This is a genomic window from Blautia sp. LMAG:89, from assembly GCF_008679485.1.
Lineage (GTDB): Bacteria > Bacillota > Clostridia > Lachnospirales > Lachnospiraceae > Blautia_A > Blautia_A fusiformis.
Map to the genome: position 1 here is coordinate 1 of NZ_NANC01000012.1, position 57,671 is coordinate 57,671.

Here is a 57,671-nt window from a genome sequence, read left to right on the forward strand (position 1 = left end):
ATCCATACCGATCAGCATCATTGGATTGGGAATAATGGAAGCTGTAAGATCCAGAAGCTCCTGGATAGATGCGTTCCGGAGACGGGAATCCATCAGGGACTGATTCCACTGATCATAGAGGATAAAAATATCCTGAATCCTGTTAAAGACAATATTGACCGGAATATCTTCAGGGATGATACACATGTTTGGCTGAGTTAATTCGTAGTTCTGATAGATTTTTCCAATCATCAGGAACAGAATATTTTTGGGATGATGAAAAGTGAGCTGAAAATCCGGATCTGTGATAAGGTAAACACGTCCATCCTGAAGAACGGTGTTCTTTTCAAAGCAGGAAGGGCAGGAAAGGGTGGGGGATGTATCCAGCCTGGATGTATGCAGGGGAAAAGATTTCTGTAAATGATAGCAGATGAGTTTTGCACTGAGTTTCAAGGAAAATCCTCCTTCCTATATTTTGTAGGAAAAAACAGGAATAATAGCCATGTTATGTGGAAGTGTGATTCTTTTGATTTACAGTATAATAGAATCATAAGGAAAAAACAAGTGCGGAAACAAGCCTTTTATATTGGGGTGTGGCAAAACAAGTGCGGAAAAAAGGGCAGGGCTGTATGTCTGTTAATGATCTTCCGAAGCTGATCAAAGAATATGGAAAAGATATCACATTTATGGGTGGTATCGATAACGGTAAAGTAGATCGCTTTGACTGGAATCAGGAAATGATCGAAGAGTCAACAGATCAGCTTTGCAGAGACTGTGGTAAGCTTTATTTTATCCCATGTACCACCCATGGCCTGAATTTCTCATGTATCCCAGGTGTATATGAGGCAGTGGATCAGGAAATCGATAAAATGACAAAGGAAATGTTTTGATCGAAGCATAAGACTTATTAATAAGAAGCAAATAGAATAACAAAGGTCGGAAAAGCCTGCAAAACCCAGCAGAAAAGTGCTTTTCCGGCCTTTTTTTGTGAAATTCAGGAAAAAATAAATTTGTAAAGCAAAAACCCTTGACAGGTGTGACGGAATCGTGTATGATAGCCGAGGTGATTACAGATGGAGAAATTTGTAGAGCAGACATTTTTATTTGATTTTTATGGAGAGCTTCTGACAGAGAGGCAGCGGCAGGTGTATACCAGTGTGGTATTTGAGGATTATTCCTTAAGTGAGGTTGCTGAGGAACTTGGCATCAGCAGACAGGGTGTACATGATATGATCAGACGGTGCAATCGGACGTTGGAAGAATATGAAGAGAAGCTTCATCTGGTCGAGAAATTCCTGAACATCCGCAGTCAGGTCATAAAGATCCATGAATTGGCTGACAAGTACCACGCCGAAGATATTGCGGCGATTTCCAATGTGATATTAGAGGAGTTATGATCAATGGCATTTGAGAGTTTAACAGATAAACTGCAGAATGTATTTAAGAAGCTGAAGGGCAAGGGCCGTCTCACAGAGGCTGATGTCAAGGTGGCACTGAAGGAAGTTAAGATGGCGCTTCTGGAAGCGGATGTTAACTTTAAGGTCGTTAAGCAGTTTACGAAATCCGTTCAGGAAAAGGCTATCGGACAGGATGTTATGAATGGTCTGAATCCGGGACAGATGGTGATCAAGATCGTAAATGATGAGCTGGTCAACCTGATGGGAAGTGAGACAACAGAGCTTCCGATCAAACCGGGAATGGATCTTACCGTTCTTATGATGGTCGGTCTTCAGGGTGCAGGTAAGACAACGACGGTTGCCAAGCTGGCAGGCAAACTGAAATCCAAGGGAAAGAGACCACTGCTTGTGGCCTGTGATGTTTACCGTCCGGCAGCGATTACACAGTTGCAGGTAAACGGTGAGAAACAGGGCGTCGAGGTCTTTTCCATGGGAGATAAGCAGAATCCCGTGGATATTGCAAAAGCAGCTATCGAGCATGCGAAATCCAATCAGCAGAATGTTGTGCTCATCGATACAGCAGGACGTCTTCACATTGATGAGGATATGATGCAGGAGCTTGAGGATATCAAAGCGAATGTGAATGTAGATGCTACAGTGCTTGTAGTTGATGCCATGACAGGACAGGATGCAGTAAATGTGGCGCAGAACTTTTCTGATAAAGTCGGCATTGATGGTGTGATCCTGACTAAGATGGACGGTGATACACGAGGCGGCGCTGCGCTTTCCATTAAAGCCGTGACCGGCAAACCGATCTTCTATGTTGGTATGGGAGAGAAGCTTTCAGATCTGGAACAGTTTTATCCAGAACGTATGGCTTCCAGGATCCTTGGAATGGGAGATGTAATGAGTCTGATCGAGAAGGTGGAAGCCTCTGTGGATCAGGAACAGGCTCAGGAGATGCAAAAGAAGCTGAAGAAAATGGACTTCGACTTCAATGATTATCTTACCAGCATGGAGCAGATGAACAAGATGGGTGGTATTTCCAGTATCCTGAACATGCTTCCCGGAATGGGCGGTAAGATGAAGGATATCGAGGGTATGATCGATGAAAAGGCTATGGACCGTACCAAGTCCATCATTCTTTCCATGACACCTCAGGAGAGAAGTAACCCCAACATTCTGAACATCTCACGCAAGAACCGTATCGCCAGAGGCGCCGGAGTGGATATTACAGAAGTAAATCGTCTTGTGAAGCAGTTTGAGCAGAGCAAGAAGATGATGAAACAGATGCCGGGATTAACAGGCGGCAAGATGAACATGGGAAAAAGAGGCGGCTTTAAGCTTCCCTTTTAATAAATAACAATAAATTTTCAGAAAGATAATTGGAGGAAAACAAAAATGGCAGTTAAGATCAGATTAAGAAGAATGGGACAGAAGAAAGCACCTTTCTATAGAATCGTAGTAGCAGATTCCCGCTGCAAACGTGACGGAAGATGTATCGCAGAGATCGGAACATATGATCCGAATCTTGACCCAAGCGTATACAAAATCGATGAAGAGGCAGCTAAAAAATGGCTTGCAGCTGGTGCTCAGCCTACAGAGGTAGTTGCTAAGCTTCTTAAACTTGCCGGAATCGAGAAATAATACCTGACAGATTTGGATCTGTGACCTCAATGAGGCAGGAGCAAGGAGGTATGTAATGAAACAACTTGTAGAAGTAATTGCAAAATCTCTTGTTGAAAATCCGGATGAAGTAGTCGTTACTGAGACTGAAAAAGACGACGCGATTGTTGTTGAACTGAAGGTCGGACCAGCCGATATGGGTAAGGTTATCGGAAGACAGGGCAGAATTGCCAAGGCAATCCGTACTGTTGTGAAAGCGGCTTCTTCAAAAAGCAGCAAAAAAGTGATTGTAGATATTCTGCAATGAAAAAGAGACAGGAGCTGTGGATTCCATGGCTCCTGTTTTTACTCTGAAAGGGAGCAAAAATGGAAGATTTATTAAAGGTAGGAGTTATTACAACGACCCATGGCGTCCGTGGTGAAGTAAAAGTTTTTCCGACAACGGATGACGCAGAGCGTTTTCTTGATATTGAATATGTGCTTCTGGATACAGGAAAAGAGCTTCGCAGACTGAATATTCAGAATGTAAAGTTTTTTAAAAATCTTGCGATCCTGAAGTTTGAAGGCATTGACAACATCAATGATATCGAAATGTATAAGGGCCGTGAGCTCTGGATCCCACGTGAAGAGGCACAGGAGCTTGGCGAGGACGAATATTATGTGGCGGATCTCATCGGAATGGAGGTACTTCTGGAGAATGGGGAGAAATTCGGAGTGCTCCGTGATGTGATGGAGACCGGCGCCAATGATGTTTATATTGTAGATCGTGTGGATGGCGAGGAAATCCTGCTTCCTGCGATCCATGACTGTGTTCTTGATGTGGATGTTGAAAAAAATACCATGACTGTACATTTGATGAAAGGGCTTGTTTAAATGAATTATCATGTACTTACATTATTTCCGGAAATGATCGAGAACGGAATGAACACAAGTATTACAGGCCGTGCCATTACAAAGGGACTGTTATCACTGGAAGCGATCAATATACGGGATTTTGCATTCAATAAGCACCAGAAGGTAGATGATTATCCTTATGGCGGCGGAGCCGGAATGCTGATGCAGGCGGAGCCGGTATATCTGTCTTATGAATCCATTGCAGAACGTATTGGAAGGAAACCCCGCGTGATCTTTCTGACTCCTCAGGGAAAAACCTTCAATCAGGATATGGCAAAAGAGTTTGCCCTGGAAGAAGACCTGGTTTTCCTCTGTGGTCATTATGAGGGAATTGATGAGCGTGTTCTGGAAGAAATCGTAACAGACTATGTTTCCATTGGTGATTATGTACTTACCGGAGGAGAACTTCCGGCTATGGTCATGATGGATTCTATTTCCAGAATGGTACCAGGTGTTCTGAATAATCAGGAATCCGGTGAGACGGAATCCTTTTCCGGGAATCTTCTGGAGTATCCCCAGTACAGCCGCCCGGAGGAATGGCATGGCAAAAAGGTTCCGGAGGTGCTGCTTTCCGGACACCATGCCAATGTGGATAAATGGAGAAGAGAGCAGTCTATCATCCGTACAGCCAAATGGAGGCCGGATCTTTTACCAAAGGCTGATCTGACCAACAAAGAGTGGAACGAGGTCCGCAGGCTTCGCAAACAGTGGAAAGAGGAAGTGGAAAAATAATTATGAAAACATCAGATTTTTATTATGATCTGCCGCAGGAACTGATCGCTCAGGATCCGCTGGAGGACAGAAGTTCTTCCAGACTGATGCATCTGTCCCTGAAAGATGGAAGTATCGAACATCGTCATTTTACCGATATACTGGATTACCTGCATAAGGGAGACTGTCTTGTGATCAATGATACCAAGGTTATCCCGGCACGTCTTTATGGTCACAAGGAAGAAACTGGAGCGCTGATCGAGATCCTGCTTCTGAAACGCCGCGAAAATGATATCTGGGAGTGTCTTGTAAAGCCGGGAAAAAAAGCACGTCCCGGTGCAAAGATCACTTTTGGTGACGGTATCCTGAAGGGTGAGATCATTGATATTGTAGATGAGGGAAACCGTCTGATTCAGTTCCATTATGAGGGGATTTTCGAAGAGATCCTGGATCAGCTGGGAGAAATGCCGCTGCCGCCGTATATTACCCACAAGCTGAAGGATAAGAACCGTTATCAGACTGTATATGCAAAGAATGAGGGATCTGCTGCCGCACCTACCGCAGGACTTCACTTCACGCCGGAGCTTCTTGAGAAAGTAAAGGAGAAGGGTGTGAATATTGCACATGTAACTTTACATGTAGGTCTCGGAACCTTCCGCCCGGTAAAGGTAGATGATGTAGAAAAGCACCACATGCACTCGGAGTTTTATATTGTGGAAGAAGATCAGGCAAAACTGATCAATGATACAAAGAAAAACGGCGGAAGAGTGATTTCTGTGGGAACTACCAGTTGCCGTACCCTGGAGTCCGCAGCCGGAGAGGATGGAATCGTGAAGGCCGGAAGCGGATGGACAGAGATCTTTATCTATCCTGGATATAAATTCAAAGCTATCGATGGACTGATTACCAATTTCCATCTGCCGGAGTCAACGCTTCTGATGTTAGTTTCAGCCCTTGCCGGAAAAGAACATATTATGGCTGCTTATGAGGAAGCTGTGAAGGAAAGATATCGTTTCTTCAGTTTCGGGGATGCCATGATGATCGAATAAGATTTAAAATTACTTTTTATATAAATAATATCCCAACGGATCGTAGCATGGAAACATGCAACACAGGATCTGTTGGGATATTATTTTTTGTTATGCTATTTATTCTTCACTGTCAGAGCCTTCCGATGTAGCGGATGAAGAATCCGCGGCAGGAATCGCAGCACTGCATTCCTCTATCTTGGATTTGATCCTGGATGCCTCATCTCCGGATGCAGGAGTTGGCTGATAATTGTTGTAGCCATCTGCGGAAGAAATAGAGCAGGGAATGATATTGGTCACGTTATCAGCCTGTACGCCTTCTGAGGTGACAGTGAAGGTCTGCTGGAAGATCATGGTGTCCATATCACTTGGAGAACTGTTTCCTCCAAAACAGAAATTGCCAAGACTGTAGACGATGTTTTTTCCTTTATAGGTTTCGATTCCCTGGAGTACATGCGGATGATGGCCACATACCAGATCTGCACCTTCATCGATAGCAAGACGGCCAAGGGTCATCTGATTGGTATCAGGAACTGTTTCAGTCTCATTGCCCCAGTGGAAGATCACAACTATAAGCTCTGCTCCATCTGCTTTGACCTTTGCGATATTATCTTTCAGCTGCTGTTCGCGTCCAAGATGATCCTTCAGCTCGTAAATTCCGACAAGACCAACTTTGATCCCCTTGATGTCCATAACTGCAGTATCATCATAACCGAAGTGTGTAATGCCCGCATTGTCCAGAGCAGTCAGAGTATCCGTGTAGCTCTGCTCTCCGTAATCGTGGCTGTGATTGTTTGCAGTGTTTACGGCTTCAACGGAACCGCTGGTGAGTATCTGAGCATATTCGGCGGGTGCTTTAAATGCAAAGGTTTTATCTTCTCTGGCATCGGAATCAGTGAGAGTTCCTTCAAAATTGGCAATTGTCAGGTCATCTGCCTCAAAGATGCTTTTTACATTTTTAAAGAAATAATCTTTGCCGTTGTTATCGTAGCATGCGTTCAGACTTGTGTCATAATCAAAGGTCTCATCGGTACCCAACGTGCAGTCCCCGACTACGCTGAGCGTCAGTGAAACGGGATCTTTCACAGCAGCAGCTTCTTCTTTTGCCTTTTTTGCGGCCTCCTCTTCCTGGGCCTTTTGCAAAGCGGCGGCTTCTGCAGCTTTCCGGGAAGAAATGCATGCACGTGCGGAAAAAATGATCACAAGAACAAGTATGATCAGGATCCCGCCAGCTGCAAGAAACATTTTCTGACGGCGTACCTGGTAATATCTGGATTTTTTGCTGATGTCATTCTTGTGAGTCCCGGTGGAATGTGAACGGGAATTACGGGATGCAGAACCAGAATGTTTCCGCCGTGCTTCTCGTGCTTTGGCGGCTTCTCTGCGTGCCTGCTCCGGATCATGGCCATGAGGCGGCCGCCTTCGATTGTCGTTTGCCATTCTTTCTCTCCTTCATATGTAAAGATATCTTTATTATAGAAAGAATGGTAAGTATTGTAAAGAAAGAATCGCGGACTTTTCAGAAAAAGAAGTTTTTGATATAATAGTTAGGCCAAAAGGCAGAAATATAAACTACAGGGAGCTGGTGCTGATATGGTATTATATATCGGAAATCATACAAGTTCGTCCAAAGGCTATGCTGCCATGGGACGTCAGATGCTGAAAAACGGCGGAAATACGTTCGCTTTTTTTACCCGAAATCCCAGAGGAGGCAAGGCAAAAGAGATCGATCCCGCAGATGTGGAAAGATTTCTGGAGCTTTCCAGGGAAAATCATTTTGGAAAGCTGGTGGCACATGCACCGTATACCATGAATGCCTGTGCCGCAAAAGAAAATCTGAGAGATTTTGCAAGAGAGATCATGGCAGATGATCTGAAACGTATGGAATATACACCGGGAAATTATTATAATTTTCACCCGGGCAGTCATGTAGGGCAGGGAACTGAGACGGGAATTACCAAAATTGCGGAAATCCTCAATGATGTCCTTACAGAAGAACAGAGTACGACCGTCCTTCTGGAAACTATGTCCGGCAAGGGTTCAGAAGTAGGAGCAACGTTTCAGGAACTTCGTGATATCATTGACAGGGTGGAAAAAAATAATAAACTGGGTGTTTGCCTGGATACCTGTCATGTATGGGATGGCGGTTATGATATTGTCCATGATCTGGATGGTGTTCTTGATGAGTTTGACCGGGTGATCGGCCTTTCCAGATTGAAGGCTGTTCATCTTAACGACAGTATAAACGGACTGGGCAGTCATAAGGATCGTCATGCAAAGATCGGTGAAGGTCAGATCGGCCTGGATGCACTTGTGAATGTGGTGTGCCATCCGGCTCTTGAGGGAATTCCCTTTATTCTGGAGACACCAAATGATGATGAAGGATGGAAAAGAGAAATTTCACTTTTACGAGAACGATATTCCATGAAAGGAGATTGATCCATGAAAAAGTTCAGATATTTTATCCTGGTGCTTGCCGGGGTGGCAGCGATGATGCTGGGAGGCTGCAAAGATAAGGAAAAATACGACGAATCCGCTTTTCAGGATGACCTGGAACCTTTGAGTGAGGATGAAGTGGAGGCCATGGACCAGAATGGTGACGATGAGATGGCAGTAGCTGATGAAAGCGACCTGGAGCAGCTGCAGGATTCTGAAAATGCTGCAGGAGCAGGAGATACAGATGGGTCCGATTCATCGGATGCAGCAGACTCGCAGAGCGAAAAGAAACTGGATGAAAATGGCACTTATACAGATAAAGATGAAGTGGCCCAGTATATTTATGAGTATGGCCATGTACCCTCCAATCTGACTGCTGCAGACTATGATAATGCAGACAGTATGCTTCCGGTAGAGGATGGCGTAACCTATCAGCAGTGCAGCCTTGATGATGCAGGGAAACAGAAGCTGATCTTCACTCAGGATGCAAAGCGCATTTATTACACAGACGATGACGGACAGTCTTTTGACGAGATCTATTAAAATCAAAAGAACAAAATAAGACCCCCGGATACAGATAAACGATCAGTATCCGGGGGATTTTGCATGTCAGGTCTGAGACTGATCAGTGGACCAGATTTTTCATTTCAGCTCCATCCATAAAAGCTTTTGCGTTTTCCAGGGTTGTCTCCGCAATATTGGTCAGTGCTTCTACCGTAAAGAATCCCTGATGTGAGGTCATGGTCACATTTGGGAAGGACAGAAGACGCTGGATCGTGGAAGTAGGAAGAATGCTGCTTGACATGTCTTCATATACATATGCAGATTCTTCTTCGTAAACATCCAGACCAACGGCGAAGAATTTGTGATCACGGATACCTGCGATCAGGTCATCGGTTTTGATCAGTCCGCCTCTGGAGGTGTTTACAAGGATCACACCATCTTTCATTTTTGCAATCGTTTCGGAGTTGATCAGATGCTCTGTTTCCGGAGTCATCGGACAGTGCAGACTGATCAGATCACTGGTGGAAAGGAGTTCGTCCAGTGAAACATACTCCAGAAAGTCAAGATTTTTATTAGGGAAAAGATCATAAGCAATTACTTTCATGCCAAAGCCACGACAGATTTTTGCCATTGCCTGACCGATTTTTCCGGTGCCGATGATGCCGGCAGTTTTCTGATAAAAGTTAACGCCCATGAGACCGTTCAGTGCAAAGTTATTTTCGCGGCATTTGATATATGCCTTGTGGGTGTGCCGGTTGGCGGTAAGGGCCAGTGCCATGGCGTGTTCGGCAACTGCTTCCGGAGAATAACCGGGAACACGTGCCACCTGGATCCCACATTTTGTTGTAGTTTCCAGATCAACATTATTGTATCCGGCACAGCGCATCAGGATCAGTTTTACACCCTGGCGGTGAAGCTCCTCAATGACCGGTGCGCCGAGATCTGCATTTACAAATGCACAGATGGCATCGTAGCCGTGGGCAAGAGCTGCGGTTTCTTCATGGATATTTGCTTCAATGAATTTAATTTCAATACCTGGATAAGATGGAAGCAGCTTCTCAAAAAATTCCCTATCGTAGCTCTTGGTGTCGTAAAACAAAATTTTCATAATCGTTGCTCCTCTCTGGAAATAATTATTTTCCGAAAAAATAATACCATAATAGTAGGAATTTGGAAAGTGGGAAAAGCGATAAAATTTATCAAAAAAATGGTTTTGTTTTGGGATTATAGTATCCATAATAAATAAAAATTATACGAAATACAAAAAAAGAGAGCATTTTATGCACTGTCATCTGATGGAACAGACGCTGTGATGCATGAAAATGCTCTCTGTCTGGATATAAGATAATTATTCTGCCAGATTGTAAAGATCGGAATAGAATTCCGGATAGGAGATGTTGACACAGTCTCCGTTTTTGATGGAAAGTGTTCCCTCACAAAGCAGTCCTGCTACTGCAAAAGACATGGCTACACGGTGATCCAGATGAGAATCGGTCTCTGCGCCATGAAGGGGTTTTCCACCATGAATGATCATGCCATCTTCGGTTTCCTGGATATCTGCGCCCATTTTCCGAAGATTTTCCGTCATAACCTGGATGCGGTCGGACTCTTTGACACGAAGCTCCTGTGCATCCCGGATAACAGTGGTTCCTTCTGCAAAAGCTGCCATAACGGCGATCATCGGAAGTTCATCGATCAGAGTAGGAATGATCGCGCCTTCTATTGTGGTCCCGTGAAGCGCAGAGGAGCGGATCAGAAGATCGGCAGTAGGTTCGCCCTCTGTGGTTTCATTGAGAAGAGTGATATTTGCTCCCATGGCCCTGCATACACGGAGGATGCCGTCACGGGTCGGGTTGATCCCCACATTTTTCAGAAGGATCTCACTGTTGGGAACAAGAAGACCTGCTGCGATAAAATAAGCTGCAGAAGAGATATCTCCCGGAACCAGGATCTCACGTCCGTAAAGAGATGGGTCCGGTTTGATGGATGCTGTTGTTCCCTCTGCGGTTACATTGGCGCCAAAGTAATTCAGCATGATCTCCGTGTGATTTCTGGAAAGGACCGGCTCTGTTACACGGGTAATGCCGTCAGCGTACATTCCGGCAAGAAGTACGCAGGATTTTACCTGGGCAGATGCTACCGGAGAATTGTAGTGGATGGCATGGAGCTTTTTTCCGGAGATCTTAAGCGGTGCACATCCGTTTCCGTTGAGACTTACGATATCGGCACCCATTTGGGAAAGCGGAGTCATGATCCGTTTCATAGGGCGTTTCTGGATGGAAGCATCACCGGTAAGCTCTGATACAAAGTCCTGTCCTGCAAGGATTCCGGAGATGAGGCGGGTGGTGGTGCCGCTGTTACCGACGTCAAGAGTCTCTGACGGAGCACTGAGACCATGGAGACCTTTTCCGTGGACCAGGATCTCTCCTTCTGTATTTTCAATGTTAATACCCATTTTCCGGAAACAGGAAATAGTGGAGAGACAGTCTGCACCCTCCAGAAAATTTGTGATCCGGGTAGTGCCTTCTGCAAGAGAGCCGAACATGACAGCTCTGTGAGAAATGGATTTATCTCCGGGAATGGCAAGAAAGCCGGATAATTTTTTTGCTTTTTTGATTTCCATATTAGTACCTGCCTGTATTGTTATTTTTGAAATACATGGCAGCAGATCGGATATCTGCTGCCGTTTATATATCAGCGTTCGCAGATCTTGTAATTACGTTTTGTAAGAAGCACTTTAGCCTGCTCCAGAGCTGCGTCTGTATAAAATTCGATCTTCAGAACGCCATCTTCAAATTCTCGGTTGTGGATAATACCGATATTTTTGATGCTGACCTTTTCTGTTGCAAGGATGGTTGCGATGGTTGCAATGGCACCGGCCTCATCTGCCACATCGATATAAAGGACATAGGAGCGGGGGATCAGGCTGTTGTCTACAATGTCAATGGAGTCACGGTAATCCTTGGAGCTTGCAAACATGTCAAAGATGTTGTCAGCTTCTTTGTTGTCAATGGAACAGCGGATCTGGATCAGCATACGGATAAATTCATCCAGAACCGTGGAAATGTTTTTCTGATTTTCCAGACAGATCTGTTCCCACATAACTGGTGAAGAAGAGGCAATACGTGTGATATCACGGAAACCGCCGGCTGCGATCATTTTCATATACTGGGCGTCGTTATCCAGAAGATTTACAAGATTTACAAGAGCGGAGGCTACGATATGAGGAAGGTGGCTGACTCCTGCCGTGATGAAATCATGTTCTTCTGCAGTGATAACAAGGGGGATCGCACCAAGAGAGGAGATCAGTTCTGTGAAATCAGAAATCTTTTCCAAAGCAACTTCTCCTCCCGGAGTGATGATATAATAAGCATTTTCCAGAAGATGATCACTGGAATTGGAAAAACCGCTGCGTTCGGAGCCTGCCATAGGATGACCGCCGATGAAGCGTCCTTCAAGTCCGAGCTCGGTTACTTTTTCGTGGATAACACTTTTTACACTGCCTACATCTGTGAGGATACAGTTCTTTCCAAGAGAATCTTTGATCTTTTCCATGTATTCCACATTGAATTCTACAGGTGCACAGAGAAAAAGATAATCACAGTTATATAACTGCTCATCGTCAATATCACAGATCCCGTTGATCACGTTTAAACTGACTGCCTCTGCCAGAGCACTTCTGTCTTTGTCAAAGGCAAGCAGGCGATAATCCGGGTGAAATTTTCGTATGGTTCTGGCAATGGAGCCGCCGATCAGTCCAAGGCCGATAAAACCTATGGTTTTCATAGTACTTCAGAGTCCTTTCAGGTTACTTTTTACTTTTATTCTTTAATAGTGTAAATCACGACTATATTGTAAAAGAAAGTGTGAAAAATGTCAACAAATGTTAGAGGAAACAGGAAGGCCATTTTTATAGCTGTTTACTGTAATGTTTTGCGAACAGGGAAGAGTAATAGAAAGTTACTGTTCATTGGTAATATTCCGCGAAGCGTGTTGCTGAGAACGGAGTGAACAGTAACAATAGAAAAAGGCTTGAGAAATCGGAGATTTCGGACGTATAATATAATAAGAAAAAAACAATATAAGATACAGAGGAGAATTTATCATGAGATATCAGTCAGTTATGGATCTTCACACACATACCGTAGCCAGCGGACATGCATACTGCACACTTCGCGAGATGGCCAGGGCTGCTTCCGATAAAGGCCTTGAACTCCTGGGAATCACAGAGCATGCACCGAAAATGCCCGGAACCTGTCATAAGTTTTATTTCCAGAATATAAAGGTAGTACCCCGTGAAATGTACGGGATCCAGCTGCTTCTGGGTTCGGAGGTAAATATCCTGGATGCGGCGGGAACGGTAGATCTTGAGCAGAAAACCCTGGAGAAGCTGGACGTGGTCATTGCAAGTCTTCATGTTCCATGCATCAGACCAGGCAGCAGACAGGAGAATACGGAGGCCTATCTTAATGCTATGAAGAATCCGTGTGTCAATATCATCGGACATCCGGATGACGGAAGATACGAGGTTGACTATGAGGCGCTTGTACAGGGCGCCAGAGAATACGGTAAAGTCCTGGAGCTGAACAACCACTCCATGGACTCTGACTGTAACCGTGAGAATGCAGTAGAGAATGATACCATCATGCTGGAATACTGCAAAAAATATCGGGTACCTGTGGTTATGGACAGTGATGCCCATTTTGACCTTCTGATCGGGGAATTTGATCTTGCCAGAGACCTTCTGACTAAACTGGATTTTCCGGAAGAGCTGGTACTGAACCGTTCTGTGGATGCCGTGAAAAAGTATGTAAACCGGAAATTCTGAAAGATAGACGATTGTTCTGTATTAATTGACGGTAATACGAAAAACTTTCTGAAAAAAAGTTGTCAAAATTGAATAAAATGCTTGAAATTTGCATGGAAATTTAGTAAAATGTGAACATATTAAGTAAGACAAACAGGGAGGTATTACATATGGACGTTTTCAGAACAGACCGAATCAGAAATGTAGTCCTATTAGGTCATGGTGGCGCAGGCAAAACAACACTGGCTGAGGCAATGGCTTATCTGGCAGGTATGACAAGCAGACTCGGACGTGTTGAGGATGGCAATACTGTCAGCGATTATGACAAGGAAGAAATAAAGAGACATTTTTCCATCACAACTTCTCTGATCCCGGTACCATGGGACAAGGTGAAGGTAAATGTACTGGATACTCCCGGATACTTCGATTTTGTGGGAGAAGTTGAGGAGGCAGTCAGTGCCGCAGATGCAGCGATCATCGTTGTTTCCGGTAAGGCCGGTGTTCAGGTAGGAACACAGAAAGCATGGAATCTCTGCGAGAAATATAAGCTTCCGCGAATGATCTTTGTTACAGATATGGACGTGGATGATGTCAGCTATCGTGAGGTCGTGGAAGAGCTGACAGAGCTGTACGGCAAGAGGATCGCTCCCCTTCATTTCCCGATCCGTGAGGATGGTAAGTTTGTAGGTTATGTCAATGTTGTGAAGCAGGCAGGAAGAAGATATATTGATAAGGCCGGCAAGGAAGAATGCCCGGTTCCGGATTATCTGACAGAATATCTTGAGAAATATCATGAAACTCTGATGGAGTCTGTTGCAGAGACAAGCGAAGAATTTATGGACCGTTATTTCGAGGGAGATACCTTCTCCGTAGCAGAGGTTTCCGCCGCTATTGCAACCAATGTACAGGATGGAAGTATTGTTCCGGTATGCATGGGATCACCGGTGAACCTTCGCGGTGTATCTAACCTTCTGGATGATATCTGTGGTTACTTCCCAAGCCCAAGCGGACGTTCCTGCAACGGTATCGCACAGAAGACTAACGAGATCTTTGAGGCCAATTATGACTTTGCCAAGGCAAAATCCGCCTATGTATTTAAGACCATCGCGGATCCGTTCCTTGGTAAATATTCTCTGATCAAGGTATGCTCCGGTGTGCTGAAATCCGATGATACACTTCTTAATGTAGAGAAAGGAACAGAGGAGCGTGTAAACAAGCTTTATGTCATGGAAGGTTCCAAACCGATCGAAGTTCCGGAGCTTTTTGCAGGGGATATCGGTGCCATTGCCAAGCTTGGCAGTGTACAGACCGGTGACAGCCTTGCAACCAAGGCGAATCCGATCCTTTATCCAAAGGCTATACTTTCCACACCATATACATATAAGAGGTTTAAGGCAGTGAAGAAGGGCGACGAGGATAAGATCGCACAATCCCTTGCCAAGATGATGACAGAGGACAGAACACTGAAGGTTGTCAATGACAGTGCAAACCGTCAGAGTCTGATCTACGGTATGGGTGATCAGCATCTTGATATCGTTGTCAGCAAGCTGAAGGAGCGCTATAAAGTGGATGTGGAGCTTTCCAAACCGAAGGTTCCGTTCCGTGAGACACTTCGTAAAAATTCAGATGTAGAAGGCAAACATAAGAAACAGTCCGGCGGACACGGACAGTATGGCCACGTTAAGATGCGCTTTGAGCCATCTGGCGATCTGGAGACACCTTATGTATTTGAGCAGGTAGTTGTAGGTGGTGCAGTTCCGAAGAACTACTTCCCGGCTGTTGAGAAGGGACTTCAGGAATGTGTTCTCAAGGGACCTCTGGCTGCATATCCGGTTGTTGGTGTGAAGGCAACCCTTTATGATGGATCTTATCATCCGGTAGATTCTTCTGAGATGGCATTTAAGATGGCAACTATCCTTGCCTTCAAGAAGGGCTTTATGGAAGCGTCTCCTGTACTTCTTGAGCCGATCATCTCCATGAAGGTTACAGTTCCGGATAAATATACCGGTGATATTATGGGAGATCTGAACAAGAGACGTGGTCGTGTTCTCGGAATGAATCCGGACCACGAAGGAAATACCATCATTGAGGCAGATGTTCCGCTTCTTGAAATCTATGGTTATTCCACTGTCCTTCGTTCCATGACCGGTGGAAGCGGAGATTTCTCCTATGAATTTGCACGCTATGAGCAGGCTCCTAATGATATCCAGGAGAAAGAGATCGCGGCACGCGCAAGCAAGGTTGACAGTGCTGACGAATAAACAGAGATATTTTTTGAGGGCAGAATAAAGAGTTGACAGGCTGCAGCATTTGCTGTAGCCTGTTTTTAGATGCATTCGTGAATAAGCAGTCAGAGAAACGAATTGCGCTCATACAGGTTATTGAAGTATGAGCAAAAAAGAAAAGAGAGAGGACAAAAAAATGTTAGTATGTGATTATATCGTGGAACAGATTGACGGAGATTATGCACATCTGAAGCGTGTGGATCAGCCGGAGGAGGAACTGAAAGTAGTTGCCAGAGCATTACTTCCGGCAGAAATCTATGAGGGCTGTGAGCTTCATTATGAGCTGATGCAGTATTCAATGAAATGATAAGGCTGCAGGATATCGCGGATATGGCAGGTGTCAGTCGTACAACCGTATCCAATGTGATCAATGGAAATACAAAACGGGTTTCACAGAGCACCATTGACCGGATCACGGCGATCCTGAAGGAGCAGAATTATGTTCCCCACATGGGATCTGTGATGCTATCCGGACACGGCTCAAGGATCATTGGAGTGGTTCTTGGTTTTTCCTTCATTCATGGTATGCAGTCTCTGCAGGATTCTTTTGTGGGAGAGATCACCGGAACGCTGCAGGTCGAAGCAGAAAACAGAGGCTATTATATTATGCTCATTGGCGGTGAACGGATCGATAATGTGGTAGATATGGCATCCCGTTGGAATGTAGAGGGTCTTATCATTATAGGGTATAATGAAGAACAGTATCATCAGCTTTCCAGAAAGCTGAATAAAAAAATGGTATTGATCGATGCCTATCCGAAGGGTGGATATAGCTTTCAGAATGTAGGAGTGGATGATTATTCCGGCGGATATCAGATCGGGGAATATCTGCATTCCTGTGGATACCACCGGGCACTTTTTGTTGCGGAAACAGAGCAGGACAGTGATTATGCCAGATGGCTTGGATTTAAACATGCTATGGAAAAAAATGGCGGCTTCTGCAGCCGCTCCCGCTATGTGGTGGTTCCCCAGGAACCCCGGCGCAGACTGAAAAAATATGAAGAGTTGCTGCCTCATTTTCTGGAGACAAAGGCTCTGGCATTTTCTTCGGATTACACAGCTGTGGAGGCCATCAATTTTTTTACAGACAGGGGAATCCGGATTCCGGATCAGATTTCTATTACCGGCTTTGATGATAATTTTTATGCGCAGATCGTCAGGCCAAAGCTGACCACCATTCATCAGGATGTTCATCAGAAAGCACTTCTGGCCTTGCGGAAGCTGCTTCTTATGGCAGAGGGAAAGGAACCTGCCGAAAAAAATGTAAAAAGCCCTGTCTGGCTTGTAAAGAGAGATTCTGTAAAAGAGTAGCAGGATCTCTTTTTTTATGTTGTGATGACTTTTCCTGGCGCCTTTCCGGAATGTGGTAGGAATTCTTTCGCCGGACAGTAGTGCTTTATTGTTAAAACTGCATAAAAAAAACAAAAAAGTTTGGCAGTAATTTAAGTTTCACGAGAAACCTGTTGATTTTAAAGGGTGGATAGGATATGCTAATTTCAGAATCAACAGAAAAAGGAGGCCATTTACCATGAAAAAAAACTGGTGGAAAGAAAGCGTGGTATATCAGATTTACCCGAGAAGTTTTAAGGACAGCAACGGAGACGGAATTGGTGATATTCCCGGGATCATAGAAAAACTGGACTATCTGAAAGAACTGGGAGTAAATGTTCTCTGGATCTCACCCATGCTGGAATCTCCGCAGGACGACAATGGCTATGATATTTCCGATTACCGCAGGATCTATAAAGAATATGGAACCATGGAGGATTATGAAAAGCTTCTTGAAGAAGCGCATAAACGGGGCATTAAGATCCTCATGGATCTGGTCGTAAACCATACTTCCGATGAACACAACTGGTTTATTGAAAGCAGGAAATCCAAAGATAATCCTTACAGGGATTACTATATCTGGAGAGAGCCGGTGAATGGAAAAGAACCGAATAACTGGGGAAGTGCGTTCGGAGGACCTGCATGGGAGTATGATCCTCAGACAGAGATGTATTATCTTCACCTGTTTTCAAGAAAACAGCCGGATCTGAACTGGGAAAATGAAAAGGTTCGTCAGGAAGTTTACGATATGATGAATTTCTGGTGTGAAAAAGGAATCGACGGTTTCCGAATGGACGTGATCAGCATGATCTCCAAGGATCAGTCATATCCGGATGGAGAAATGAATGGAGGATTATACGGTGATTTTGGTCCTTACTGCGTCCATGGCCCGAGGATCCATGAGTTTCTTCAGGAAATGAACAGAGAGGTTTTATCCCGATACGATGTGATGACAGTTGGAGAAACCTCCGGTGTGACTATCGAAGAGGCACAGAAATATGCAGGTGAGGACAGGAATGAGCTGAACATGGTGTTTCAGTTTGAGCATGTAGAGGATCAGGGATCAGACCATGGTAAATGGACTACCGAAAAATACGATTTCCAGGAATTTAAAAAGGTTATGATCAAATGGCAGGAAGAGCTTGCGGGAAAAGCATGGAACAGTCTGTTTCTTGGAAATCATGACCAGCCAAGAAGTGTTTCCAGATTTGGAAATGATAATCCGGCATACAGGGAAACTTCAGCCAAGATGCTGGCAACCTGTCTTCATATGATGCAGGGAACTCCTTATGTTTATCAGGGAGAAGAGCTTGGAATGACCAATGCTTATTTTACAGAGCTTAAGGATTATCGTGATATCGAGAGTATTCAGTATTTCCATGAATATACAGAAGCAGGTATTTATACACCGGAATATATGATGAAGTGCCTGATGCTGAGAGGACGTGACAATGCCAGAACACCAATGCAGTGGGAGGATTCTCATCAGGCCGGCTTTACGGAGGGAACGCCATGGATCAGGGTAAACTCTAATTATAAGGAAATCAATGCGAAGCAGCAGCTTTCAGATCCGAATTCTATTTTCCATTATTATCAGAAGCTGATCCGTTTAAGAAAAGAAAAACCGGTGATCGTTTACGGTGTTTTTGAGGCACTTTACAGAGATCATGATCAGATTTTTGCATATACCAGAACCCTTGAGGGAGAGAAGCTTCTCACAGTTTGCAATTTCAGTGAGCATGTGGCAGAAATGGAAATTCCGGAAGAATTTCAGAAAAATGCAGAATGTCTGATCACAAATCTTGGAAGAAAGGATTTTGGAAAGAAAGTGGTCCTGAAACCTTATGAGGCATTTGTTCTTTACAGAAATCTGTAACAGGAGAGGGAAAAATGATAAAAAAATATGTATATGGAGAGCCCTTTGAGACTGAGGCACTGACAGAAAACATTGAGACAGCAGAAGGAAAGCCAGGATATGGAGAAATCTGTGCAGAAGATGGATTTTCTTTTACTTATATCATGGATGAAGAGGATATCGTCTACGGATTGGGAGAATCCAACCGCGGTATCAACAAGAGAGGATTCATTTACACCAGTAACTGTACCGATGATCCGGAGCATACAGAGGATAAACATTCCCTGTACGGTGCACATAATCTTATCATTGTGTCCGGAAAAGAAACCTTTGGAATGTTTTTTGACTATCCGGCAGCGATCACCTTTGACATTGGCTATACCAGAATGGATACCATGAAGGTAACCTGCGAAAATGCAGACCTGAAGCTTTATGTGATCGAAGGGGAGAGTCCCTATGATATTGTAAAGCAGTTCCGTCATGTGATCGGAAGAAGCTATATCCCGCCGAAATTTGCCTTTGGATTTGGCCAGAGCAGATGGGGCTATACTACAAAAGAGGATTTCCGGAAGGTTGCAGCTGGATATCGTGAAAATCATATTCCTATTGATATGATCTATATGGATATTGATTATATGCAGTCTTATAAGGACTTTACATTAAGTGAAGAGAATTTTCAGGATTTTCCGGAATTCGTAAAGGAACTGAAGGATCAGGATATCCGTCTGATCCCGATCATCGATGCCGGCGTCAAGGTAGAGCCGGGATACGATGTTTATGAGGAGGGTGTCAAAAATCGCTACTTCTGCCAGAGAGAGGACGGCAGTGATTTTGTAGCTGCTGTATGGCCGGGTGATACTCATTTTCCGGATGTATTGAACAAAGATGCCAGAAAATGGTTCGGTGACAAATACCGTTTCCTGATCGAGAAGGGAATCGACGGTTTCTGGAACGATATGAATGAGCCGGCGATCTTCTATTCCACAGAGGGAATGAAAGAGATCAAAGAGCTTGCAGGAGAATTTGCAAAAGATACGGAAGGAAAGATCCATATCTGGAAGATGCAGAGTGCACTTCGCAATGTTGCAAACAATCCGGAAGATTATCGGAGATTTTACCATAATGTGGATGGCAGAAAGATCCGCCATGACAAAGTCCATAACCTGTTTGGCTACAATATGACCAGAGCAGCAGGGGAGGCTTTTGAACGGATCGATCCGGAAAAACGTTTTCTGATGTTCTCCAGATCATCCTATATTGGTATGCATCGTTATGGTGGGATCTGGACCGGCGATAATAAATCCTGGTGGGCTCATATCCTTTTGAACCTGAAGATGATGCCCTCTCTGAATATGTGTGGTTTCCTGTATGCAGGAGCAGATCTGGGTGGATTTGGCGCTGATACAACAAGAGAACTGCTGCTTCGTTTCCTGGCACTTGGAGTATTCACACCGCTGATGCGTGATCATACAGCGATCGGTACCAGAGAGCAGGAATGCTACCAGTTTGAAAATGTGGAAGATTTCCGTCATGTGATCGGTGTAAGATATCGTCTTATTCCATATCTTTACAGTGAATATATGAAGGCGGCTCTGAACGATGATATGTATTTCCGGCCGTTGGGCTTTGTTTATCCGGAGGATAAGATTGCCGTACATGTGGAAGACCAGCTGCTTCTTGGAAATGAGATCATGATCGCTCCGGTTTATGAACAGAACGCAAGAGGCCGTTATGTATATCTTCCGGAGGAGATGAAGTTTGTGAAATTCCTTCCGGATGGAACCATTGCAGAGGAGATCCTTGAAAAGGGTGTTCATTATGTAGAGGTGGCACTGAATGAGATCCCGTTGTTTATCCGGAAGGGAAAATGTATTCCGGTTGCAGAAGCAGCGGAATGTGTGGCAGCTCTGGATACAAAAAATATGCAGCTTCTTGGATATGAAGGTGCGGAGTATACCTTATATGAGGACGATGGGGTCCATAAGGATTACGATAGAGAAGAAAATTACCGTGTTCTGAAAAAATAAAGTCAGCAAAATGAAATATAAATTTCTGTGTTACATCATTTACGTTAAACAGTATAAAGAATACAGGATGTGAACAGTTGATAAACAGAAAAGCCGTAAGTATATGTGAAAGTTTCTTAAACATATATCTTACGGCTTTTGCTATTGCTGCTTTACATAAAATATTTTATGTAAAGTAATTCACATTCTGTTTAAATAACACTTCAGAAAGATTTGTTTATGCTTCTTCCTCAATCTGGATAACATTTTTCAGTACAGAGCAGCATGCCATGTCACCGATAACATTGACACAGGTGGCGCCCATATCACAGAGGGTATTGATGCTGATATAAACACCAAGAACTCCGGCAGGAAGTCCGGCCATAGTTGCCAGTGCTGCGAAAGATGCGATAGCACCACCGGGAACACCTGGAGTACCAACGGAAAGCAGTACGTTTGCAAGAAGGATAATGATCATAAGAGGAATACTTACATGGATCCCGCAGGCGTTTGCAAAGAACATGATCATAAAGGACATCAGGATAGATACAGCATCCATGTTAACGGTAGCACCAAGAGGAATGGCGATGCTGGTGATCTGGTTGGATACGCCCATTTCTTCTTCCATACACTGCTTGCTTAATGGAATGGTTGCGGAGCTTGAGCAGGTTCCGAAGGCGTTCAGTGCTGCTGGCAGGATCGCTTTCAGGAATTTCAGCGGACTCTGTTTGCCGATCAGCTTTACAGAGAGACCGTACACTACAATAGCGAAGCCAAAGAATGCTACATACAGAATGACAAGCTGTGTTGCAAGGGAAATGATCGTTTCAGTTCCGTTGGCTTCCACAACCGGTACGATGGTACAGAAAACACCGATGGGTGTAAAGTACATGATGGTTGTGATGATCTTCAGGCATACTTCATTGACGGAATCAATCAGATTCAGGAATGGAGTTCCTTTTTCACCGACTGCGATCAGTGTGAAACCAATAATCAGGGCAAACACCAGAACCTGGAGCATGTTTCCGTCAGCAAATGCGGCAATCGGGTTGGAAGGGATCAGGTTTTTCAGGGTGTCAAGGATACTGCTCATTTCTGTAGCCTGGATATCGGCTGTTGCCATCTCAAATTTGACTCCCTTTCCGAGATGGATCAGTCTCGGGATGATCAGTCCGCACAGGCTGGCAAGTGCCGTTGTGCAGAGAAAATAGATCATGGATGCTACAGTGATCTTGCCGGTAGTACGTGCGTTTCCGATGGAACAGATTCCAATGACAATGGAACAGAAGACCATGGGAAAGATCATCATGTTCAGGGCGTTCATGTAGATACTTCCGATCAGACTGGTCACAGTGAGGACAGGTTCAAACCGTCCGGCCAGGAAAAGTCCTGTGAGGATACCCAGGATCAGTCCTGTAAAGATCGCACCGGTAATATGCTTCCGGTACCAGGAATAAAAAGATTTCATTTATGCGTTCCCTCCTAAGATAAATATGTATGGTATGTATAATATAGGAAAATACATGCAGGAAATTATATCATGTGAAAAAAGAAGCGTCAACTAAACCAGGTCAGGATTGCAGGTTCATGTATATTTTGATGGAAAAAGGCTGTTTTTTGATTTTTGTTTGACAAATACATCATAAGTAGTTAAAATTAATAGCAGTGTGTGAAAGCATTAAAGTATTAATACTGAGTAATTTGTCAGGAGGAATAAAAAAATGGCTGCACCTTATAACCATAGAGCCATCGAAGCGAAATGGCGCACAAACTGGGAGAAAAAGCCGGTAAATGTCAATGATGGCAAGAAACCGAAATACTACTGTCTGGATATGTTCCCGTATCCGTCCGGAAACGGTCTTCATGTAGGACACTGGAGAGGCTATGTGATCTCTGATGTATGGAGCCGCTATAAAATGCTCCAGGGTTATTACCTGATCCATCCGATGGGATGGGACGCTTTTGGTCTCCCGGCTGAGAACTATGCCATCAAGATGGGTGTTCATCCGGCAGTATCTACAGCAGCAAACATCAAAAATATCAAACGTCAGATCAACGATATCGCAGCGATCTATGACTGGGATATGGAGGTTAACACAACAGATCCGGAATTCTATAAATGGACACAGTGGATCTTTGTAAAAATGTTCAAAGAGGGGCTTGCATATGAGAAGGAGTTCCCGATCAACTGGTGCCCTTCCTGTAAGACAGGTCTTGCAAATGAAGAGGTTGTAAACGGATGCTGCGAGCGTTGTGGCACTCCGGTTACCAAAAAGAACCTCCGTCAGTGGATGCTCCGCATCACAAAATATGCAGACAGACTTTTAAGTGATCTGGATAAACTGGACTGGCCGGAGAAGGTTAAAAAGATGCAGACAGACTGGATCGGCAAATCCTACGGCGCAGAGGTCGATTTCCCGGTTGAGGGAAGAGAAGAGAAGATCACGGTCTATACAACAAGACCGGATACTCTTCATGGAGCAACATTCATGGTACTTGCACCGGAGCATGCTCTTGCAAAATCTCTTGCAACAGACGAGACAAGAGAGGCTGTAGAGAAATATATCTTTGATGCTTCCATGAAATCCAATGTAGACCGTCTTCAGGATAAAGAGAAGACCGGTGTGTTCACAGGTACTTATGCGATCAATCCGCTGAACGGCGAGAAGCTTCCAATCTGGCTTTCTGACTATGTACTTGCTGATTATGGTACAGGTGCTATCATGTGTGTACCTGCTCATGATGACCGTGACTTTGAGTTCGCAAAGAAATTCGATATTCCGATCATCCAGGTTATCGCAAAAGATGGTAAAGAAATTCAGAATATGACAGAAGCTTACACAGAGGCTTCCGGAACCATGATCAACTCCGGTGAGTGGAACGGAATGGAATCTTCCGTACTGAAGAAGGAAGCACCGCATATCATCGAGAAGCTGGGTATCGGACGTAAGACTGTCAACTACAAACTGAGAGACTGGGTATTTTCCCGTCAGCGTTACTGGGGTGAGCCGATCCCGATCGTACACTGCCCGAAATGCGGTGCGGTACCGGTACCGGAGGATCAGCTTCCGTTAAGACTTCCGGAGGTAGAAAGCTACCAGCCGACAGGAACCGGAGAGTCACCGCTTGCAGCTATTGACGAGTGGGTAAATACCACATGCCCATGCTGTGGTGCTCCTGCAAAACGTGAGACAAACACCATGCCTCAGTGGGCAGGATCTTCCTGGTATTTCCTCCGTTATGTAGATAATAAGAATAATAAAGAACTGGTTTCCAAAGAGAAAGCTGATAAATATCTGCCGGTAGATATGTATATCGGTGGTGTAGAGCATGCTGTTCTTCATCTTCTGTACTCCAGATTCTACACCAAGTTCCTGTATGATATCGGAGCTATTGATTTCGATGAGCCGTTTGTCAAGCTGTTCAACCAGGGTATGATCACAGGTAAAAACGGAATCAAGATGAGTAAATCCAAAGGAAATGTTATTTCACCGGATGATCTTGTAAATGATTACGGATGTGATTCCTTACGTATGTATGAGCTGTTCGTAGGACCGCCGGAATTGGATGCAGAATGGGATGACAGAGGAATCGATGGTGTATCCAGATTCCTGAAACGTTTCTGGAATCTGGCTCTTGACAGCATTGAGAAAGATATCCCGGCTACCAAAGAGATGGAGAAGACCCGGCATAAGATGGTATACGATATCACCAGCAGACTTGAGGCCTTCAGCCTGAATACCGTAGTGTCCGGATTTATGGAATACACAAACAAGCTGATCGCTATCGCAAAGCAGAACGACGGCGCTGTTGACAAAGAAACCATCGAGACAGTTACCATTCTTCTTGCGCCATTTGTTCCTCATATTGCAGAGGAGATCTGGGAGAAGCTTGGTCATGAGGATTCCATTTTCCATGCACAGTGGCCGGCTCACGATGAGGAGCTTATGAAGGATGATGAGATCGAGGTTCCGGTTCAGATCAACGGCAAGACCAAGGCTGTTATCAGTATTCCGGCAGAAATCTCCAAAGAAGATGCGATTGCCGAAGGAAAGAAGGCAGTTGCAGATAAGATTTCCGGAAATATCATCAAAGAGATTTACGTACCGAAGAAGATCATCAATATCGTAGTAAAATAATTGAGAAGAAATTCTCACAACAGAATAAAGTGCTTGGAAATATTGAAAAGTTTGCTTGAAATCAAGGTTTACAGACATTTTTCTTTAAAGAAAAGGTATCGTAGAATGCCGCAAAATATCGTAACAGATTTTTAAAAAGGAGTAAATTTGGAGTAAAAGTTGAAAGAAAATGGAGTAAATATTTCAAGAAAACATTAGAGGAATGACGCAGATGATAGAGATATTGTCTGCGTTATTTTTTGCGATTATAATGGTGTAAATAATTACAAAGTATGATATTATGAGAAATAAACAAATTGGAGGTTGTAAGGAGAAAGTATGTCAAGATTATTCAAGATTACCTGTATTTTAGTAATATGTTTTCTAATGTTATTGGGGTGTTCATCTAGAGAAGAAAAAGTGGAGTTGATAGAAACAAATCAATTAGAACAATCAAAAACAGATGATAAAACAGAAGAAAAAGTGAGAGAGAGCAATGAGGAAGAAACACTTGATTTAAGTGCCAACTTTAATGGTATTACTGGCTGTGCAGTTTTATATAGTCCGTCAGAAAACAAGTATTCTTTGTATAATAAAGATATGGCAGAACAAGAAGTATCCCCATATTCAACTTTTAAAATTATTTCTACATTAATAGGACTACACAACGATATTATTAAAGATGAAACCTCCACTATGAACTATGATGGAACTCAATATCCAAATTCGGAATGGAACGAGAATTTGACTTTGCAAAAAGCATTTCAGACATCTTGTATATGGTATTTTCATCAGATTATAAATAGTGCGGGAGAACAAGAAGTAAAAAAAGAACTAAGTGAGTTGGAGTATGGTAATTGTGATGTTTCTGCATGGGAAGGAAGTAATATAAATCCATACAAAGAATTAAACGGATTTTGGCTAGGTTCATCTTTAAAAATATCTCCATATGAACAGGTAGGGGTTTTATCAAAAATTTTTGAGGGTAAAAGTTTTTATGATAGTCAGAATGTTGAAATATTAAAGAAAATTATGTTAATTGAAGATGGGCAAGAGAAAAAAGTATATGGGAAAACGGGTTCTAGCACAAATGGAGAAGCATGGTTTATAGGTTTTACTGAAAAGGGACAACAAAGAGAATATTTTGCTATATATCTTGAAGATAGTTTGCAAAAAGAACGGGTTTCAAGTAGTCTTGCTAAAGAAATTGCTCTAAAAATAATAGAGTAAAGATATTTTATATTTTAGAGGAAAGGGGGAGTATAAATGGACGCAATAGGTTCATCAACAAAGTTAATGTGGTTTTTTGTTTTTATTTATTCATTTCCTATTCTATTATTGATTTTGTCGGTAACTATATGGTCTTACAAAAAGTTTAAACGACTTGCCTTTATATCGTATATTGCGGATACAATTTTAACTGTGCTTATTTTATTGGTGGATATTAGTAATTGGGTGTCAAGATTTATAAAAGGTACTCATATGTATCATTTGAACTTATGGAATTTGCTTTTTTTGATTTTAAGTGTTATATTTATTATTATCAGCATTGGTTATCGTTGTAAGAATAAAAAAATTAGTAATATTTTTATCAATATTACTACATTATTGTGTACTTTTGTTTGTGTTATTCAAATAAACACAATAAATGTGTAAGAATGATTAAACGTATTTCAGTTTGCCTATACCTAGTGAGGTCAAGGAACAAGGCGAAGCCGATACGCCGTAGGGCAGTCCTTGACGGAACGGACACAGCCAACAGCACCATGATACAGCAGAGGACTTGAAAGGTCAGAAAACCTTGCAAGTCCTCTTGTCTGTTATTGGGCGTTGTGTTTTAAGTAAAGTGCTTCTTTTACCACTTCTTTTTCAAATGCTTTGATATGACAATCATGAACTTCATTGTTGATATAAAAGCAATCGTCAGTTTGTGAGTAGGCAAGTTTGGTAACTTTCGGTTCATAAGTTTTTGTATCAATTCCGTAATAGTAAATCGTGGCGGTTGTTAATACCATGTGAATACTTTCAAAATCTCTTGTAAAAATGGTATGCCTGTCGGAATAGAAGAAATCAGACGGACATTCATAAAATTGGGAACTATCCTCTTTCAAAAATAATGGCAGTATGTGCATTGCATTTCCAGCACGATTGACAAGAACATAAAAGCGTGGAATAAGGGCGGCATACTGTGTCATCATGGCAATATATATATCGTCTAAATTATCAAGAAGATACTCGGAACAGGAGTTGTTGTAAAAGACATATTGCAGAGCGTTGTTATTTTGGCTTGTATGTTCCATAGGCACATTTTGTCCGTAAAGCCACCGTAAGTCTACATCTAAGGAGTCTGCAATCAATTCCATTTTATCGGCTTTCGGGTTGTACTGTCCCGAAAGATAGGAACTGAACGCTCCTTTGCTGATACCTGTATCTTTGACTATATCCACCTGTTTTTTATTTTTTGCTCTCATGGCAAATTTAATCCGTTCTGCGATTGTATTCATCTGAAAAACCCTCTCTTTCCATATCTCGTTATAACCTCTCATATCGTATCGTCTAAGGACACTATACCACAAGTTCAGAAAAAAGAAAACAAAAAAGTTTATAAAAAACTAAACTTTCTATTGCAAAACAAATGTGTCTGTGCTAACATACAATTAAGTTCAGAAATAACTGAACAACAAACGGCGTCGTAATGAGAAAATGAAAATATGAAAAACTGACCTATCGGTTCAACGGGGAGAAAGGAACGTGTATGCAGATTACATTGACAAAAGAACAGGTAAAAGAAGCCTTTGGAGAACTTCGTTTCATGGGTGCGGATAACTGTTACCGTTATGATAAAGACAGTAAGAAGAAAACAGAGGAAGTGGAAGCCTTAAAACTTCATCTTGGAAGCATGAAACTTGGGAACAGCGTGGATATTCGCTTGGAAGCAACGGAACTTCCGAAGATTGAGCCTTATGCTGTGGTGGAACTGGAAGAACCAGTATATGCCCCTTATGTGCAGAGAGGAAACTTCCCTGTATTAGTGGAGAAGATTACCTGTAAGGGTATCCGCCCTGTTCCAAACAAAACTATGTAGGCGGTCAAAGTTCCTGCCCTCGTTCTGACGTACCAAACGGCAGGTTGGGGGCAGGGCAATGGCAACGCCATTGCAGATAAGGAGGTTTGATAAATTTGGAAGAAAGAAACGGAAGTTTTCTTCCAGAACTCCCCTACACTAACAGGGGAGTAATACGACAGAAAGAAGAATTAAGTGCCTTGATAGATTGGTGTCAGATAACCATTAAAGAAGTTCCGTTAGAAGCGGTCATAGAAGATGTGCTGAGAATACCTATGGAACTTATGACGGTAACAGGCTATGAAAAAGGGATTGCAGGACATGAGGTTGTGGCAATCTTCGATAATATCAAGGTGCTAAAGCCGACAGGAAATGCACAGTATCAAGGCTTTCAGATTTTAATGAGCGGGAAAGGCTGTCGCAACTATGAAAATTTTTTACAACTCAATGAGGAAACATGGTTTGATTTCTTAAACAGAGTTTGTCAGTATCATATCAATTTTCCTCGGATTGATTTGGCGATAGACGATAGAAAACCGTATTTGAGTATTCCCGATTTGATTGTACGGACAAAAGAGGGATTACTTTCTTCAAAGTTACGGGAGATAGATTTTCACGACTCGGGAGAACTGAAAGAAGAAGTGTTTCAGAGTAAAGGTGGTAGTCTTTATCTTGGCAGTTCAGCCAGTAATTTGAGATTGGTATTTTATGAAAAGGGATATGAACAGAATAAAAAGTATGGAACAGAATTAGATGAAAATTGGAACAGATATGAATTGAGATTTCGGCAGGAAATGGCAGTAAGTGTAGTACAGGAATTATTGAGATATAGAGATGTGGCAGGACTGGCAATGGAAGTATTGAACAGCAAAATACGATTTTTAGAAAAGCCGACAGACAGCACGACAACACGAAAAAGACTTTATCCAACCTATAAAGCATGGGCGGAATTGATGAAAGACATAGGCAAGGTGAAGCTTACTATGCAACCACAGAAGAAAAGTTTACAAAAGGTGTGGGAGTGGCTAGAAAAGTATGTTGCACCGTCTTTGAAACTGTTTGCAGAGGTTGGAAAAATAGAGCAGAGAGATTATATTGGTAATCTTATAGCAAATGGAAAAATGAATATCACACAAAAGCAGTTGTATGATGATTATATAAAAGCAAGAAAATTAGGCGAAAGGGGGTAATCGTATCGAGAAAGCACTACTAAATATAAATGAATTTTGTGAGTATATGGGGATTGGGAAAACAAAGGCAAGAGAACTGTTGAACAATCCGAAAAATAGATTTACAGTACGCATTGGTAATCGGTTGTATGCAAATAAGAAATTACTTGATGAATGGCTGGAATATCAATGCAAAAGGGCTTGAAAAGAAAATGGGGTGTGGATATAATGAAAATTGAAATATTTACTTTACCATATTTCTTTCAGTAGAAGAAAGGAAAGTTGGTATGGGTAAAGATTTAAAAGGAAAAGAACTCGGTAAGGGAATTTCACAGAGAGCAGATGGACGCTATATTGCAAGATTTACAAGCAAAACAGGAAAACGTAAAACGCTTTATGATTTTAAACTGAATGAATTAAAACGGAAGTTGCGAGAAGCGGTTTATGAAGATGAACATGGTTTGAATGGCAACGGCGAAAGTATCACTTTAAACGCATGGTATGTAACGTGGACGGAGTTGTATAAGAAGAAAACAGTCAAAATGACTACGATATATAAAAACCACAGTTACTATAATTCAAGAGTGAAGAACTCTATCGGAAAGATGTATTTGCAGGACATTAAAACATATCATGTTCAAAAATTCATAAATGAATTGATAGATAGCGGTCTTGCACATGGAACGGTGTCGAACATCAGATTTATGCTGAGTGATATGTTTGATAAAGCAGTATTGAGTGAATATATTAGAAAAAATCCATGTATCGGTGTGGAAATGCCAAAAGAAGTGAAAAAGGAAAGGCGTGTATTAACAAGAGAGGAACAGGAAAAATTCTTTACATTTGCTTCTTCCTACATACACATCAATGTTTTGAAATTTGCTGTGACAACAGGTTGTCGGATTGGAGAAGTGCTTGGGCTGAAATGGGAAGATTGTGACTTTGAAAAAAGAGAAATTACAATCAATAAGACAATTCATTATTCAAAGGCTTCTAGTCCCGTCGAGGGTTCAAAGTTTTTCTACACAACCGCCAAAACCATATCAAGCAATCGTGTTATTCCTATGACAGATGAAGTATATGAGATTTTGCAAAATCAGAAGATAAAGCAGACAGAACAGAAGATGTGGAAACGCTCAATATGGAAACAGCATAAAGAATTTCAAAATTTGGTATTTACCTGTTCAGACGGTTCGCCAGTTTACTATTACAACGTTAATAGTGCAATCAAAGACTATGTAGCGAAAATCAATGTAATAGAGATTGAACTGGCAAAGGAAGAAAAGAGAGAGCCGAAGATATTTGAACTATTTACCTGTCACACTCTACGACATACATACGCTACAAGGTGCTATGAAAATGGAGTAGACCAACAGGTAGTGCAGAAACTCTTAGGTCACTCCACATTGGCAATGACAACCGATTTATACACGCACGTTTCAGAAGAAAAGAAAAAAGAAGAAGTAGCCGAACTGAAAATATTGGCTTAAAATTGGAGTAAAAATGGAGTAAATCATAAGATAGATAGCGAAAAACAGCGTAAAATCAACATTTTCGAGTAGATATAAATATTGTAATGAAGTAATAAGATAAATCAAAAACACCCGAAGCAGGGCGGAAGATATTTCTGCCTTTGCCAGGGTGTTTTTTACATGGATAAACATCGTGAAGTAAGTATGCACAAAAATAACTAATGTTATTTAGAATAAATGCCAATAATATTTAGGCATTTTAACAGATTTGCCTAGTTTTTGGTCATACCAATTATATTGTCTATTGTTATTCAAATGGAAAAAACGTACAGTAACACCATGAGTCAGGCAAAGATAGTAAGAAAGCTTTGGTACTCGAAATGCAGTGTGACGGAATGAAGATGTCCGTTTAGCTAGATTGCATATTTACATTGAGAGAAATAAGGAGAGATAGTATGAGCGCAATGAACACACTTAAGAAATTCGGACTTGAACAGGCATTTAACTATGTTTATAAAGATCCGGATAAGAATTTTATCAAGATCATGGACTGGGCAGATAAATTTTCCGGTGGTGGATTTCCTACACAGAGAGCAATGATCCGCGAAGTCATTTCCAATCCGGAACATCCGTATTATCCGTTTATTCATAGATTGGTAACTGATATTGATCCGCATGTTATGAAAACTCTGGTTGCAAACTTCTTTATCAATGCAAATCTTGCAGGCTGGAAGAAACAGGATGAATGCCGTGAGAAATATGGCTGTAATATCCCGTGGGCAATCCTTCTTGACCCAACAAGTGCATGTAACCTGCACTGTACAGGATGCTGGGCAGCAGAGTATGGAAACAAGCTGAACCTCACCTACGATGAGATCGATGACATCATCCGCCAGGGTAAGGAGCTTGGCGTTTATATGTATATTTACACAGGCGGAGAGCCACTTGTAAGAAAAAAGGATCTGATCCGTCTTTGCGAGAAACATAATGACTGTATCTTCCTTTCCTTCACAAATGCAACACTGATCGATGAGGATTTTGCAAATGATATGCTTCGGGTAGGAAACTTTGTTCCTGCGATTTCACTGGAAGGATTTGAGACTGCAACAGATGGCAGAAGAGGAAATGGTGTATACCAGAAGGTTATCAAGGCCATCAATCTTCTCAGAGAGAAGAAGCTTGTATTTGGTATCTCTGCATGTTATACGAGTGCAAATTTCGAGTCTATCACATCAGAGGCATTTTACGACAGCCTGATCGATCTTGGAGCGTACTTTATCTGGTATTTCCATTATATGCCGGTTGGAAATGATGCAGCACCGGAGCTGCTTCCTACTCCTGCACAGAGAAGAGAAACCTATGAGCGTATCCGTAAATACCGTGCAACAAAGCCGTTGTTTGCAATGGATTTCCAGAATGATGCAGAGTTTGTGGGAGGATGTATTGCAGGCGGCCGTCGCTATCTGCATATCAATGCAAACGGCGATATCGATCCATGTGTGTTTATCCATTATTCTGATTCCAATATCCGCGAGAAAACACTTCTGGAAGCACTGCAGTCTCCGATGATGATGGCATATCATGACGGACAGCCGTTTAATGACAATATGTACCGTCCATGCCCGATGCTTGAAAATCCGCAGAAGCTGAGAGAAATGGTAGAAAAATCCGGAGCACATTCCACAGATCTTCAGTCACCGGAGAGTGCAGAGCATCTCTGTGCGAAATGTGATCGGTATGCTGAAAACTGGAAGCCGGTAGCAGAGGAAATGTGGAAGGAAGACCAGGAGAGAAAGGCAGCGAAGAAAGGCTGCTGATCCTGAAACTTAAAAAAGCAGAACTTATAAAAGAGCACGGTACCGGAAACAGGTGCCGGTGCTCTTTTTTTGAAAACGGAGGGATCAGACCATGAAAAAAATGATTGACAACATCAGAAAATATCTGCCAGCGGTGCTCCTTCTTGTGCTTCTCCTTTTCTGTATCCGTTATAGAGAGGATCTGTCTGTGGAAAAGATTCTGCGCTATACGCCGAAGGAACCTGTTAAGGCTGCATTGCTTATGCTTGTGTTTTATGCCGTGAAAAGTGTTTCCTTTGTATTCCCCATTGCAGTTTTGCAGCTGGCTGTAGGACATCTGTTTTCTACAGGAACTGCACTTCTGGTGAACTTTCTGGGAAGAGCAGTTACATTGGCGCTTCCTTACTGGATGGGACGTTTTTCCGGCTCTTCCATGGTGGAGAATCTTACTTCCAAATATCCGAAGCTGAAAACAGTGGTGGACTATCAGAACGGAAATCCGCTGTATATCTCTTTTTTTATGAGAACGCTGAATTTTTTGCCCGGGGATGCAGTGGGCCTGTTTCTGGGCGCGGTGAAGATCCCGTTTGAAGTATATATGCTGGGCGGGATGCTGGGAACATTTCCGGGAGTTATCCTAGCCACGATATTTGGAGCAAATATCAAGAATCCCGGATCACCGGCATTCTGGCTTTCCGCAGTGCTTCTTGTGATGATCAGTGTATTCTCGATCCTGATACACAGGCATATTTCCCGGAAGAAAAAATAACAGGGCTTTCTCTTCCTGCTTTTACTGAGAGGAAAAATGTAGTATAATGCAGACAGTAAAGAAAAGAAGGGAAGGAACATGGGGATCGATCATAACAAAAGATTAAAGGAACATTTATATTATTACAGTGCAAGAATCAGCCGGGATATCTCAAATCTGATCAAGTGGCTGGTTCTTGCTGTCATTACAGGATGTATCGTAGGAGCTGCCAGCACACTGTTTTCTTTTACGTTGAAGGCAGTGACCAGTTACCGGAAGGCGCATGAATGGATTTTTCTTTTGCTGCCATTATCTGGACTTGTCATTGTATTTTTGTATGAGAAGCTTGGAAAAGAGGATGGAGGGACCAATCAGGTTCTTTCTACCGTGCGTTCCAGAGATGATGTGCCGATCCTTTCTGCGCCGCTGATCTTTATCACAACGGCGCTGACTCATTTTACCGGTGGTTCTGCGGGACGTGAGGGAGCAGCGATCCAGCTTGGAGGAAGTATTGCCAACCAGCTTGGAAGATGGATCCATCTGGACGAGGAGGACCGTCATGTAATTGTCATGTGCGGCATGAGCGCGGCGTTTTCCGCATTGTTTGGAACACCGATGGCAGCGGCAGTTTTTGCGCTGGAAGTGGTCAGTGTGGGCGTGATGTATTATGCAGCACTGATGCCGTGTATGATCGCGTCATTGATCGCTTCCGGATTTGCAGCCGGAATGGGAGTCACGCCGGAAAGTTTTCATGTGACGGATATTCCGGCACTGACTGTGGAAACTGGCCTGAAAATGGGAGTGATCGCTCTGGGCTGTGCATTTGTCAGCATTATGTTCTGTATTGCGCTGAATGGTGCAGCAGGACTTTATGGCAGATGGTTTAAGAATAAATATGTCAGGGTTGCAGTGGGCGCCTGCCTGGTCATTGTTGTCACCTTTATTTTGAGAACAGATGAATATATGGGCGCTGGTGCGGAGCTTATTGAAAAAGCGGTGGAAAACGGACAGGCGGATACTTTCGCCTTTTTCTGGAAAATGGTGCTTACAGCACTGACTATGCGCGCAGGATTCCGCGGGGGAGAGATCGTACCTTCTTTCTGCATTGGAGCTACCTTTGGCTGTGTGATGGGTAATCTTATGGGAATTTCTCCGTCGATCTGTGCAGCCTGCGGAATGGCAGCAGTTTTCTGCGGTGTGACCAACTGTCCGATCACTTCGATCCTGATCGCTTTTGAAATGTTTGGATTTAAGGGAGTATCCTTCTATCTGATCGCAGTATCTATCAGCTATGCAGCATCGGGATATTATGGCCTTTACAAGGATCAGACCATTGTGTACTCCAAATATAAAGCAAAATATGTGAACCGACATACCAGATTCTGATATAGAACGAAATGTGAAGGGGTGTGTATACTGGCATAATATCTTATGGAATACCGCATAGACATGGCTGGAAAATATCTGGACATCTGCGGAAATCTGATGTAATATATTAAACGTTAGTATTTACAGAAAGGCAGATTTTAAGGTATGGAAGAGAAGATTCTTGATTTTATCATGGAGTATGCACAGGAGAATGAGGGAGTTCCGTTTCAGGTGATCGAGGAGAATTTTAATATCGTTATGGATGATAAGCTGAAAGATATCATCAGTGATGCGATCTGGGACAGGGATAATGTTTCCGATGTGATCATGGAAAGTGAGCGTTATGTGATCACCTGTTTTGAAGATTAATACAGGGCTATCTGTGACCGTTACGGTAATGGAATTAAGAAATCTGATATGAGGAGAATGCATATAGGGCATTCTCCTTTTTTCGTCAATCTGTCAAAAGAATCCAAAGGAATTGAAGTCCCCAAAAAAGAATGGTATCCTAAAGAAAAAAGTAGATGGGGTGGTTGAAATGAACAGCAAATATGAGATCAGCACAAAAGAAAACCGGGAATTCCTGAAAGCATCCTGTGAGGAACTTTTGAATTTCGGACATCGGTTTCCTTCACCAAATGGAGGTTCCTATTATCTGGGGGACGACGGAACACCATGGAAGGACAGAAATCGGGAAACCTGGATCACCTGTCGTATGGCTCATGTATACAGTCTGGGTCTGATGCTTGGCCATGAGGGAAGTGGAGAGCTTGCGGATGCGGCATTGAAAGGTCTGAAGGGAGAGCTTCACGATGAAAAAAACGGTGGCTGGTATGCAGGTGTAACACCGGAAGGAGATATTGTGCCCAATAAACAGTGTTATGCCCATGCATTTGTGATCCTGGCTGCATCTTCCGCACTGACAGCCGGAAGGCCCGGGGCGAAAGAGCTCCTTGAAGAGGCATTGGCTGTTTATGACCGACATTTCTGGAATGAAGAGGAAGGGCTGGCCTGCGACACCTGGAATACAGAATTTACTGTGCTGGATGATTACCGGGGATTAAATGCCAATATGCATACGGTAGAGGCTTTTCTGGCAGCAGGAGATGTCACCGGGGATAAAAAATATCACATTCGTGCAGGCAGGATCATTGATCATGTGATCCAGTGGGCAGAAGATAACTCCTGGAGGATCCCGGAACATTTTACGAAGGAATGGGCGGCAGATCTTGACTGCAACCGTGACCGTCCGGATGATCCGTTCAAGCCATACGGCGCGACACCGGGACATGGAATCGAATGGGCAAGGCTGATCACACAGTGGGCACTTGCAAACTGCGGAGAAGAGAAAGAAAAACTGGAAAAATATCTTCAGGCAGCAGAAAACCTTTACACAACGGCAATAAAAGACGGCTGGAACGCAGATGGTGCACCGGGAATTGTATACACGACAGATTGGAATGGCAAACCGGTGGTACATGACCGTATGCACTGGACTCTTGCGGAAGCGATCAATACCTCTGCAGTTCTTTATCAGGTGACCGGTAAGGAGAAATATGCGAAAGATTATGCTGCGTTTATGAAGTACCTGGATGAAGTGGTCATGGATCACGAAAACGGCTCCTGGTTTCATCAGCTGGATGAGCAGAATCATCTGAAAGGAACCGTATGGCCCGGAAAATCCGATCTGTACCATGCACTGCAGTCTACACTGATCCCGTATCATAAAGCAGACACGTCTATTGCACCGGCAGTGAAGAAAAAACTGGAGATCTGAACAAAATCGTTTTACAATTTTGGTTCATGAGCATGTAACGAAAACATAAAAAACCTTCCTGTGTTTACAGAAAAATTTCTCAGGACAGATACTTGCAGAGATACAGGTATCCGGTCTTGAAGAAATACGAGAACACAGGAAGGTTTTTTGTTGAATAGTTATTACTCCGTAACCTCTTTCAGATCCGAAATATCCGGAGAAGCCATGAGAGAATAATTGGTGTAATAAACAACGAAACCGGGTTTCGCACCGGCAGGTTTTTTCACATGCTTTTTCTGGATATAATCGATCTCTACCTTGGGAGCAGAGTGTCCTTTGGAGTACCAGGCGGCCAGGCGGCCTGCTTCTTCGAAGGTACGGTCCGGAAGTTCACCGTCTTTGGTGCGGACGATCACATGGGAACCAGCCATTTTCTTTGCATGGAACCACCAGTCATTTCCGGTTGCGAACTTGAAAGTCAGCTCATCATTCTGGAAATTGTTTTTTCCCACATAGATATCAAAACCGTCACTGGATATGTAGTGGAGCGGTTTGGATTTCGGCTGGGCTTTCTGGCCTTTTTTGTTTGTGTAGTGACGTTTGATATAGCCGTACTCAGTGAGCTCTTCCTTGATCTGGGAAAGGTCACTTTCAGATCTGGCGATATCCAGAGCATTGGAGATAGATTCCAGATGAGAGATCTCACTTTCCGTATCTGTGATCTGTTCTGTGACGGCTTCCTCTGTACGCTTCAGCTTCCCGTATTTATCAAAATATTTCTTGGAATTCTGTGCCGGAGTCAGTGTCGGGTCAAGAGGGATAGTGATCTCCTCATTGGTGTAATAGTTCAGTGCCTTAAAGGATCTGCAGCCTTCCTCAAGCCCGTATCCGTAGGTGTTGATCAGTTCACCGTAGACCTTGAATTTATCTTTTTTTGCAGTATCATTCAGCTGCTTTTTCTGGATGTTGTATTTTTTTCGGTTACGTTCCAGAGCGGTCTGTACTACACGGCGAAGATCGGAGGATTTCTGGTGGATACGTGTCAGCAGACTTTTGGTAGCATAATAGGTCTCCAGCATAACAGAGACACTGTCAAAGATTTCGCTGCGGTATTCACTGCCAAACTGCTGATAAGGAAAGACACCGTATTCCACAGGTTCCTCTCCGCGGTAGACAATATTTGGGGTGAACTCTCTGTTCCGGATCTGTTCCATAAGGCGGAGAAAGGTATGATAAAGATGGGTGCAGGCTGCCTCATCCAGGGACTGCGATGCATCGCTTCCGTCAATGGATGCACGGTAGCAGATCTCCTCAGCCATTACCGGGCTCATACCTGTGAGTGAAGTGTAAAGCGCCTTGGAAATATTCACAGGCTTTTTACAGATGTGCTGTGTGAACTCCTCCTCGGAAACAGTCAGCGGATTTTCTTTATCCCTGGTATTGGGAATGAAATATTCTCTTCCGGGAAGAACCTCACGGACAGAGCTCATATGAGAAGAGACATGTTTGATGCTGTCCAGGATCATTCCCTTTTCGTCACAGAAGATGATGTTGCTGTGCTTGCCCATCAGTTCCATGATCAGACGCTTTCTGCAGGGATCCCCCAGCTCATTAAGATGCTCCAGCTCAAATTCCACCACGCGCTCCATTCCAGGCTGTTTCACATCAAGGATACGGGCGCTTCCGATGTGCTTTCTGAGAAGCATGCAGAAGTTCGGTGCAGTTAAAGGACTGATACGGTTCTTATCTGTAAAATAGATCAGAGGAAGGGATGCGCTTGCACTTAAGAGAAGACGTTTCTGTCCATTTGCGCCCTTTCCTGTGATCAAAAGTTCATCGTTTTCCGGTTGGGCGATCTTGTTGATACGTCCGCCTTTTAAATTATCATCGATCTCTGCCACGAGAGCAGAAACTGTAATTCCGTCAAATGCCATGATTTTACCTCCATTTCAACATCAATCATTATAACAGTAAAAAAAGAGTTTGACTAGGGTTTTGGAATGAACTATAATAAATCCGTATGCAATCAGTTACTGTATTTATCAGCAGCTGATAAACTTAAGAGGCAGTATTGGAGGATAACATGATAAAAAGTATGACCGGCTTTGGCAGGGCAGAAGCAGTTTCCAGAGAGCGTAAGGTTTCTGTTGAACTGAAATCCGTCAATCACAGATATCTGGATCTGAACATCAAAATGCCGAAAAGACTCAGCTATTTTGAGGGAGAGATCCGAAATGTGATGAAGACTTATATCCGCCGCGGCAAAGTCGATGTGTTCATCACCTATGAAGACTATACAATGGGCGGAATGGCTCTGAAATACAATGCAGAGCTGGCAAAGGAATATCTGGGCTATCTGAACCAGATGAGTGAGGAACTGGGGATCGAGAATGATATCCGTGTTTCCACACTTTCCAGATATCCGGATGTGTTTACAATGGAAGAGCAGGCTCCGGATGAGGAAGAGCTCTGGAATTTTCTGGAGGGTCCGCTTCATGAGGCCTGCCGGAAATTTGTGGAGACCCGCCAGCGTGAAGGTGCTAATCTGAAACAGGATCTTCTTGGGAAGCTGGACGGACTGGAAGCAAAGGTCGATGTAGTGGAAAAACGTTCTCCGGAAGTAGTGAAGGCTTATCGGGAGAAACTGGAAGCCAAGATGCACGAGCTACTTGAAGATAACCAGATCGATGATTCCAGGATCGCCGCAGAGGTGATACTTTTTTCAGATAAGATCTGCAATGATGAGGAGACGGTACGTCTTCGAAGCCACATCCACGGAATGAGAAAGATCCTGGACGAGAACGAGGGCGTGGGACGTAAGATGGATTTCATGGCACAGGAGATGAACCGTGAGGCGAACACTATCCTGTCTAAATCCAATGATCTTATTGTATCCAACGCGGCCATCGATCTGAAGACAGAGATCGAGAAGATCCGTGAGCAGATCCAGAATATCGAGTAACCGGGCAGGAAACAGGCTGTACACAGACAGAAAGGGAGAGCGTAAATGGCGAAACTTATTAATGTAGGCTTTGGAAATGTTGTCAATTCACGCAAGATCGTGGCTGTGGTAAGTCCGGATGCCGCTCCTGTAAAGCGCATGATACAGAGTGTCAAGGGGACCCGAACTCTGATCGATGCCACACAGGGAAGAAAAACAAAAGCAGTGATTGTTACTTCCGATGATTATCTTGTCCTTTCCGCTCTGCAGCCGGAAACCATTGCCAGGAGATTTTCGGAAGCGTATGGAGAGGAAATGAGGGAGGAAGGAAATGAGTAAGGGAATTTTAGTTGTTGTTTCGGGCTTTTCCGGTTCCGGAAAAGGTACTGTCATGAAACGGCTGATGGAAAAATATGACAATTATGCATTATCTGTTTCTGTTACTACCAGAAATCCAAGACCGGGTGAGAAGGACGGAGAGGCTTATTTCTTCCGCACAAAAGAAGAATTTGAACAGCTGATCCGGGAAGACGGACTGATCGAGTATGCACAGTATGTGGAGAATTATTATGGCACACCCCGCAAATATGTAGAGGAGCAGCTTTCCGCAGGGAAAGATGTGATCCTTGAGATCGAGATCCAGGGTGCCATGAAGATCCGTGAGAAGTTTCCGGATACACTGCTGGTATTTGTATGTCCGCCGTCTATGGAGGAGCTTAAGAACCGTCTGGTAGGTCGCGGAACAGAGACTCTGGATGTGATCAACGGGCGTCTCAGAAGAGCGGTTGAAGAATCCAGAGGAATGGATAAATATGATTATCTCCTGATCAATGATGATCTGGAGGAATGTGTTGATACACTTCATGAGACCATCCGGTGTGAGCGCATGCGTACATCCAGGAATCATGATTTTGTATCCAGGATCCAGAAAGAAGCGGAAGCTTTTTTATAAATACCAATTAACAAGTTAAATACGGCCCTGCCGTTACAGAAGGGAGAAAAGATATGATACATCCATCTTATTCAGAATTAATTGAGGCTATCAACACAAACAACGAGGACGACGATGAGGCTCTCGTGCTGAACAGCCGTTATTCTCTTGTACTTGCAGCAAGCAAACGTGCCCGCCAGCTGATCGCAGGAGCAGAGCCGCTTGTACCGGGTGCAGCAGGAAAGAAACCGCTTTCCGTTGCCATTGATGAGCTGTACAAGGGCAAAGTAAAGATCCTTCCCGGACAGGAGGAAGAGGAAGAGCTGGAGGCTCTTGAAGCTGAGAAGGAGGCTCTTGAGGCAGCAGAGGGCGAGACCGCAGAAGGCACTGAGACTGCAGAAGCAGCTCAGACAGAAGCGGAGTAATTTTATGAAAATATTATTCATCTCTCTTGGCTGTGACAAGAACCTGGCGGATTCTGAGGAAATGCTGGGACTTCTTACAGCCGGAGGTCATGAGATCACAGACGATGAAACACAGGCAGATGCAATCGTGATCAATACCTGCTGTTTTATCAAGGATGCCAAGGAAGAGAGTGTGGAAACCATTCTTGAAATGGCAGAATACAAAAAAACAGGAAGCTGCCATGCACTGATCGTTACCGGCTGTATGGCACAGCGATACCAGAAAGAGATCATTGAGGAGGTTCCGGAGGTCGATGCTGTTCTTGGAACTACATCCTACGGCGACATCGTAAAGGCTCTGGAGGAAGCAGTAGCCGGAAATCATTTCGAAGAATTCCGTGATATTGATTATCTGCCGGATACAGGAAGCAAACGTGTCCTTACAACAGGTGGACATTTCGGCTACCTGAAGATCGCGGAAGGCTGCGACAAGCACTGTACCTACTGCATCATCCCGAAGCTCAGAGGTAAATTTCGAAGCGTCCCAATGGAGCGCCTCATTGCCCAGGCAGAGGATATGGCTGAACAGGGAGTGAAAGAGCTGATCCTGGTAGCACAGGAGACCACCGTTTATGGAAAGGATCTTTACGGCAAAAAATCTCTTCACATTCTTTTAAAGAAGCTCTGTGAGATTAGAGGTATCCGTTGGATCCGCATCCTTTACTGTTATCCGGAGGAGATTTACGATGAACTGATCGAAACCATTCGTGATGAGAAGAAGATCTGTCATTATCTGGATATTCCGATCCAGCACGCATCGGACCGAATTCTTAAAAGAATGGGCCGCCGTACTTCCAAACAGGAACTGATCGATATTGTCGGAAAGCTCCGTAAGGAGATTCCGGATATCGTACTGCGTACAACTCTGATCACCGGATTTCCGGGTGAGACGGAGGAAGACCATGAAGAACTGAAGGAGTTCGTAGATGAGATGGAATTTGACCGTCTCGGTGTCTTCACTTACTCTCCGGAGGAGAATACCCCGGCAGCAGAGATGGCAGACCAGGTTCCGGAAGAAGTGAAGGAAGAACGCAGAGACGAGCTGATGGAGCTTCAGCAGGAGATTTCTTATGACAGAGGCCAGGACCGTATCGGACAGGAACTTCTTGTTATGATCGAAGGAAAAGTTGCAGATGAAAGTGCCTATATCGGACGTACCTACGGGGATGCACCGAAGGTTGACGGATACATTTTCGTTCAGACAGGCGAACTGCTTATGACAGGTGATTTTGCAAAGGTACGTGTGACAGGTGCGCTTGAGTATGATTTGATAGGAGTGCTGAGCGATGAATACACCGAATAAACTTACAGTTGCAAGAATGATACTTGTACCATTTCTTGTAGTTTTCTTACTGACAGGCTGGGGAGGAGAAGCAAACCGCTGGATCTGTCTTGCGATTTTTGTCGCAGCAAGTGTGACAGACTGGTTTGACGGTCATCTTGCCAGAAAATATAACCTGATAACCAATTTTGGAAAATTTATGGATCCGCTGGCAGACAAGCTTCTGGTATGCTCTGCCATGATCTGCATGATCGAGGTTGACAAGCTTCCGGCATGGGTTGTGATCATTATCATCGGACGGGAATTTATCATCAGTGGTTTCCGTCTGATTGCAGCGGAGAACGGAATTGTCATTGCCGCAAACTACTGGGGAAAATTCAAAACCGTTTCCCAGATGATCATGATCATACTTCTGATGCTGGATTTCGGAGGTGTTTTTGCAGTGCTGACACAGATATTTATCTGGCTGTCCGTTGCACTGACCATTATCTCCCTGCTGACTTATATCATGCAGAACAGAAAGGTCCTTTCCATGCAGGAGTAGGGATCAGAGTATACGAAAGGAGTTTCTTTTCATGATCACAGAACTGATATCCGTAGGAACCGAGATCCTTCTAGGAAATATCGTAAATACCAACAGCGCCTATCTTTCTGAAAAATGCGCCCTGCTTGGGTTAAGTGTTTACTATCAGGATGTAGTAGGTGATAATGAAGGCCGTATGCGTGATGTGATCCGTGCTGCACTGGATCGTTCCGATGTTGTGATCCTCACCGGAGGTCTTGGACCAACAGAGGATGATATCACCAAGGAAGTAACTGCGGATCTGATGGGAATGCCTCTTAAGGAAGATTCCCACTCAAGGAAACTGATCGATAAATATCTGAAGGAATATGAGAAAAACAATCCTCAGAGACGTATCACGAAGAACAACTATAAACAGGCCATGGTTCCTGAGGGAGCCATTGTTCTTGACAACCATAACGGAACTGCTCCGGGACTGATCCTTGAAAAAAAAGGAAAAACCGCGATCCTTCTTCCGGGACCTCCCAATGAGCTGAAGCCCATGTTCGAGGAGTACGTTGTCCCGTATCTGCAGAAAAACCAGCCGGAGATCATTGTATCCCAGATGGTTAAGATCAGCGGGATCGGTGAGAGCCAGGTAGCAGAGGAGATCCAGGATCTGATCGAAAGTCAGACCAATCCTACCATTGCACCTTATGCAAAAACCGGTGAAGTGCATCTTCGTGTGACAGCAAGCGCAGAGAATGAAAAGGCCTGCAGAAAGCTGATCAAACCGGTTGTCAAAGAGCTAAAGAAGCGTTTTGGAGAGAATGTTTTTGCCACAGATGAGAGCAAGACACTGGAGGAAGCAGTGATCGATCTTCTGAAAGAAAAAGATCTGAAGCTATCCCTGGCGGAATCTCTTACCGGCGGTATGATCGCCCAGCGCATTGTCAATGTATCCGGTGCATCTGAGGTGTTTGGATATGGCTTTGTGACCTACAGTAATAAGGCCAAGCATAAATGCCTGGGAGTGAAGAAACGTACTCTGAAGGAGCAGGGTGCAGTTTCTGCCAAATGTGCCAGAGAAATGGCAAAGGGTGCCTGCAAAGCATCTGGAGCAGATATCAGTATTTCCGTGACGGGTTTGGCAGGACCGGGAGGCGGAACAAAGGAAACTCCGGTTGGTACTGTATTTATGGGCTGTTGCTATAAGGGCAAGGCTATTGCTAAAGAGTTCCACTTTACAGGAAACCGCATGCGGATCCGCGAGCAGACTACAGCGCATGCACTGGCGATGTTACGTGACTGTATCATTATGAGCAGATAGCGAATGCTTTGATTTGTCTGGTGTTACAGATCAACCATAATATTTTTTTATATAACAGGACTGATTTTTAAACAGATGAAACTTTTGATTTCAAGTATCTGTATCAAAAATCAGTCCTGTTTTATTTTTGTTTCCTGATAATAAGCCCCGGTATGGGCGATGAAAGAATATAAACGATCATATTTACAAGGATAATACTATCATAAGTGCTAGTGTTTTTATAAGGGATTTCCTCTAAAATGTGATTAAAGCAATATATGACGTAAATATACGTTTTACCGGAAAGGGGGAAATCAGAATGAAAAAGAAAAAAAATCTGTTGTGTTTTGTGTTGCTGATCAGCCTTATTTTTACGATGGCATTTGGAAGTGTGACGGTCAGCGCCGCACCAAAACTGAACAGAACAAAAGTAACTCTTTTAAAAGGTGAGAAGACAACACTTAAGGTTACTGGGACCAAGCAGAAGGTTGCCTGGAGATCTTCCAAAAAGAGCGTTGCGACCGTAAACAGCAAAGGCCAGGTGGTTGCAAAAAATAAAGGTTCCGCAACGATCTATGCAAAGGTAAGCAAAAAAACATATAAATGTGTTGTAAAGGTAGAAACACCGAAGCTCAGCAGGACATCGCTGACATTAACAGAAAAGAAATCCAGTGCCATTAAATTGACAGGAACAACTGTGAAGGTGAAATATTCTTCTTCCAATCCGAAGATCGCACGTGTGGATTCCAAAGGAAAGATCACCGCAGTGAAAAAAGGAACAGCAGTGATCACAGCGAAGGCAAATACAAAGAAATTCAACTGTAAGGTTACAGTAAAAGCAGCGCAGAAACCGAAGCCGACACCTACACCGGTGCCGAAACCATCTTTAAGTGCCACCACCTTAAATATGAATAAAGGTGATGTGAGACAGCTTCAGGTAAAGAATTATAAAGAGATTCTTGTATGGACCAGTGATGATACATCTGTTGCAACTGTAGACAGTAAAGGCAAAGTAACGGCAGTGAATGTGGGAACAACAAAGATTCAGGTCCGGGATAAGAGTACCTGGCGAGGCAGCTGTACTGTCCACGTGACACAGACAGTAAAGAAACAGGTGGAGCCGGTTCTTACAAAAGGAACTAAATCTGCAAAAAAAGAGATCACCAATGATAAAGGACAGAAGGAAGTTATTAATGTAACGATAAATACCTATACTTACACCTTTACCACGATCCCGACCAATGCAGAGGAACTGAAACAGTATGATATCACAACGGCAGACGGACGCTATAAGACCATGGCTCTTCTGATTCTTGCATATCGTACCTGGACACCGACCAATCCGACGGACTGCGAGGAGATGATTTCTTATCTCAATAATAAAGAGATGACTCAGTATTACAAAAACTTTTTGAGGGATCGTATGAAAGCGGATAACGGATATAAATATCTTGGCAATTCTTACCTGAATGGAGCAACTCCGGCCAACAATTATACTCCGTCTAAACCGATTTCCATTACGTTAAGACAGGACACACTTCCGGGTAAGGGAAATTCCATCAGTGAAGATATCCCGTATTTTGAACCGACTCAGACCACTCCTGCGATCTACAGATCATTTACTGATTTTGCAGGCAGCGACAGTTCCAGATGGATCTGTACATATAAGCACTCCAAAACCGGAAAATGGTATATCTGGGATCAGTCCTGGCATGATCTTCTTACCAGGATCAAACAGCCGGCAGGAAACTATGAATATTGATCGAATGTGAATGTACCGCTATTCAATCCCATTCTAAAAAAGGAACCGACAGCGTAAAAACTGTCGGTTCCTTTTTGGCATACATAATAGAATATCTCATCGGTGCAGCGCAAACTTTTCAATGGCGCGTGCTACACCGTCTTCGTCATTGGAAGCAGTAATATAATCGGCTGCTTCTTTTACTTGGGGCTGTGCATTGGCCATGGCTACGCCAAAACCGACTTCCCGGAGAAGATGGACATCGTTGTCACCGTCTCCGCATGCCATAATGGATTCCCTTGGGATTCCCAGCATTTCGCCAAGAGCAACAAGAGCGGTTCCTTTGTTGACACCGGCGGCGTTGATCTCAATATTGTAGCTTAAGGAGCCTACAAGCTCCAGCTCCTTAAGTTCACTTAATTCCTTCCAGGCGGCGGCACGTTCCTCCATGTCTGCAAAAAGCGCCTGGACTTTATCCATGCTTCTGTTTTCTTTTGTAATGACATCCTGGATGTCTGGAACCGCGATACGGGTAGTACGGACATAATTCCACATATTAGGGTCGTGATGGTATTTTCCTACATTATCAAGCTTGGCAGCGTCTGCATATCCCTGACCGTCAAAATAGATCTCACTTAAAGTATCATATTTTTCAAAGATACGGAGAGCTTTTTTTGCACTTTCCATGGGAAGAAGCTGCTCGATAAGAAGTTTATTATGGTCTGTATCAAGGACTCTGGCTCCGTTGGAGGTGAGAGCATAGTGAATTCCCGGAAAATTTCTCAGTTCCGCGGGAATGCCGGTATATGGCCGGCCGGTAGCCATCAGAACAAGGATACCTGCATCAATAGCTTCCCTGAGAACGCGCCTGGTATTTTCTGTGAGTTCTTTTTTTGTATTCAGAAGAGTTCCGTCCAGATCAAGACCGATCATTTTTATCTGCTGCATATTTAAGATTTCCTTTCCCGGTTAAGGTCACATATACAGAAAAACCGTCCCGAAAAAACATTTTCCGGGACGGTACCTATCTGTTTATCAGATATCAAGAAGATCACTGTAAACTTTCAGTGCTCCGTCTGTATCATGAGCGAGAACACGTTTTGCAAGAACCTTACCAAGCTGTACACCCTCCTGGTCAAAGCTGTTCAGGTTCCATACAAAGCCCTGGAACATGATCTTGTTCTCAAAGTGTGCAAGAAGCGCACCCAGAGACTTCGGTGTAAGTTCCTCACCAATAATGATACTGGAAGGACGTCCGCCCTTGAAGTTTTTGTTCAGGTTCTCATCTTCTTTTCCACATGCAAAAGCAACGATCTGTGCTGCAACGTTTGCACAGAGCTTCTGCTGGCTTGTGCTGTTTTCGATATCAACATCAACACCAAGCTGGCTCTTCTTAAAGCCGATGAACTGAAGCGGAACAATATTAGTTCCCTGATGCAGAAGCTGGTAGAAGGAGTGCTGTCCGTTGGTTCCTGGCTCACCAAAGATCACCGGTCCGGTCACATAATCCACCGGCTCACCAAAGCGGTTTACAGATTTACCGTTAGACTCCATATCACACTGCTGAAGATGAGCAGGGAAGCGGCTTAATGCCTGTGAGTATGGTAAAACTGCAGTAGAAGGATATCCCTGTACATTTCTCTCATAAACGCCGATCAGGGCATCCAGCATATCCGGGTTCTCAAGAATGTTCTTATTTGTTGCAAGCTTATCCTCCTCGGCAGCTCCGTCAAGCAGCTCTGCGAATACTTCCGGTCCGAATGCCAGGGAAAGGATTGCTCCGCCTACACCGGAAACAGAAGAATAACGTCCGCCGATATAATCATCCATAAAGATTGCGGTAAGGTAGTCATCGCTCTTTGCCAGAGGAGAAGTCTCACTGGTTACTGCAAGCATATGCTTGGACGGGTTTAAGCCGGCTTTTGTGAGAGCGTCTTTTACGAATGCCTCGTTAGTCAGAGTCTCGAGGGTTGTACCGGATTTGGATACAACGATGAAAAGAGAGTGAGCAAGATCTACAGATGCAAGAACAGCAGCTGCATCATCCGGGTCAACGTTGCTGATGAATTTTGCTTCCATCTTGAAGGTGTTGTTTGCCTTTGCCCAGTTTTCAAGTGCGATATATAATGCACGCGGTCCCAGGTCACTTCCGCCGATACCGATCTGTACAACCGTAGTGAATTTCTCACCGGCTTCATTTGTGATCTCGCCTGCATGTACTTTGTTTGCAAAATCTGCAGCTTTCTTCTGCTGAGCTACATAGAATTCTCGCTTGTCCACACCGTCAACAACAACAGGCTCGCCAAGCTGTGTACGTGCAAGATGATGAAGGACCATACGTTTCTCGCCTGTGTTGATCACTGCGCCGTTATATAATTCCTGGAATTTTTCGATCAGTTCTGCCTCATCAGCCAGTTTGGAAAGTGCGTCAAGAACGGTCTCGTCCACTTCCTTAGCTGCGTAATTGTAAGCCAGACCTGCTGCCATCGGTACGCTGTACTTCTTTACACGTTCTGCACCCTGCTCGCCGGACATTGCTTCTGCAATGTTCACGTGATCTTTCAGACCGTTAAGTTTGCTGTAAGAAGCAAGAGTGTCCAGATTTTTCCATATTGCCATAATCATATTCCTCCTTTAATGACTGTGATCAGAGATATCAACATAAATCCTTCGGATATCTTTTTCACAATTGTCTACAGCCAATTATACTGAAAAAAGCTCTGGATTTCAACGGAAGGAACGATTTAATTGGTGAAAATCTTGTTAAATAAGGTAAAAAATATCAGAGATAACAGGATCGTGACGGAAATATGAAGAAGTTTCCGTCAGCAACAGGACAGGAATGGGGAAATATGATATGATAGAAAACAGATCACCCGGAGAAAAAAGCCGGGAAAATAATAAGTGATGAAGGGAATTGTTTTATGGAGGAAATGAAGAAAAAAGGAAATGTGATCGCACTGCTGCCTATCGGTGTTTTTCTGGTCCTGTATCTGGGACTGGGGATTTTGTTTGAGTATGTGATGAAGATCCCTATGGGATTTTATAATGTACCGATCGTTGTGGCTTTTCTGTCTGCGATCCTGGTGGCATGTGTTCAGAACAGAACGATCAGCTTTGACAGAAAGCTGGAGCTTATGGCAAAAGGAGTAGGAGATAAAAATATCATCACCATGCTTCTGATCTTTCTGACCGCAGGCTCTTTTGTGGGTGTTGTGGGGCGCAGCAGTGCAGAAAGTGTGGCCTACTGTATGCTTTCTCTGATACCGGCACGTTTTTCTGTTGCGGTATTGTTTGTAGTTGCCTGCTTCGTATCTGTGGCTATGGGAACTTCCGTTGGGACGATCACGCTTCTTACCCCTATTGCGGTAGCGGTTTCCAAAGCTTCCGGTTTTGATATGGCATTTTGCGTGGCATCGGTGATGGGAGGAGCCATGTTTGGTGACAATCTTTCTTTTATTTCTGATACCACGATCGCAGCCTGCAACGGTCAGGGCTGTCAAATGAAAGATAAATTCCGGGAAAATTTCTGGATCGCATTTCCGGCAGCTGTTGTTACACTGCTCCTGATCCTTATTCTGTCTTTTCAGACAGAGATTCAGGGAAGAGTGGTACAGGATTATCATCTTGTGCAGATCCTTCCGTATGTTTTGGTGCTGATCGGCGGGATTATCGGCATCAATGTATTTGTGGTACTTCTGATCGGAATTGTCTCCGGAGCATTTATCATGCTTCTTGGAGGACATATCACGCCAGTGGAGCTTCTGACAAATATTGGCTCCGGTGTTTCCGGGATGTTTGAGACCTGTATGGTGGCTATCCTTGTAGCAGCCATGTGTGCGCTGATCCGGGAGCATGGAGGCTTTGAAGCACTGCTTTCCGGAATACAGAGAGTTTTTAAAGGGAAAAAAGGCGGACTTCTTGGTATGGGACTTCTGGTTGGAACTATGGATATCGCAACAGCCAATAATACGGTGGCCATTGTTATGGCCAACCCCATTGCAAAGGAAATGGCGCTGGAATATAAGATCACTTCCAGAAAGACAGCTTCTATCCTGGATACATTTTCCTGTATTTTCCAGGGGGTGATCCCATATGGAGCCCAGATGCTGGTTGCCATTTCTGCGGCAAAGGAACTGGGATTTGAGCTTTCTGCTTTTCAGATCATGCCGAAACTGTTTTACCCCATGCTTCTGCTTGTGAGTTCTCTGATCGCGATCTTTGGTATAAAAGGCGGGGATGATAAATGAATCAGGAAGAGATGATCCGGGATGTCCGGAAAAGACTGTTTGAAATGCAGGATACAGGATATCGGGATTTTCATGCAAGGCTGGTTCCGACTGTGGAGAAAGAAAAGATCATCGGTATCCGGACACCGATACTCCGGAAATTTGCAAAAGAATTTGGAAAAACAGAAAGATCCGAAATGTTCCTGAAGGTTCTTCCTCATCAGTATTATGAGGAAAATAATCTCCATGGTCTGCTGATCGAGCAGATCAGAGATTATGATAAATGTCTGGGAGAACTGGAGTGTTTTCTTCCGCATATTGATAACTGGGCGACCTGTGATCTGCTGACGCTCCATATGATGAAAAAACACCGTGATATATTTATCCGGGAGGTTTATCGCTGGATGGAGTCGGATAAGCCTTATACCATCCGGTTCGGGATCAGTATGCTGATGCGTCATTATCTGGATGAAGAATTTAAACCAGAATATGCTGAGAAAGTGGCATCCATCCGCTCGGAAGAATATTATGTAAATATGATGCGAGCCTGGTATTTTGCTACAGCGCTGGCAAAACAGTATGAGAAGATCCTTCCATTCCTGGAAGAGCAGAGAATGGATATCTGGACTCATAACAAGACGATCCAGAAATCCATTGAAAGCTACCGGATCACACAAGAGCAGAAGGATCATCTCAGGACACTGCGGATAAAGAAATAAACAGCAGGTAAGGGTTGGAATATGAAGGCAATATCGATCTATGCACTTACAAGAAATCAGAATATGGAATGTGTCCAGAAGCTGGAACGCCAGCTTTCCGGCAGAGATTTTTTTCTCAGGATCAAAGAGTGGGAACTGGAAAGTATGAAAGCACTGGTGAAGCAACTGGAACTGCATATGGAGGAAGTGTATAAGCTGCGCTTTTTCTATTCGTTTCAGATCCCGAAGCTTGGAAAGGAGTTCGATCTTCTTCAGATCAAAGATGACCAGATCGTGAATATTGAACTGAAAAGCGGCATTGTGTCGGACGAGGCTATCCGGAGACAGCTGATCCAGAACCGGTATTATCTGTCTGTTTTTGGAAAACCGATCCTGTCGTATACCTATATCAGCAGTGAAGATCATCTGGTGAGACTGACCAATCATGATCACATTGTGGAGGGGGACTGGAAACAGCTATGTATTGCATTGGGGAAAGAAAGCCCGGACTATGAGGGAGATATCGAGGATCTGTTTCAGGCAGAGCTTTATCTGATCTCTCCGCTGACAGAACCGGAGCGTTTTCTCAAAAAAGAGTATTTCCTTACTTCCCAGCAGAGAGATATTGAACGGCAGATTCTGAAGAGAATACGTGGAGAAAGAGGAGGATATTTCTGGTTCAGCGGACTTCCAGGAACCGGAAAAACATTGCTGCTTTATGATATTGCGATGAAGTTGTCCGTGCGCCAGAGAGTCTGTATCATTCACTGTGGAGAGGCGGGAAAAGAATGGAAGATTCTTCATGAACGTCTGCGGCGGATAGATTTTCTGGCAGATACTCAGCTGGACGGAACGACGGATCTTGGCTGTTACAGCAGCATTCTGGTAGATGAAGCACATCTTCTGTCCCTGGAAAAATTATCGGTTCTGCTTACATGGAGTGAGAACAGGCCGGTGATCTTTTCCAGTGATTCCGAGGATGTGATCTCACCGGAAGAGATGGATCGTAGCATTGTGGAAAGCCTGGGAAATCTGTCGGAGATCCAGAAATTCCATCTGACAAACCGGATCCGTACCAATGCGGAACTTTCCTCTTTTATCCAGAACATGATGCACCTGCCGGAAAAAAGAAGCCCCAGATGGTATCCGCATATTGCAGTGGTGTATGCCAATAATGACCGCGAGGTGGAAAATTTTCTGAATGATTTTGCGGGACAGGGATATCAGCAGCGGATGCCAGAGGGTTCTGGACAGCTTGGTATCCAGGCAGTGAGAGATGCGGAGAAGATCGTTGTATTGCTGGATGAACAGTATTATTACGACGAAAAAGGATATTTAAGATCCAGGTGCTCTGCGGAAAAATATTCCAGTGTACGAAAACTTTTTCATCTTTTGAATCAGGCGAAAGAGAGCCTGGCTCTGGTGGTGAGAGAGAATATGGCGGTATATGAAGTGATGATGGAGATTTTGCAGATGCACAGAAACAGATAAAAACAAAAGATTAAAGACAATGGAGAGGAAGACAGAGGGATGGAAGTTTTGGAGATTGTTTTGCCTGTACTGGCGATGATCATTCTTGGAATCCTGTGCAGAAAATGGAAACTTTTAGATCAGAGTGGTGTCAATAACATGAAAACACTGGTAACAAATATTATGCTTCCTGTGGCAATTTTTCATGCACTGGCAACAGCAGAGTACAGTGGAAAGATCGGAATTCTGGTTCTGATCATGTTTGTGATGCTCTTGATTTCATTTGGGGCAGGATTCTGGATGAAAAGATTTATGGACGAGCCATATAAGAAATATCTTCCGTTTCTGATCTGTATCTATGAAGGTGGAATGATGGCTTACCCGTTGTATACAAGTCTTTGTGGCAGCGAAAATCTTTCACAGATTGCAGTGCTGGATATTGCGGGACTTCTTTTTGGATTCAGTGTGTATATGGGAATGCTGGGACAGACGGAAAACGGGGAAAAGATCAATGCAAAAAGCCTGTTTTACAGTGCATTGCGAACCCCTGCTTTTATAGGAACGGTTCTTGGAATTATTGTGGGACTGACACGAATGATCACCCGGCTTCTGGACAGTCCTTTTGGCAATTGTTATCTCAGTGTGGAGAATATTCTGACAACGGCCATTACGCCGATTATTCTTATTGTAGTTGGGTACAGTATGGAACTTGCGCCGGAACTTATCAGCCCCTGCCTCAAAACCATATTGCTGAGAGTCCTTTTGCAGGCAGTGATGATTGCGGGAGTTCTCATGGCAGTAAAATATTTGGTAGGAGGTTCCAGGCTTCTGAACCTGGCGGTTATTACATATATGTCCTCGCCTGCTACATTCAGTATGCAGACTTTTCTGAGAAAGAAAGAGAGCAGTGCTTATGCATCCACAACAAATTCTCTGTATTGTGTGGTCTCAATCCTGGTTTATATCACACTGGCAGTGGCAGGATGATGGAACTGAAAGAAGGGATCAAATGACGACAACGACATTATGTTATATAGAAAACGATGATAAATTCCTGATGCTTCACAGAGTAAAAAAACAGGATGATATGAATGAGGGCAAATGGATCGGCGTTGGCGGGCATGTGGAAAGTCAGGAAACTCCGGAAGAATGCCTTGTTCGTGAGGTGAAAGAGGAAACAGGGCTGACACTTACCTCCTATAAGTTCCGTGGCCTGGTGACATTTATAAACAGTGAATGCGAATCAGAACTTATGTGTGTGTTCACGGCCGATGAATATACAGGAGAACTGATTGAATGTGATGAGGGAGAACTTTGCTGGGTTGACAAAGCCATGGTGCCGAATCTTCCGGCATGGGAGGGGGATCAGGTATTTCTTGATCTGCTCCTTTCAGGAGAAAAACGCTTTTTTTCTGTAAAATTGCAGTATGAAGGTGACAGACTTGTAGAGAAGAAAATTCATTTGTATTAATAGTAGATTGTTTCATAGCTGGAGGGGAAATCATGTTTAATAAAATGATTGCACAGCAAACCGCAAAAAAAGAAAAACTTCTTGATAATTTTCTGAAAAAACATGAAGCGGAATATCCGTTTCCGGAAGATGTGGAACTCATTTGTGACATTGACTATATGGGAGATGGAAAGCCCTGTCATTTCATGGATATTTACCGTCCCCGAAATACCGGAAGCGTTGTTTCCGCAGATTCTTAAGGATCTGATGACAGGAATGGGAAATGCAAAGAGATATTTTGAAACCTATGATGGTGAATGAGAACATATTTATATGACAGGAACCAGTGCGGGGGCGAGCCTGTGCGTATATCTGGCCGCTATGTTAAAAAGTCCTGAATTGGCAAAGGCTTTTCAGGTTGTTCCAAATGATCTGAAAATTCGGGCGCTGGGTCTGGCAAGTGGAATGTATTCAAAGAAATTATCCGAAACCTGCCACCGTCATTTCTGGTCACAGCTTATGGAGATACTCTTCGAAATTACAGCAGACAGTATGCAAAAGCGATAAAAAAAGCCGGTGTGATCTGTCATCTTGAAGATTATGAGGTGGACAAAAAACTTCCGCATGCTTTTAGTACAACTTTTCCTGAAATGGAGGAAAGTAAATGTGCAAATACGCAGATGGTGGAATTTCTTCTTAAATACTGATGAAATGCCAGGAAACCTTACTGGAGTCCGGATCCGGATTATTCTCCCTGCACAAGGATGCAATCGCTATATACAGTTAAGAACACAATTTTCTTGAAATCCTAACCATAGATGATTATAATAGGGAGAAGGTATGTCAATTTTGTGCTATTAGTGATATTTGGCATTGTATTGTATTTTAATATACAAAATGCCATTTTTCTTTACGATAAGTTCGCGAAAATCCGCAGGATATTAACTGTTTGAGGGTAATGATAACCGTTGTTGGCAAGTTGAAAAAATGTCCATTTTTGACCAAACGGGGTTTTGGGCATCATTTTATAGCAACTTTTTACACAAGAATTGGCTTACAAATATAAACATTTTTGATGTTTCACTGAATTTTATATCTTTAAATTCTTTGTGAAATATTACTAATTTTAGAAAGGAATAGAATGAGAAAATTAGCATTAAGTGATGAAATTTTGCTCAAAGTTGATAAAGCTGCCCGCTATATTGGCGGCGAAGTCAACTCTGTAATGAAAGATAAAAATGAGGTAGAAATTCGTTTTGCAATGTGCTTCCCGGATGTCTACGAGATCGGCATGTCAAACCTGGGCATGATGATTCTCTATAACATGTTCAACCAGCGTGAGGATGTATGGTGTGAGCGTCTCTTTTCTCCATGGCCGGATCTGGATAAGGTGATGAGGGAGAAGAAGATTCCGTTGTTTGCACTGGAATCCCAGGAACCGATCCGGGATTTTGATTTTCTTGGAATTACGATTGGGTACGAAATGTGCTACACCAATATTCTGCAGGTACTGGATCTCAGTGGTATCCCGTTGAAGAGCGCAGACCGTGGTGAGGATTTCCCTATTGTGATTGGTGGCGGTGCCTGTGCGTATAATCCGGAGCCGCTGGCACCTTTTTTTGATATGTTTTATATCGGAGAAGGGGAAACGGTTTATGATGCACTTTTTGATGCATACAAGGCCAATAAAAAGGTTGGAGGCAGCAGGAGAGATTTCCTTCTGGCAGCAGCTAAGATTCCTGGAATTTATGTTCCGTCTCTCTATGAAGTTACCTATAAAGAAGATGGTACGATCGCATCCTTTGCACCGACGGCGGATGGTGTTCCTGAGAAGGTCCAGAAACAGCTGATCATTGATATGGAAAAGGAATATCGTGCTGTGGAGGCACCGGTCGTTCCTCACATTAAGGCAACACAGGATCGTGTAACTCTTGAGATCCAGAGAGGATGCATTCGAGGCTGTCGTTTCTGCCAGGCAGGTATGATCTATCGTCCGACCCGTGAACGTGATGTGGAGACTTTGAAGGAATCGGCGCGTATCATGCTGAAAAATACAGGACACGAAGAGATTTCCCTTAGTTCCTTAAGCTCCAGTGACTATTCCCAGCTGAAAGAACTGGTAAACTTCCTGATCGAAGAGTTTCATGGAAAGGCTGTTAATATTTCCTTACCATCTCTCAGGATCGATGCGTTTGCACTGGATGTTATGAGTAAAGTGCAGGATGTAAAGAAAAGCAGCCTGACTTTTGCTCCGGAGGCCGGTTCTCAGCGACTTCGTGACGTTATCAACAAAGGTCTGACAGAGGAAGTGATCCTCCATGGTGCGGGCGAAGCATTCAAGGGTGGCTGGAATCAGGTGAAGCTTTACTTTATGCTCGGTCTTCCCACAGAAACAGAAGACGATATGAAAGGGATTGCTCATCTGGCACAGAAGATCGCAGAGACCTATTATGAGGTAGTTCCGAAAGAACAGCGTAAAGGTAAGGTACAGATCAACGTCAGCACATCTTTCTTTGTGCCGAAGCCGTTTACCCCATTTCAGTGGGCACCAATGTATACAGAGCAGGATTTTGTGGAAAAAGCCAAGGTGGTTAAAAATGAAGTCCGCGCCCAGCTGAATCAGAGAAGTATCCGTTATAACTGGCATGAACCGGATGTAACAGCGCTGGAAGGTTTCCTTGCACGTGGTGACAGACGCTGTGCGGATGTAATTTTAAAAGCTTATGAAAAAGGTGCCCTTTACGATGCCTGGACAGAAAATTTTGATTATGATATCTGGAAGGAAGCTATGGCTGAATGCGGAGTGGATATGACATTCTACACACTTCGTGAAAGAAGCCTGGATGAGATCCTTCCATGGGATTTCATTGATACCGGTGTCAGCCGCAGATTCCTGGAGCGTGAATGGCAGCGTGCAAAAGAGGGTGTTGTGACGGAAAACTGCCGTCAGAAATGTTCTGCATGTGGAGCTATGAAATTTAAAGGAGGTGTCTGCCTTGAAGGTAAGAATTAAATTCAGCAAAGAGGGCCCTATGAAGTTTGTGGGACATCTGGATACCATGCGTTATTTCCAGAAAGCACTTCGTCGTGCAGAGCTTCCGGTAGCGTTTTCCGGTGGATACAGCCCGCATATGATCATGTCTTTTGCGGTTCCACTTGGAGTGGGGATGGAGAGTCTCGGAGATTATTTTGACCTGGAAATGGCAGAAGATATGCCTACTGCAGAGATCGCAGCCCGTCTGGAGGAACAGATGGCAGAGGGGATGCATATCGTTAGCGTCCGCAAGGTAGAGGATGGAAAAGCGGGTAAAGCGATGGCACTGGTGGCAGCAGCAGATTATCTTGTGGAATTCCGTCCGGGCAAAGAGCCTTCTATTGACTGGAAAAGCCGTGTGAAAGAATTTCTGGCACAGCCGGAGATCAAAGTGACCAAGCAGACCAAGCGCAGCGAAAAGGAGATCGATCTTCGTCCGAATATCTATAAAATGGAAGTAAGAGAGAATGGGTTCTTTTATATGCTGGCATCTGCAAGCTCTAATTATACGAAGCCGGAGATGGTAACAAACACATTTTTCCACTGGATTGGAGAAGAACTTCCGGAATTTGCCTTCACAGTGAAACGTCTGGAAATGTATGCCGATAAAGGAGAAAATGCAAGCCCACGTTTTGTGACTCTGGAATCATTAGGTGAGGAAATTGAGTAAACTGATCATAACAAGAATGGAGATCCATGGTGTGCCCTGTACAGTAGCGGCTCTTTCGGAGGAGGAACGGATCGTTGAGATCCGACTGGAATCCGATCAGGAAAAATCCATTCTTGGAAATATATACACCGGACAGGTCGAAAATATCGCATCCAATATCCAGGCGGCTTTTGTGCAGATCGAGCCTGGAAAGAGATGCTACTATTCTCTTGCAGAGGCACAGAGAGCTGTTTTTTCCGCAGGAAGAAAAGGAAACGGACCATTGCGGCCTGGAGATGAGCTCCTGGTACAGGTGAGCAGGGATGCCATGAAGGGAAAACTTCCGGCACTGACATCCAATCTGAATTTTACGGGAAGATATCTTGTTCTCACTACAGGCGATAAAAAGTTTGGTCTGTCTTCCAAGCTGGCACTGGAAGATCGCCATCGCCTCAGCGGATGGCTGAAAGAGGAAGCAGAGCGTCCGGATAAGGAATTCGGTATCATTGTCCGGACCAATGCCGCAGACGCTTCCAAAGAAGAGATCCTGAAGGAACTGGAGTGGCTGAAGGGCCGCTACCATAAAGCCGTAGTTCAGGGACGGAACCGTACCTGTTTCAGTC

General features: G+C 43.7%; 54 protein-coding genes and 1 pseudogene (1 of these 55 running past the window's edge). 45 read left to right on the forward strand and 10 right to left on the reverse strand.

Translation table 11 applies throughout. From position 1 onward, the window contains the following. Window positions 1–432, reverse strand: a 432-nt coding sequence (locus CCC70_RS13100; RefSeq protein ID WP_287085030.1) for a hypothetical protein, incomplete at its 3' end; no start/stop codon positions are given. 176 nt (window positions 433–608) lie between these two features. On the opposite strand from CCC70_RS13100, the gene CCC70_RS13105 reads away from it, so the two are divergent. From CCC70_RS13105 to queA, 8 genes are all read left to right on the forward strand, one after another. Then, entirely contained in the window at window positions 609–869 is a 261-nt protein-coding gene (locus CCC70_RS13105) for a hypothetical protein (RefSeq protein WP_138277566.1), read from the forward strand. 183 nt (window positions 870–1,052) lie between these two features. Then, the gene (gene ylxM / locus CCC70_RS13110; RefSeq protein WP_015525222.1) at window positions 1,053–1,376 is read left to right on the forward strand and encodes a YlxM family DNA-binding protein; all 324 of its coding nucleotides are present in this window, start codon (window positions 1,053–1,055) and stop codon (window positions 1,374–1,376) included. A gap of 3 nt (window positions 1,377–1,379) precedes the next feature. Beyond that, window positions 1,380–2,732, forward strand: a complete 1,353-nt coding sequence (gene ffh, locus CCC70_RS13115; protein ID WP_015525221.1) for a signal recognition particle protein — start codon at window positions 1,380–1,382, stop codon at window positions 2,730–2,732. A 45-nt stretch (window positions 2,733–2,777) separates the two neighbouring features. Then, on the forward strand, window positions 2,778–3,023 hold the full coding sequence (gene rpsP, locus CCC70_RS13120; RefSeq protein ID WP_015525220.1) for a 30S ribosomal protein S16: 246 nt from the start codon (window positions 2,778–2,780) through the stop codon (window positions 3,021–3,023). Window positions 3,024–3,078: 55 nt separating this feature from the next. Beyond that, window positions 3,079–3,309 carry a KH domain-containing protein gene (locus CCC70_RS13125; RefSeq protein WP_015525219.1) on the forward strand — a complete coding sequence of 77 codons (231 nt, stop codon included), beginning with the start codon at window positions 3,079–3,081 and terminating at the stop codon, window positions 3,307–3,309. A gap of 59 nt (window positions 3,310–3,368) precedes the next feature. Then, a complete protein-coding gene (gene rimM, locus CCC70_RS13130) occupies window positions 3,369–3,875 on the forward strand; it encodes a ribosome maturation factor RimM (protein ID WP_059085894.1) in 507 nt (168 codons plus the stop codon). After that, complete coding sequence (gene trmD, locus CCC70_RS13135; RefSeq protein ID WP_015525216.1) at window positions 3,876–4,628, forward strand: tRNA (guanosine(37)-N1)-methyltransferase TrmD; 753 nt, start codon at window positions 3,876–3,878, stop codon at window positions 4,626–4,628. 2 nt (window positions 4,629–4,630) lie between these two features. Further along, window positions 4,631–5,656 carry a tRNA preQ1(34) S-adenosylmethionine ribosyltransferase-isomerase QueA gene (gene queA, locus CCC70_RS13140; protein WP_015525215.1) on the forward strand — a complete coding sequence of 342 codons (1,026 nt, stop codon included), beginning with the start codon at window positions 4,631–4,633 and terminating at the stop codon, window positions 5,654–5,656. A gap of 99 nt (window positions 5,657–5,755) precedes the next feature. On the opposite strand, the gene CCC70_RS13145 is transcribed toward queA, so the two are convergent. Then, entirely contained in the window at window positions 5,756–6,880 is a 1,125-nt protein-coding gene (locus CCC70_RS13145; protein ID WP_021652645.1) for a CapA family protein, read from the reverse strand. Window positions 6,881–7,228: 348 nt separating this feature from the next. Here CCC70_RS13145 and CCC70_RS13150 point away from each other — a divergent pair, with 348 nt between their 5' ends. Next, window positions 7,229–8,074, forward strand: a complete 846-nt coding sequence (locus CCC70_RS13150) for a deoxyribonuclease IV (RefSeq protein WP_186582299.1) — start codon at window positions 7,229–7,231, stop codon at window positions 8,072–8,074. A 3-nt stretch (window positions 8,075–8,077) separates the two neighbouring features. Then, window positions 8,078–8,614 (forward strand): ribonuclease domain-containing protein, encoded by a 537-nt coding sequence (locus CCC70_RS13155; protein ID WP_215638347.1) that lies wholly within the window; start codon window positions 8,078–8,080, stop codon window positions 8,612–8,614. Window positions 8,615–8,696: 82 nt separating this feature from the next. Here CCC70_RS13155 and CCC70_RS13160 read toward each other — a convergent pair whose 3' ends face one another. The 3 genes from CCC70_RS13160 to CCC70_RS13170 all read right to left on the reverse strand — a co-directional run bounded on the left by CCC70_RS13160 (window position 8,697) and on the right by CCC70_RS13170 (window position 12,361). Beyond that, window positions 8,697–9,683 (reverse strand): 2-hydroxyacid dehydrogenase, encoded by a 987-nt coding sequence (locus CCC70_RS13160; protein WP_287082767.1) that lies wholly within the window; start codon window positions 9,681–9,683, stop codon window positions 8,697–8,699. Between the two features lie 240 nt (window positions 9,684–9,923). Next, window positions 9,924–11,198: a 3-phosphoshikimate 1-carboxyvinyltransferase gene (aroA, locus tag CCC70_RS13165; protein ID WP_287085032.1), complete on the reverse strand. Its 1,275-nt coding sequence runs from the start codon at window positions 11,196–11,198 to the stop codon at window positions 9,924–9,926. Between the two features lie 71 nt (window positions 11,199–11,269). Continuing rightward, window positions 11,270–12,361 (reverse strand): prephenate dehydrogenase, encoded by a 1,092-nt coding sequence (locus CCC70_RS13170; protein WP_015525209.1) that lies wholly within the window; start codon window positions 12,359–12,361, stop codon window positions 11,270–11,272. A gap of 319 nt (window positions 12,362–12,680) precedes the next feature. Here CCC70_RS13170 and CCC70_RS13175 point away from each other — a divergent pair, with 319 nt between their 5' ends. From CCC70_RS13175 to CCC70_RS13200, 6 genes are all read left to right on the forward strand, one after another. Next, window positions 12,681–13,403 carry a phosphatase gene (locus tag CCC70_RS13175; protein WP_287085033.1) on the forward strand — a complete coding sequence of 241 codons (723 nt, stop codon included), beginning with the start codon at window positions 12,681–12,683 and terminating at the stop codon, window positions 13,401–13,403. A gap of 149 nt (window positions 13,404–13,552) precedes the next feature. After that, entirely contained in the window at window positions 13,553–15,643 is a 2,091-nt protein-coding gene (locus tag CCC70_RS13180; protein ID WP_118369231.1) for an elongation factor G, read from the forward strand. Window positions 15,644–15,803: 160 nt separating this feature from the next. After that, window positions 15,804–15,974 carry a hypothetical protein gene (locus tag CCC70_RS13185; protein ID WP_015525206.1) on the forward strand — a complete coding sequence of 57 codons (171 nt, stop codon included), beginning with the start codon at window positions 15,804–15,806 and terminating at the stop codon, window positions 15,972–15,974. Continuing rightward, window positions 15,971–16,978 carry a LacI family DNA-binding transcriptional regulator gene (locus CCC70_RS13190; RefSeq protein WP_118369229.1) on the forward strand — a complete coding sequence of 336 codons (1,008 nt, stop codon included), beginning with the start codon at window positions 15,971–15,973 and terminating at the stop codon, window positions 16,976–16,978. Before CCC70_RS13185 ends, CCC70_RS13190 begins: the two co-directional genes overlap by 4 nt. A 217-nt stretch (window positions 16,979–17,195) precedes the next feature. Continuing rightward, window positions 17,196–18,872 (forward strand): glycoside hydrolase family 13 protein, encoded by a 1,677-nt coding sequence (locus CCC70_RS13195; protein ID WP_114001585.1) that lies wholly within the window; start codon window positions 17,196–17,198, stop codon window positions 18,870–18,872. 14 nt (window positions 18,873–18,886) lie between these two features. Continuing rightward, a complete protein-coding gene (locus CCC70_RS13200) occupies window positions 18,887–20,878 on the forward strand; it encodes a glycoside hydrolase family 31 protein (protein WP_287085034.1) in 1,992 nt (663 codons plus the stop codon). 217 nt (window positions 20,879–21,095) lie between these two features. On the opposite strand, the gene CCC70_RS13205 is transcribed toward CCC70_RS13200, so the two are convergent. Then, window positions 21,096–22,325, reverse strand: a complete 1,230-nt coding sequence (locus tag CCC70_RS13205) for a dicarboxylate/amino acid:cation symporter (RefSeq protein WP_287085035.1) — start codon at window positions 22,323–22,325, stop codon at window positions 21,096–21,098. Between the two features lie 253 nt (window positions 22,326–22,578). Between CCC70_RS13205 and leuS the strand changes: the two genes are divergently transcribed. After that, complete coding sequence (gene leuS / locus CCC70_RS13210; protein WP_021652634.1) at window positions 22,579–24,996, forward strand: leucine--tRNA ligase; 2,418 nt, start codon at window positions 22,579–22,581, stop codon at window positions 24,994–24,996. Window positions 24,997–25,314: 318 nt separating this feature from the next. Beyond that, complete coding sequence (locus CCC70_RS13215) at window positions 25,315–26,205, forward strand: class D beta-lactamase (protein ID WP_118013382.1); 891 nt, start codon at window positions 25,315–25,317, stop codon at window positions 26,203–26,205. 590 nt (window positions 26,206–26,795) lie between these two features. Here CCC70_RS13215 and CCC70_RS13220 read toward each other — a convergent pair. After that, window positions 26,796–27,479: a helix-turn-helix domain-containing protein gene (locus CCC70_RS13220; protein ID WP_287085036.1), complete on the reverse strand. Its 684-nt coding sequence runs from the start codon at window positions 27,477–27,479 to the stop codon at window positions 26,796–26,798. 251 nt (window positions 27,480–27,730) lie between these two features. On the opposite strand from CCC70_RS13220, the gene CCC70_RS13225 reads away from it, so the two are divergent. The 9 genes from CCC70_RS13225 (at window position 27,731) to CCC70_RS13265 (ending at window position 36,369) form a co-directional block, all read left to right on the forward strand. Continuing rightward, window positions 27,731–28,060, forward strand: coding sequence for a hypothetical protein (locus CCC70_RS13225; protein WP_015543380.1), 330 nt, complete (start codon window positions 27,731–27,733; stop codon window positions 28,058–28,060). 86 nt (window positions 28,061–28,146) lie between these two features. Continuing rightward, window positions 28,147–29,229 carry a replication initiation factor domain-containing protein gene (locus tag CCC70_RS13230; RefSeq protein WP_287085037.1) on the forward strand — a complete coding sequence of 361 codons (1,083 nt, stop codon included), beginning with the start codon at window positions 28,147–28,149 and terminating at the stop codon, window positions 29,227–29,229. Window positions 29,230–29,233: 4 nt separating this feature from the next. Beyond that, window positions 29,234–29,413: an excisionase gene (locus CCC70_RS16590; RefSeq protein ID WP_081445676.1), complete on the forward strand. Its 180-nt coding sequence runs from the start codon at window positions 29,234–29,236 to the stop codon at window positions 29,411–29,413. Window positions 29,414–29,495: 82 nt separating this feature from the next. Continuing rightward, window positions 29,496–30,698, forward strand: coding sequence for a tyrosine-type recombinase/integrase (locus tag CCC70_RS13240; RefSeq protein ID WP_287085038.1), 1,203 nt, complete (start codon window positions 29,496–29,498; stop codon window positions 30,696–30,698). A gap of 437 nt (window positions 30,699–31,135) precedes the next feature. Continuing rightward, window positions 31,136–32,497 (forward strand): radical SAM protein, encoded by a 1,362-nt coding sequence (locus tag CCC70_RS13245; RefSeq protein WP_110104118.1) that lies wholly within the window; start codon window positions 31,136–31,138, stop codon window positions 32,495–32,497. A 91-nt stretch (window positions 32,498–32,588) separates the two neighbouring features. Then, on the forward strand, window positions 32,589–33,245 hold the full coding sequence (locus CCC70_RS13250; RefSeq protein WP_287085039.1) for a TVP38/TMEM64 family protein: 657 nt from the start codon (window positions 32,589–32,591) through the stop codon (window positions 33,243–33,245). A 78-nt stretch (window positions 33,246–33,323) separates the two neighbouring features. Next, a complete protein-coding gene (locus tag CCC70_RS13255; RefSeq protein ID WP_287085040.1) occupies window positions 33,324–34,610 on the forward strand; it encodes a chloride channel protein in 1,287 nt (428 codons plus the stop codon). A 147-nt stretch (window positions 34,611–34,757) separates the two neighbouring features. Next, window positions 34,758–34,961 (forward strand): hypothetical protein, encoded by a 204-nt coding sequence (locus CCC70_RS13260; RefSeq protein ID WP_015525195.1) that lies wholly within the window; start codon window positions 34,758–34,760, stop codon window positions 34,959–34,961. 169 nt (window positions 34,962–35,130) lie between these two features. Beyond that, window positions 35,131–36,369 (forward strand): AGE family epimerase/isomerase, encoded by a 1,239-nt coding sequence (locus CCC70_RS13265; protein ID WP_287085041.1) that lies wholly within the window; start codon window positions 35,131–35,133, stop codon window positions 36,367–36,369. Between the two features lie 161 nt (window positions 36,370–36,530). Here CCC70_RS13265 and CCC70_RS13270 read toward each other — a convergent pair whose 3' ends face one another. Beyond that, window positions 36,531–38,282 carry an Rqc2 family fibronectin-binding protein gene (locus CCC70_RS13270; RefSeq protein WP_021652628.1) on the reverse strand — a complete coding sequence of 584 codons (1,752 nt, stop codon included), beginning with the start codon at window positions 38,280–38,282 and terminating at the stop codon, window positions 36,531–36,533. A gap of 149 nt (window positions 38,283–38,431) precedes the next feature. On the opposite strand from CCC70_RS13270, the gene CCC70_RS13275 reads away from it, so the two are divergent. The 8 genes and pseudogenes from CCC70_RS13275 to CCC70_RS13310 all read left to right on the forward strand — a co-directional run bounded on the left by CCC70_RS13275 (window position 38,432) and on the right by CCC70_RS13310 (window position 45,539). Then, a complete protein-coding gene (locus CCC70_RS13275; protein WP_015525190.1) occupies window positions 38,432–39,310 on the forward strand; it encodes a YicC/YloC family endoribonuclease in 879 nt (292 codons plus the stop codon). 45 nt (window positions 39,311–39,355) lie between these two features. Beyond that, the gene (locus tag CCC70_RS13280; RefSeq protein WP_015525189.1) at window positions 39,356–39,628 is read left to right on the forward strand and encodes a DUF370 domain-containing protein; all 273 of its coding nucleotides are present in this window, start codon (window positions 39,356–39,358) and stop codon (window positions 39,626–39,628) included. Continuing rightward, the gene (gmk, locus tag CCC70_RS13285; RefSeq protein ID WP_015525188.1) at window positions 39,621–40,241 is read left to right on the forward strand and encodes a guanylate kinase; all 621 of its coding nucleotides are present in this window, start codon (window positions 39,621–39,623) and stop codon (window positions 40,239–40,241) included. The genes CCC70_RS13280 and gmk overlap by 8 nt, the downstream gene beginning before the upstream one ends. A 53-nt stretch (window positions 40,242–40,294) precedes the next feature. After that, window positions 40,295–40,549: pseudogene (gene rpoZ / locus CCC70_RS13290) on the forward strand (DNA-directed RNA polymerase subunit omega); the annotation flags it as partial. A 100-nt stretch (window positions 40,550–40,649) separates the two neighbouring features. Then, window positions 40,650–41,987 carry a 30S ribosomal protein S12 methylthiotransferase RimO gene (rimO, locus tag CCC70_RS13295; RefSeq protein ID WP_021978070.1) on the forward strand — a complete coding sequence of 446 codons (1,338 nt, stop codon included), beginning with the start codon at window positions 40,650–40,652 and terminating at the stop codon, window positions 41,985–41,987. Next, a complete protein-coding gene (gene pgsA, locus CCC70_RS13300) occupies window positions 41,971–42,510 on the forward strand; it encodes a CDP-diacylglycerol--glycerol-3-phosphate 3-phosphatidyltransferase (RefSeq protein ID WP_015525184.1) in 540 nt (179 codons plus the stop codon). The genes rimO and pgsA overlap by 17 nt, the downstream gene beginning before the upstream one ends. Before the next feature lie 31 nt (window positions 42,511–42,541). After that, a complete protein-coding gene (locus CCC70_RS13305) occupies window positions 42,542–43,798 on the forward strand; it encodes a competence/damage-inducible protein A (RefSeq protein ID WP_287085042.1) in 1,257 nt (418 codons plus the stop codon). A 298-nt stretch (window positions 43,799–44,096) separates the two neighbouring features. Next, window positions 44,097–45,539, forward strand: coding sequence for a DUF6935 domain-containing protein (locus CCC70_RS13310; protein ID WP_161206333.1), 1,443 nt, complete (start codon window positions 44,097–44,099; stop codon window positions 45,537–45,539). Window positions 45,540–45,635: 96 nt separating this feature from the next. Here CCC70_RS13310 and CCC70_RS13315 read toward each other — a convergent pair whose 3' ends face one another. Both CCC70_RS13315 and CCC70_RS13320 read right to left on the reverse strand, forming a co-directional pair. Next, window positions 45,636–46,466 (reverse strand): Cof-type HAD-IIB family hydrolase, encoded by an 831-nt coding sequence (locus CCC70_RS13315; RefSeq protein WP_092069966.1) that lies wholly within the window; start codon window positions 46,464–46,466, stop codon window positions 45,636–45,638. An 87-nt stretch (window positions 46,467–46,553) separates the two neighbouring features. After that, the gene (locus CCC70_RS13320) at window positions 46,554–48,137 is read right to left on the reverse strand and encodes a glucose-6-phosphate isomerase (protein WP_287085043.1); all 1,584 of its coding nucleotides are present in this window, start codon (window positions 48,135–48,137) and stop codon (window positions 46,554–46,556) included. A gap of 314 nt (window positions 48,138–48,451) precedes the next feature. Between CCC70_RS13320 and CCC70_RS13325 the strand changes: the two genes are divergently transcribed. From CCC70_RS13325 to CCC70_RS13365, 10 genes are all read left to right on the forward strand, one after another. Continuing rightward, window positions 48,452–49,768, forward strand: coding sequence for a Na+/H+ antiporter NhaC family protein (locus CCC70_RS13325; RefSeq protein ID WP_114001687.1), 1,317 nt, complete (start codon window positions 48,452–48,454; stop codon window positions 49,766–49,768). Continuing rightward, the gene (locus CCC70_RS13330; protein ID WP_270389449.1) at window positions 49,765–50,466 is read left to right on the forward strand and encodes a DNA alkylation repair protein; all 702 of its coding nucleotides are present in this window, start codon (window positions 49,765–49,767) and stop codon (window positions 50,464–50,466) included. The genes CCC70_RS13325 and CCC70_RS13330 overlap by 4 nt, the downstream gene beginning before the upstream one ends. A gap of 21 nt (window positions 50,467–50,487) precedes the next feature. Next, a complete protein-coding gene (locus CCC70_RS13335; protein ID WP_287085044.1) occupies window positions 50,488–51,936 on the forward strand; it encodes a DNA/RNA helicase domain-containing protein in 1,449 nt (482 codons plus the stop codon). A 39-nt stretch (window positions 51,937–51,975) separates the two neighbouring features. Continuing rightward, the gene (locus CCC70_RS13340) at window positions 51,976–52,902 is read left to right on the forward strand and encodes an AEC family transporter (RefSeq protein ID WP_022427259.1); all 927 of its coding nucleotides are present in this window, start codon (window positions 51,976–51,978) and stop codon (window positions 52,900–52,902) included. 22 nt (window positions 52,903–52,924) lie between these two features. Then, window positions 52,925–53,386 carry an NUDIX hydrolase gene (locus CCC70_RS13345; RefSeq protein WP_022427260.1) on the forward strand — a complete coding sequence of 154 codons (462 nt, stop codon included), beginning with the start codon at window positions 52,925–52,927 and terminating at the stop codon, window positions 53,384–53,386. A 32-nt stretch (window positions 53,387–53,418) separates the two neighbouring features. Further along, on the forward strand, window positions 53,419–53,625 hold the full coding sequence (locus CCC70_RS13350; RefSeq protein WP_287085045.1) for a hypothetical protein: 207 nt from the start codon (window positions 53,419–53,421) through the stop codon (window positions 53,623–53,625). Between the two features lie 222 nt (window positions 53,626–53,847). Then, the gene (locus CCC70_RS16755; protein WP_442859737.1) at window positions 53,848–54,072 is read left to right on the forward strand and encodes an alpha/beta hydrolase; all 225 of its coding nucleotides are present in this window, start codon (window positions 53,848–53,850) and stop codon (window positions 54,070–54,072) included. Window positions 54,073–54,506: 434 nt separating this feature from the next. Continuing rightward, a complete protein-coding gene (locus CCC70_RS13355; protein ID WP_270389444.1) occupies window positions 54,507–56,378 on the forward strand; it encodes a TIGR03960 family B12-binding radical SAM protein in 1,872 nt (623 codons plus the stop codon). Continuing rightward, window positions 56,353–57,069: a TIGR03936 family radical SAM-associated protein gene (locus tag CCC70_RS13360; RefSeq protein WP_334292737.1), complete on the forward strand. Its 717-nt coding sequence runs from the start codon at window positions 56,353–56,355 to the stop codon at window positions 57,067–57,069. Before CCC70_RS13355 ends, CCC70_RS13360 begins: the two co-directional genes overlap by 26 nt. Next, window positions 57,053–57,671: the 5' portion of a ribonuclease E/G gene (locus tag CCC70_RS13365; RefSeq protein ID WP_334296286.1), read on the forward strand. 605 nt of this gene lie beyond the right edge of the window; 619 of the gene's 1,224 nt are visible here — the first part of the coding sequence; it begins with the start codon at window positions 57,053–57,055; its stop codon lies off the right edge, out of view. The genes CCC70_RS13360 and CCC70_RS13365 overlap by 17 nt, the downstream gene beginning before the upstream one ends.

Coding starts and splice junctions, on each gene's coding strand:
- CCC70_RS13105 (WP_138277566.1), top strand. CDS start 609: ATGTCTGTTAATGATCTTCCGAAGCTGATCAAAGAATATGGAAAAGAT.
- ylxM (WP_015525222.1), top strand. CDS start 1,053: ATGGAGAAATTTGTAGAGCAGACATTTTTATTTGATTTTTATGGAGAG.
- ffh (WP_015525221.1), top strand. CDS start 1,380: ATGGCATTTGAGAGTTTAACAGATAAACTGCAGAATGTATTTAAGAAG.
- rpsP (WP_015525220.1), top strand. CDS start 2,778: ATGGCAGTTAAGATCAGATTAAGAAGAATGGGACAGAAGAAAGCACCT.
- CCC70_RS13125 (WP_015525219.1), top strand. CDS start 3,079: ATGAAACAACTTGTAGAAGTAATTGCAAAATCTCTTGTTGAAAATCCG.
- rimM (WP_059085894.1), top strand. CDS start 3,369: ATGGAAGATTTATTAAAGGTAGGAGTTATTACAACGACCCATGGCGTC.
- trmD (WP_015525216.1), top strand. CDS start 3,876: ATGAATTATCATGTACTTACATTATTTCCGGAAATGATCGAGAACGGA.
- queA (WP_015525215.1), top strand. CDS start 4,631: ATGAAAACATCAGATTTTTATTATGATCTGCCGCAGGAACTGATCGCT.
- CCC70_RS13145 (WP_021652645.1), bottom strand. CDS start 6,880: ATGTTTCTTGCAGCTGGCGGGATCCTGATCATACTTGTTCTTGTGATC.
- CCC70_RS13150 (WP_186582299.1), top strand. CDS start 7,229: ATGGTATTATATATCGGAAATCATACAAGTTCGTCCAAAGGCTATGCT.
- CCC70_RS13155 (WP_215638347.1), top strand. CDS start 8,078: ATGAAAAAGTTCAGATATTTTATCCTGGTGCTTGCCGGGGTGGCAGCG.
- CCC70_RS13160 (WP_287082767.1), bottom strand. CDS start 9,683: ATGAAAATTTTGTTTTACGACACCAAGAGCTACGATAGGGAATTTTTT.
- aroA (WP_287085032.1), bottom strand. CDS start 11,198: ATGGAAATCAAAAAAGCAAAAAAATTATCCGGCTTTCTTGCCATTCCC.
- CCC70_RS13170 (WP_015525209.1), bottom strand. CDS start 12,361: ATGAAAACCATAGGTTTTATCGGCCTTGGACTGATCGGCGGCTCCATT.
- CCC70_RS13175 (WP_287085033.1), top strand. CDS start 12,681: ATGAGATATCAGTCAGTTATGGATCTTCACACACATACCGTAGCCAGC.
- CCC70_RS13180 (WP_118369231.1), top strand. CDS start 13,553: ATGGACGTTTTCAGAACAGACCGAATCAGAAATGTAGTCCTATTAGGT.
- CCC70_RS13185 (WP_015525206.1), top strand. CDS start 15,804: ATGTTAGTATGTGATTATATCGTGGAACAGATTGACGGAGATTATGCA.
- CCC70_RS13190 (WP_118369229.1), top strand. CDS start 15,971: ATGATAAGGCTGCAGGATATCGCGGATATGGCAGGTGTCAGTCGTACA.
- CCC70_RS13195 (WP_114001585.1), top strand. CDS start 17,196: ATGAAAAAAAACTGGTGGAAAGAAAGCGTGGTATATCAGATTTACCCG.
- CCC70_RS13200 (WP_287085034.1), top strand. CDS start 18,887: ATGATAAAAAAATATGTATATGGAGAGCCCTTTGAGACTGAGGCACTG.
- CCC70_RS13205 (WP_287085035.1), bottom strand. CDS start 22,325: ATGAAATCTTTTTATTCCTGGTACCGGAAGCATATTACCGGTGCGATC.
- leuS (WP_021652634.1), top strand. CDS start 22,579: ATGGCTGCACCTTATAACCATAGAGCCATCGAAGCGAAATGGCGCACA.
- CCC70_RS13215 (WP_118013382.1), top strand. CDS start 25,315: ATGTCAAGATTATTCAAGATTACCTGTATTTTAGTAATATGTTTTCTA.
- CCC70_RS13220 (WP_287085036.1), bottom strand. CDS start 27,479: ATGAATACAATCGCAGAACGGATTAAATTTGCCATGAGAGCAAAAAAT.
- CCC70_RS13225 (WP_015543380.1), top strand. CDS start 27,731: ATGCAGATTACATTGACAAAAGAACAGGTAAAAGAAGCCTTTGGAGAA.
- CCC70_RS13240 (WP_287085038.1), top strand. CDS start 29,496: ATGGGTAAAGATTTAAAAGGAAAAGAACTCGGTAAGGGAATTTCACAG.
- CCC70_RS13245 (WP_110104118.1), top strand. CDS start 31,136: ATGAGCGCAATGAACACACTTAAGAAATTCGGACTTGAACAGGCATTT.
- CCC70_RS13250 (WP_287085039.1), top strand. CDS start 32,589: ATGAAAAAAATGATTGACAACATCAGAAAATATCTGCCAGCGGTGCTC.
- CCC70_RS13255 (WP_287085040.1), top strand. CDS start 33,324: ATGGGGATCGATCATAACAAAAGATTAAAGGAACATTTATATTATTAC.
- CCC70_RS13260 (WP_015525195.1), top strand. CDS start 34,758: ATGGAAGAGAAGATTCTTGATTTTATCATGGAGTATGCACAGGAGAAT.
- CCC70_RS13265 (WP_287085041.1), top strand. CDS start 35,131: ATGAACAGCAAATATGAGATCAGCACAAAAGAAAACCGGGAATTCCTG.
- CCC70_RS13270 (WP_021652628.1), bottom strand. CDS start 38,282: ATGGCATTTGACGGAATTACAGTTTCTGCTCTCGTGGCAGAGATCGAT.
- CCC70_RS13275 (WP_015525190.1), top strand. CDS start 38,432: ATGATAAAAAGTATGACCGGCTTTGGCAGGGCAGAAGCAGTTTCCAGA.
- CCC70_RS13280 (WP_015525189.1), top strand. CDS start 39,356: ATGGCGAAACTTATTAATGTAGGCTTTGGAAATGTTGTCAATTCACGC.
- gmk (WP_015525188.1), top strand. CDS start 39,621: ATGAGTAAGGGAATTTTAGTTGTTGTTTCGGGCTTTTCCGGTTCCGGA.
- rimO (WP_021978070.1), top strand. CDS start 40,650: ATGAAAATATTATTCATCTCTCTTGGCTGTGACAAGAACCTGGCGGAT.
- pgsA (WP_015525184.1), top strand. CDS start 41,971: ATGAATACACCGAATAAACTTACAGTTGCAAGAATGATACTTGTACCA.
- CCC70_RS13305 (WP_287085042.1), top strand. CDS start 42,542: ATGATCACAGAACTGATATCCGTAGGAACCGAGATCCTTCTAGGAAAT.
- CCC70_RS13310 (WP_161206333.1), top strand. CDS start 44,097: ATGAAAAAGAAAAAAAATCTGTTGTGTTTTGTGTTGCTGATCAGCCTT.
- CCC70_RS13315 (WP_092069966.1), bottom strand. CDS start 46,466: ATGCAGCAGATAAAAATGATCGGTCTTGATCTGGACGGAACTCTTCTG.
- CCC70_RS13320 (WP_287085043.1), bottom strand. CDS start 48,137: ATGGCAATATGGAAAAATCTGGACACTCTTGCTTCTTACAGCAAACTT.
- CCC70_RS13325 (WP_114001687.1), top strand. CDS start 48,452: ATGAAGAAAAAAGGAAATGTGATCGCACTGCTGCCTATCGGTGTTTTT.
- CCC70_RS13330 (WP_270389449.1), top strand. CDS start 49,765: ATGAATCAGGAAGAGATGATCCGGGATGTCCGGAAAAGACTGTTTGAA.
- CCC70_RS13335 (WP_287085044.1), top strand. CDS start 50,488: ATGAAGGCAATATCGATCTATGCACTTACAAGAAATCAGAATATGGAA.
- CCC70_RS13340 (WP_022427259.1), top strand. CDS start 51,976: ATGGAAGTTTTGGAGATTGTTTTGCCTGTACTGGCGATGATCATTCTT.
- CCC70_RS13345 (WP_022427260.1), top strand. CDS start 52,925: ATGACGACAACGACATTATGTTATATAGAAAACGATGATAAATTCCTG.
- CCC70_RS13350 (WP_287085045.1), top strand. CDS start 53,419: ATGTTTAATAAAATGATTGCACAGCAAACCGCAAAAAAAGAAAAACTT.
- CCC70_RS13355 (WP_270389444.1), top strand. CDS start 54,507: ATGAGAAAATTAGCATTAAGTGATGAAATTTTGCTCAAAGTTGATAAA.